The 57,671-nt window shown below is 45.4% G+C and carries 47 protein-coding genes (2 of these 47 only partly in view); 25 read left to right on the forward strand and 22 right to left on the reverse strand.

Annotated features, from left to right (window positions below):
• Both C5749_RS01805 and C5749_RS01810 read left to right on the forward strand, forming a co-directional pair.
• Positions 1 to 199, forward strand: partial view of a DUF5675 family protein gene (locus C5749_RS01805; protein ID WP_105722483.1) — the 3' end only. 215 nt of this gene lie to the left of the window's left edge; 199 of the gene's 414 nt are visible here — the last part of the coding sequence; its start codon lies off the left edge, out of view; the stop codon is at positions 197 to 199.
• Positions 196 to 390 (forward strand): hypothetical protein, encoded by a 195-nt coding sequence (locus C5749_RS01810; RefSeq protein WP_105722485.1) that lies wholly within the window; start codon positions 196 to 198, stop codon positions 388 to 390. Before C5749_RS01805 ends, C5749_RS01810 begins: the two co-directional genes overlap by 4 nt.
• Before the next feature lie 227 nt (positions 391 to 617).
• On the opposite strand, the gene C5749_RS01815 is transcribed toward C5749_RS01810, so the two are convergent.
• A complete protein-coding gene (locus C5749_RS01815; protein WP_105722487.1) occupies positions 618 to 1,829 on the reverse strand; it encodes an ATP-binding protein in 1,212 nt (403 codons plus the stop codon).
• A gap of 117 nt (positions 1,830 to 1,946) precedes the next feature.
• Positions 1,947 to 2,342 carry a hypothetical protein gene (locus C5749_RS19790; RefSeq protein ID WP_245893583.1) on the reverse strand — a complete coding sequence of 132 codons (396 nt, stop codon included), beginning with the start codon at positions 2,340 to 2,342 and terminating at the stop codon, positions 1,947 to 1,949.
• Here C5749_RS19790 and C5749_RS01825 point away from each other — a divergent pair.
• Positions 2,332 to 2,805 carry a hypothetical protein gene (locus C5749_RS01825; RefSeq protein WP_181151250.1) on the forward strand — a complete coding sequence of 158 codons (474 nt, stop codon included), beginning with the start codon at positions 2,332 to 2,334 and terminating at the stop codon, positions 2,803 to 2,805. The two genes, C5749_RS19790 and C5749_RS01825, sit on opposite strands and share 11 nt — an antisense overlap.
• A 94-nt stretch (positions 2,806 to 2,899) precedes the next feature.
• Here C5749_RS01825 and C5749_RS01830 read toward each other — a convergent pair whose 3' ends face one another.
• From C5749_RS01830 to C5749_RS01840, 3 genes are all read right to left on the reverse strand, one after another.
• On the reverse strand, positions 2,900 to 4,279 hold the full coding sequence (locus tag C5749_RS01830; RefSeq protein ID WP_105722490.1) for an MBL fold metallo-hydrolase: 1,380 nt from the start codon (positions 4,277 to 4,279) through the stop codon (positions 2,900 to 2,902).
• Between the two features lie 83 nt (positions 4,280 to 4,362).
• Complete coding sequence (locus C5749_RS01835; protein ID WP_105722492.1) at positions 4,363 to 5,166, reverse strand: sulfite exporter TauE/SafE family protein; 804 nt, start codon at positions 5,164 to 5,166, stop codon at positions 4,363 to 4,365.
• Between the two features lie 93 nt (positions 5,167 to 5,259).
• On the reverse strand, positions 5,260 to 5,889 hold the full coding sequence (locus C5749_RS01840) for a Crp/Fnr family transcriptional regulator (RefSeq protein ID WP_105722494.1): 630 nt from the start codon (positions 5,887 to 5,889) through the stop codon (positions 5,260 to 5,262).
• Positions 5,890 to 6,361: 472 nt separating this feature from the next.
• On the opposite strand from C5749_RS01840, the gene C5749_RS01850 reads away from it, so the two are divergent.
• Complete coding sequence (locus tag C5749_RS01850; protein ID WP_105722496.1) at positions 6,362 to 6,580, forward strand: type II toxin-antitoxin system Y4mF family antitoxin; 219 nt, start codon at positions 6,362 to 6,364, stop codon at positions 6,578 to 6,580.
• A 98-nt stretch (positions 6,581 to 6,678) separates the two neighbouring features.
• Entirely contained in the window at positions 6,679 to 6,969 is a 291-nt protein-coding gene (locus C5749_RS01855; protein WP_219847875.1) for a HipA domain-containing protein, read from the forward strand.
• Here C5749_RS01855 and C5749_RS01860 read toward each other — a convergent pair.
• From C5749_RS01860 to C5749_RS01870, 3 genes are all read right to left on the reverse strand, one after another.
• The gene (locus C5749_RS01860) at positions 6,966 to 7,811 is read right to left on the reverse strand and encodes an SDR family oxidoreductase (protein WP_105722498.1); all 846 of its coding nucleotides are present in this window, start codon (positions 7,809 to 7,811) and stop codon (positions 6,966 to 6,968) included. The genes C5749_RS01855 and C5749_RS01860 overlap by 4 nt on opposite strands.
• A 57-nt stretch (positions 7,812 to 7,868) precedes the next feature.
• The gene (locus tag C5749_RS01865; RefSeq protein ID WP_105722500.1) at positions 7,869 to 8,276 is read right to left on the reverse strand and encodes an Rrf2 family transcriptional regulator; all 408 of its coding nucleotides are present in this window, start codon (positions 8,274 to 8,276) and stop codon (positions 7,869 to 7,871) included.
• Between the two features lie 282 nt (positions 8,277 to 8,558).
• On the reverse strand, positions 8,559 to 10,886 hold the full coding sequence (locus C5749_RS01870) for a TonB-dependent receptor (protein ID WP_181151251.1): 2,328 nt from the start codon (positions 10,884 to 10,886) through the stop codon (positions 8,559 to 8,561).
• Between the two features lie 169 nt (positions 10,887 to 11,055).
• On the opposite strand from C5749_RS01870, the gene C5749_RS01875 reads away from it, so the two are divergent.
• Together C5749_RS01875 and C5749_RS01880 are read left to right on the forward strand one after the other, a co-directional pair.
• A complete protein-coding gene (locus C5749_RS01875) occupies positions 11,056 to 12,141 on the forward strand; it encodes a hypothetical protein (RefSeq protein ID WP_146113656.1) in 1,086 nt (361 codons plus the stop codon).
• A 155-nt stretch (positions 12,142 to 12,296) separates the two neighbouring features.
• Positions 12,297 to 13,094, forward strand: coding sequence for a M90 family metallopeptidase (locus C5749_RS01880; RefSeq protein ID WP_105722506.1), 798 nt, complete (start codon positions 12,297 to 12,299; stop codon positions 13,092 to 13,094).
• A 9-nt stretch (positions 13,095 to 13,103) separates the two neighbouring features.
• Here C5749_RS01880 and C5749_RS19880 read toward each other — a convergent pair whose 3' ends face one another.
• Positions 13,104 to 13,226 (reverse strand): hypothetical protein, encoded by a 123-nt coding sequence (locus C5749_RS19880; RefSeq protein WP_281258033.1) that lies wholly within the window; start codon positions 13,224 to 13,226, stop codon positions 13,104 to 13,106.
• A gap of 140 nt (positions 13,227 to 13,366) precedes the next feature.
• Here C5749_RS19880 and C5749_RS01885 point away from each other — a divergent pair, with 140 nt between their 5' ends.
• The 5 genes from C5749_RS01885 (at position 13,367) to C5749_RS01905 (ending at position 21,566) form a co-directional block, all read left to right on the forward strand.
• On the forward strand, positions 13,367 to 13,951 hold the full coding sequence (locus C5749_RS01885) for an RNA polymerase sigma factor (protein ID WP_105722508.1): 585 nt from the start codon (positions 13,367 to 13,369) through the stop codon (positions 13,949 to 13,951).
• A 70-nt stretch (positions 13,952 to 14,021) separates the two neighbouring features.
• The gene (locus tag C5749_RS01890; RefSeq protein WP_105722510.1) at positions 14,022 to 15,239 is read left to right on the forward strand and encodes a FecR family protein; all 1,218 of its coding nucleotides are present in this window, start codon (positions 14,022 to 14,024) and stop codon (positions 15,237 to 15,239) included.
• A 104-nt stretch (positions 15,240 to 15,343) separates the two neighbouring features.
• A complete protein-coding gene (locus C5749_RS01895; protein ID WP_219847876.1) occupies positions 15,344 to 18,919 on the forward strand; it encodes a TonB-dependent receptor in 3,576 nt (1,191 codons plus the stop codon).
• A gap of 8 nt (positions 18,920 to 18,927) precedes the next feature.
• Positions 18,928 to 20,694, forward strand: coding sequence for a RagB/SusD family nutrient uptake outer membrane protein (locus tag C5749_RS01900; protein ID WP_105725106.1), 1,767 nt, complete (start codon positions 18,928 to 18,930; stop codon positions 20,692 to 20,694).
• A 17-nt stretch (positions 20,695 to 20,711) separates the two neighbouring features.
• On the forward strand, positions 20,712 to 21,566 hold the full coding sequence (locus C5749_RS01905; RefSeq protein WP_105725108.1) for an endonuclease/exonuclease/phosphatase family protein: 855 nt from the start codon (positions 20,712 to 20,714) through the stop codon (positions 21,564 to 21,566).
• A gap of 141 nt (positions 21,567 to 21,707) precedes the next feature.
• On the opposite strand, the gene C5749_RS01910 is transcribed toward C5749_RS01905, so the two are convergent.
• The 9 genes from C5749_RS01910 to C5749_RS01950 form a co-directional block, all read right to left on the reverse strand.
• The gene (locus tag C5749_RS01910; RefSeq protein WP_105722512.1) at positions 21,708 to 22,472 is read right to left on the reverse strand and encodes an SDR family NAD(P)-dependent oxidoreductase; all 765 of its coding nucleotides are present in this window, start codon (positions 22,470 to 22,472) and stop codon (positions 21,708 to 21,710) included.
• Between the two features lie 21 nt (positions 22,473 to 22,493).
• Positions 22,494 to 23,567 carry a mandelate racemase/muconate lactonizing enzyme family protein gene (locus C5749_RS01915; RefSeq protein ID WP_105722514.1) on the reverse strand — a complete coding sequence of 358 codons (1,074 nt, stop codon included), beginning with the start codon at positions 23,565 to 23,567 and terminating at the stop codon, positions 22,494 to 22,496.
• A 216-nt stretch (positions 23,568 to 23,783) separates the two neighbouring features.
• Positions 23,784 to 24,926, reverse strand: coding sequence for an AhpC/TSA family protein (locus C5749_RS01920; protein ID WP_105722516.1), 1,143 nt, complete (start codon positions 24,924 to 24,926; stop codon positions 23,784 to 23,786).
• A gap of 25 nt (positions 24,927 to 24,951) precedes the next feature.
• On the reverse strand, positions 24,952 to 26,391 hold the full coding sequence (locus tag C5749_RS01925) for a PKD-like family lipoprotein (RefSeq protein ID WP_181151252.1): 1,440 nt from the start codon (positions 26,389 to 26,391) through the stop codon (positions 24,952 to 24,954).
• A gap of 10 nt (positions 26,392 to 26,401) precedes the next feature.
• Entirely contained in the window at positions 26,402 to 27,211 is an 810-nt protein-coding gene (locus C5749_RS01930) for a DUF4843 domain-containing protein (RefSeq protein ID WP_181151253.1), read from the reverse strand.
• Between the two features lie 13 nt (positions 27,212 to 27,224).
• Complete coding sequence (locus C5749_RS01935; RefSeq protein ID WP_105725110.1) at positions 27,225 to 28,715, reverse strand: RagB/SusD family nutrient uptake outer membrane protein; 1,491 nt, start codon at positions 28,713 to 28,715, stop codon at positions 27,225 to 27,227.
• 34 nt (positions 28,716 to 28,749) lie between these two features.
• Positions 28,750 to 32,121, reverse strand: a complete 3,372-nt coding sequence (locus C5749_RS01940; RefSeq protein WP_245893584.1) for a SusC/RagA family TonB-linked outer membrane protein — start codon at positions 32,119 to 32,121, stop codon at positions 28,750 to 28,752.
• 94 nt (positions 32,122 to 32,215) lie between these two features.
• Complete coding sequence (locus tag C5749_RS01945; RefSeq protein WP_105722522.1) at positions 32,216 to 33,394, reverse strand: FecR family protein; 1,179 nt, start codon at positions 33,392 to 33,394, stop codon at positions 32,216 to 32,218.
• Positions 33,395 to 33,457: 63 nt separating this feature from the next.
• The gene (locus C5749_RS01950; protein ID WP_146113658.1) at positions 33,458 to 34,048 is read right to left on the reverse strand and encodes an RNA polymerase sigma factor; all 591 of its coding nucleotides are present in this window, start codon (positions 34,046 to 34,048) and stop codon (positions 33,458 to 33,460) included.
• A gap of 178 nt (positions 34,049 to 34,226) precedes the next feature.
• On the opposite strand from C5749_RS01950, the gene C5749_RS01955 reads away from it, so the two are divergent.
• The 7 genes from C5749_RS01955 to C5749_RS01985 all read left to right on the forward strand — a co-directional run bounded on the left by C5749_RS01955 (position 34,227) and on the right by C5749_RS01985 (position 43,622).
• Complete coding sequence (locus C5749_RS01955) at positions 34,227 to 35,120, forward strand: bestrophin family protein (RefSeq protein ID WP_105722526.1); 894 nt, start codon at positions 34,227 to 34,229, stop codon at positions 35,118 to 35,120.
• 188 nt (positions 35,121 to 35,308) lie between these two features.
• Positions 35,309 to 35,932, forward strand: a complete 624-nt coding sequence (locus tag C5749_RS01960; RefSeq protein ID WP_105722528.1) for an RNA polymerase sigma factor — start codon at positions 35,309 to 35,311, stop codon at positions 35,930 to 35,932.
• A 125-nt stretch (positions 35,933 to 36,057) separates the two neighbouring features.
• On the forward strand, positions 36,058 to 37,242 hold the full coding sequence (locus C5749_RS01965) for a FecR domain-containing protein (protein WP_105722530.1): 1,185 nt from the start codon (positions 36,058 to 36,060) through the stop codon (positions 37,240 to 37,242).
• Positions 37,243 to 37,482: 240 nt separating this feature from the next.
• Positions 37,483 to 40,911 (forward strand): TonB-dependent receptor, encoded by a 3,429-nt coding sequence (locus tag C5749_RS01970; protein WP_245893585.1) that lies wholly within the window; start codon positions 37,483 to 37,485, stop codon positions 40,909 to 40,911.
• Between the two features lie 40 nt (positions 40,912 to 40,951).
• On the forward strand, positions 40,952 to 42,382 hold the full coding sequence (locus C5749_RS01975; RefSeq protein WP_105722532.1) for a RagB/SusD family nutrient uptake outer membrane protein: 1,431 nt from the start codon (positions 40,952 to 40,954) through the stop codon (positions 42,380 to 42,382).
• Positions 42,383 to 42,538: 156 nt separating this feature from the next.
• Positions 42,539 to 43,192 (forward strand): Crp/Fnr family transcriptional regulator, encoded by a 654-nt coding sequence (locus tag C5749_RS01980; RefSeq protein ID WP_219847877.1) that lies wholly within the window; start codon positions 42,539 to 42,541, stop codon positions 43,190 to 43,192.
• Positions 43,193 to 43,253: 61 nt separating this feature from the next.
• On the forward strand, positions 43,254 to 43,622 hold the full coding sequence (locus tag C5749_RS01985; protein ID WP_245893586.1) for a DUF4260 domain-containing protein: 369 nt from the start codon (positions 43,254 to 43,256) through the stop codon (positions 43,620 to 43,622).
• A 240-nt stretch (positions 43,623 to 43,862) separates the two neighbouring features.
• Here C5749_RS01985 and C5749_RS01990 read toward each other — a convergent pair whose 3' ends face one another.
• Positions 43,863 to 44,645: a glucose 1-dehydrogenase gene (locus C5749_RS01990; protein WP_181151254.1), complete on the reverse strand. Its 783-nt coding sequence runs from the start codon at positions 44,643 to 44,645 to the stop codon at positions 43,863 to 43,865.
• 322 nt (positions 44,646 to 44,967) lie between these two features.
• Between C5749_RS01990 and C5749_RS01995 the strand changes: the two genes are divergently transcribed.
• The 6 genes from C5749_RS01995 to C5749_RS02020 all read left to right on the forward strand — a co-directional run bounded on the left by C5749_RS01995 (position 44,968) and on the right by C5749_RS02020 (position 54,022).
• Positions 44,968 to 45,534 (forward strand): RNA polymerase sigma factor, encoded by a 567-nt coding sequence (locus tag C5749_RS01995; protein ID WP_105722534.1) that lies wholly within the window; start codon positions 44,968 to 44,970, stop codon positions 45,532 to 45,534.
• 47 nt (positions 45,535 to 45,581) lie between these two features.
• Complete coding sequence (locus C5749_RS02000; RefSeq protein WP_105722536.1) at positions 45,582 to 46,763, forward strand: FecR family protein; 1,182 nt, start codon at positions 45,582 to 45,584, stop codon at positions 46,761 to 46,763.
• Between the two features lie 37 nt (positions 46,764 to 46,800).
• The gene (locus C5749_RS02005) at positions 46,801 to 50,139 is read left to right on the forward strand and encodes a SusC/RagA family TonB-linked outer membrane protein (RefSeq protein ID WP_105722538.1); all 3,339 of its coding nucleotides are present in this window, start codon (positions 46,801 to 46,803) and stop codon (positions 50,137 to 50,139) included.
• Positions 50,140 to 50,147: 8 nt separating this feature from the next.
• Complete coding sequence (locus C5749_RS02010; RefSeq protein WP_105722540.1) at positions 50,148 to 51,743, forward strand: RagB/SusD family nutrient uptake outer membrane protein; 1,596 nt, start codon at positions 50,148 to 50,150, stop codon at positions 51,741 to 51,743.
• Between the two features lie 10 nt (positions 51,744 to 51,753).
• A complete protein-coding gene (locus C5749_RS02015) occupies positions 51,754 to 52,767 on the forward strand; it encodes a DUF6528 family protein (protein WP_146113659.1) in 1,014 nt (337 codons plus the stop codon).
• Positions 52,768 to 52,921: 154 nt separating this feature from the next.
• On the forward strand, positions 52,922 to 54,022 hold the full coding sequence (locus C5749_RS02020) for an FISUMP domain-containing protein (RefSeq protein WP_219847878.1): 1,101 nt from the start codon (positions 52,922 to 52,924) through the stop codon (positions 54,020 to 54,022).
• 179 nt (positions 54,023 to 54,201) lie between these two features.
• Here the strand turns inward: C5749_RS02020 and C5749_RS02025 are convergent, their stop codons facing one another.
• From C5749_RS02025 to uvrA, 3 genes are all read right to left on the reverse strand, one after another.
• Positions 54,202 to 54,975, reverse strand: coding sequence for a TerC family protein (locus C5749_RS02025; protein WP_105722545.1), 774 nt, complete (start codon positions 54,973 to 54,975; stop codon positions 54,202 to 54,204).
• 163 nt (positions 54,976 to 55,138) lie between these two features.
• Positions 55,139 to 56,302 (reverse strand): iron-containing alcohol dehydrogenase, encoded by a 1,164-nt coding sequence (locus C5749_RS02030; protein WP_105722547.1) that lies wholly within the window; start codon positions 56,300 to 56,302, stop codon positions 55,139 to 55,141.
• Between the two features lie 78 nt (positions 56,303 to 56,380).
• Positions 56,381 to 57,671 carry the 3' portion of an excinuclease ABC subunit UvrA gene (uvrA, locus tag C5749_RS02035; RefSeq protein ID WP_105722549.1) on the reverse strand. The gene runs 1,238 nt beyond the window's last position, so the window shows 1,291 of its 2,529 coding nt (coding positions 1,239-2,529); its start codon lies beyond the right edge, outside the window; it ends in the stop codon at positions 56,381 to 56,383.

Below are 57,671 nucleotides of genomic sequence, written 5' to 3' on the forward strand. Positions count from 1 at the left end.
CGGACGAGAAGCGATCCTGATCCACGCGGCCAACAATGCCATGAAGCAGTTGCTGGGTTGCATCGCACCTGTCACAACCCTCACGGGTGAAGGCACCGGTGATGAAAGCGCTAGAGCTTTGGAAAAACTGAAGGCACTGGTCTATAGCTTGTGGGAGCAGGGCGATGAAGTGTTTCTTTTAATCCGGGAGGGGCGATGAAAAAGCTCATCGGCAAAATAAGCCAAGCAGTACAGGTGGTACTGCTGGCTCCGATCAAGCTTCCCGCGAAGGCCATGAGCGTGTTGAAATACATCGCGGTAGGTCTGGGCATCATCGAGCAGGTGATGCAGGAAGAGGAGCGCAAACCGAAAGCTGAAGGAAAGGAGGGAAGCAATGCGGATGATGAGTAATGTGCAGTTTGGTACCTTGGGCGGTACCATCTGCTCAGTCTGGAACAGCTTCGACTGGAGCAACCTCTTGCAAACAGCGCTGGTAGCCGTGGTAGGTGCTGCGGTGAGTTACCTCACCAGCCGATTGCTCGAAGGCAGGCGACGAAGGCGCGGCTAGTAAATTGTTTATTTAATGTTGTGGAGAACTCCCGGGGTGTGAACCTCGGGAATTTTTTTGCGGAGCGTTGTTAACCCGTCGTTAAATAAACATGTGCTGGTATAACATGTATAGTCTTGTCGTTCTTCACAAATTGGTCTGTCTGGGAAAATGTCACGATGGTGCCTTCCTGGAGCCCGAAAAATTCCATGGCTTCCAGTAACCCGTTCATTTCTCTCTCAAGATTGTCCTGATTTAGCGTGTAACAAACTTGTATAGCTGCTTGGATGTCCGTCTTGTTAAAGACGACGAAATCGCACTCTCGTTGTTCTGAGAAATAATAGATCTGCTGATATGACCGTCGTAGGTGTGTATAGACAAGGTTTTCTAAAAGTCTTCCATCATCTCTTGTAAAAGAGGAAGAATTTACCTTGATGAGTCCGGTATCAATAGCATAGACCTTCCGTGGATTGATAGCCTGTTTTCGGAGAGAATAATCAAACTTAGGAATCAATTGTATCAAATAGCTATCCTCAAGATAAGATAAGTATTCTGTAACGGTGCTGGTGGATCCGATATCAACTATACTTTTAAGCCTATTGGCACTAACCGGCTTCCCCACATTGGAAATAAGGTATAGGGCCAGTTTTTGAAGTTTGTCTACGTCACGTATATTGTGTCGTATGGCGATATCACGTAATAGAATGTCTTCTAGAACATAATGCAGAATATCTTCAATACCCTGTTTGATGTATTCTGGAAAGCCGCCTATTTCTAGATAATCTGCCAAAGACTCTGGTGAATGATTTTTAGTAGTAAATTCAGCAAACTCTTCAAAAGAAAACGGAAAGAGCTCTTTTGTAATATGTCGTCCGGTGAGTTTCGTGCCAAGTTCTTTACTCAGCAAACTGGCATTTGATCCAGTAATAACAATCTGAAAAGATTCGTCGAGTTTCTGCCGTACGTAACGTTCCCAGTCGTCTATTATTTGTATTTCGTCAAATAGTAAAACCCGGGTTCCTAGGCGTGTAATGATCTTATCCAGACGTCCAAAATCTTTCAGGTCAAACCCATATAACCTAGGGTCTTCAAAGTTTAGATATAGCGCATCTTGATATCGCTCATCCAAAAGCTGATAAAGCAGGGTGCTTTTCCCACAACGTCTTACGCCGGATACGATTAGTGCAAAGTTAGTCAAGTCGGGTAACGAAGATAGCGCTTTTCTGCGTTGCCCTGTACCGCGATGTGCCATGTTTGCTCGTTGAGCCGTGATTACTTGTTCTATTGTTTCTTCTATAACCATCGTGTCTGCGTATTGGTGTCCATTACAAATGTACAAAAGTTTCCATTACAAGTGGATAAAAGTTTCCATTGTAAATGGATACTCGATCTTATTCGGCATGATTTTTCGTACGCACTTTCATTCCCCCTCTTTAAATTTTTGCAGTTCTTTTTTCTCTACCCGGATGTTAAGAAACTCCACCAGAACCGAGAAAGCCATCGTGAAGTAAATATACCCTTTCGGAATATGCTGGTCAAACGCCTCAGCTGTTAACGAAACGCCGATAAGTAGTAGGAAGACTAATGCAGCATTCTGACGGAAGGGTAATCGTTCACAAACTTGGAAATGGTCCGATATCAACAAATTTAAAGTTCCGTAAAAAAGATGGCGTGAGCAATCCACGAAAACAGGGGTTTTACGGATAACATTTACGGTGTCGACCACATCCAAAATGATTGCGTAACAATTCAATTGGTATAATCCAACGATCGAGCGATAGCGGTATGTGGATATAAAAATACAGATGACACTCATCCCACTTATTCGGAATTTGTACTTGCGGTGTGCGGGGAAAATAAGGTTAACGTCCCACAACGACACGCTGTTTGTACAGGAGCTTTATCCACTGCCCATAGTGGATAATTTTGAATTTGAAGAAACGGTTTGGACAACAGAAAAGATTTATTTTACGGATAATAAAGTTAACCGTAAAAAGTCGGTTAACAGCGGTATAAGAAGATATAGCGCAGCGGAAATTCAAGAAGTTCTTGAAACTTATAGAAATGCGGGTTCTGGTTTTGATGAAAGCAAGATGAAAATTGCCAACCAGTTATTTGTTGCAGCCCTATCTGGCAGCAAACAGGCATGGATGAGCTTTACAGAGTTCAAAGATAGATTCGATGTTCCTGATGGCGCATATTCGCAGGAATATCGGGTTCTTAAGGAAATGTTAGCGCAGTGGGAGGCACAAGAGGGTCATACCCAAATTGTTTCTTGAAAGCAAACGAAAAATCCTTGCAAGGCGATATAGTTATTTACGATGTCAAGGTATTTATCCCACCACTGCTTTTTTTACTAATTAAATTGATTTTTTAGCTTTTTACTTCTATCCATTCCTTCATTCCGGCAGCATAGTTTTTTACGTTTTTGAATCCATACCTTGCTAACAAAGATTGTGCGATTGTCGCTCTGTCACCACTTTGGCAATGGATCACGATTTGTTTGTCTTTACTGAGCTTATCTAAATTATCAGGTAATGTGCCTACAAAAACATGGTCCGCTCCCTCTATATGGTACGTGTTATACTCGGAAATACTTCTCACATCTACGATCTGAGCATTTGGATTACCGATATAAGATTTGAATTCTTCGATATCGATAATGTCTTCGGTTTCCAATTCCAACCCTAAGTCTTCCACATTGGAAATATATCCGTAGATATTATCCAAACCTATCCGCATCAATTTTCTGGTCAAATCTTCAATTTGATGATCTTCGGCAACTAAAACGAACTGTTCCTGATAATTGAGTAACCAACCTGTCCATGTGGAAAACGAGTTGTTGCCTTGAATATTGATACTTCCCGGAATAAAACCTTTAGCGAAATCTGTTTTTACTCGGGTATCGATTACTTTCAAACCGTTATCGTATGCCTTTAAAAATTGTTTCTTTGACAATTTTGGATGCTTTGGCACTTCCACTAATAAGGTTCTACTGACCTTATTTAAATGCTTCATCATCGCAAAATACTTGGGCGGTTCCGGCTGACCCTCTAACAGGTATTTTATAAATCCGGCTTCGTCATCTTCGTACTGAAATGCCCAGTTGCGTACTTTTTCGTACCCTACCGTAGAACTTGGCACTGCTCCCAAAGATTTACCACATGCCGAACCCGCTCCGTGTGCTGGCCATACCTGAACGTATTCAGGTAATTCGGCAAATCGCTTAATGGATTGGTAGATCTGCTTAGCTCCTTTTTCTTGTGTGCCGATAAGTCCTGCCGCTTTTTCCAATAAATCGGGACGACCAATATCGCCTACAAAAACGAAATCTCCGGTGAATACCATAACCGGTTTGTCTGTAGCCGGATGATCCGTCAATAAAAAGCTGATGCTTTCTGGAGTGTGACCTGGTGTGTGCAATACTTCCAGGCTAAGATTACCTACGTTAATTTTATCTGCGTGCTTCAATCCTACATGCGGAAATTGATATTGCCAATCCGCTCCACCTTCGTCTGAAAGATACATTTGTGCTCCAGTCACTGCAGCTAATTCGCGTGAACCGCATAGAAAATCCGCGTGGATGTGTGTTTCGGTAATATGCGTGATTTTCATATTGTTTTGCTTTGCAATTTCCAAATACACATCAATATCTCTTTGAGCATCAATTACGATGGCTTCACCTTTAGCCTGACAACCTATAAAGTAACTTGCTTGCGCTAAACTTTTATCATATACGTGTTGAAAAAACATAATTTTTAAGATTTTAAAACTTACATTACAAAATTATAAACTGATTATACCCTATACAGTAACATATGTTACAAGCCTATTTTTTATAAGAATAATTCTTTGATAAGGATATAAATTCCCATAACCAACACAAACCAACCGAATGCGGATTTGAGTTTGTTGCCTTTTATTTTCTTGGACAGGAAGATTCCGATAAAAATTCCGACAACCGATAATCCGGTAAAAGTAGACAACAAAGTCCAGTCGATGGTTTCACCGCTTTGCAAATCGCCTGTAAACCCTAAAAGCGATTTCGCAGCAATGATAAACAACGACGTTCCTACGGCTAATTTCATCGGCATTTTTGCCAGTAAGACCAATGCTGGAATGATTAAAAATCCACCACCTGCACCGACTAATCCCGTGAGCGTACCTACTGATACTCCTTCCAGCAAAATCATTGGATAATTGTATTTTATTTCACTAGCGTCTGCATCTTTACAATCGGGACAAGGACGTATCATGGATATGGAAGCAAATATCATCACAATGGCAAAGAGCACCATTAAAGCAATAGGTTTAGTAAATTGAAAATCTCCAAGGGAAAACAGCACATCAGGAATTAATGGCATCAGATATGCCCGGGTTAAATACACCGCAACTATAGATGGAATACCAAAGATAAACACGGTTTTAAAATCTACTTTGTTCTGAAGGGCATTCTGAACACCACCTACGAAAGATGTAGTCCCTACCACAAATAAAGAATAAGCTGTGGCTAATACGGGATTAACGCCCATTACATACACCAAAATAGGGACGGTAAGTATGGAGCCTCCGCTACCGATAAGTCCTAATGAAACGCCTACTAAAACAGCTAATACATAACCTATAAGATCGGTTGCCATAATTATCTAATTATATGATACGACAAAATTAGCCGAACGCTATAACACAGACGGTAACAATTGTTACAGACTTAGAAAGGTGTCGATGTCTTTTTATAGCAATAATGCTATGTTATTACGGTTCATTTTTATTTTACCTTCATTTTCCAGTGCTTTCAGTAATCGTGAAATGACCACTCTCGAACTGTTCAATTCGTAAGCAATCTCCTGATGGGTTTTCGTGATAATACGCGAATTGTTGATCTTGCTTTTTTCCAGGAGATATTTGTAAAGGCGTTCGTCCATGTGCATAAAGGCAATATTGTCTATTGCTGCCAGCATTTCATTAAAACGGTTATTGTAACTTTCAAAAACAAACGCACGCCAGCTTTTGTATTTACCCATCCATTCTTCCATTTTACCAACCGGAATCATGGCTACTAAACCTTCATTTTCTGCCACGGCACGAATTTCACTTTTTTTATCACCCATACAGCATGTAAGTGTCATGGAGCAGGTGTCGCCTTTTTCGATGAAGTATAACAGAAGTTCGCCAGTGTCAAAATCTTCCCGCATAATTTTAATGGCCCCGCTGATCAGCAAAGGCATGGTTTTTATGTACTTGCCAATATCTATCAATACATCGCCTTCTTTAAATTCGACAATTTTAGCGACAGAAATGATTTCGTCAATCAACTCTTCTTCGAATATCCCCCGGTAGGTTTCACGGATTAACTCTTCCATATTTATTTTGATTTAATGTGGTCGTTTTTTTCTTATCAGACCATAGAACCAAGTCCCTAATAGCGCTCCTAAAATTACGACTAAAATTGGGAAATAGCCAGCTCCGGTCAATACAAACATCGGACCGGGACAAGCTCTTGCCGATGCCCAACCTAAACCAAAAAGGGGAATTTGGTATGTTTACACATTAATACCGTTGGACTAACCTTTTGCATACGGCTTTGATCGCCGTGGTAGGTGCTGCGGTGAGTTACCTCACCAGCCGATTGCTTGAAGGCAGGCGACGGCGCGGCTAGTAATCTGTTTATTGAATATTGCTATGAACTCCCGGGGTGTAAAAGCCTCGGGAGTTTTTTTATATACCTTTTTTCTTATATCTAAATGCATATAATTTAATGTGAGTAAATATTTTTATATGTTTTTACATATAATACAGTGTTTTTTCTTAAATTCTTTGCAAAAGCATATAATAATGAGAGTACTTGCAGATTTCGTAAAGCAAAAAAGAAAAGAGGCAAATCTTACACAGGAAGAGTTTGCTGAACGAGCGGGTGTTGCATTAACGGTAATCCGAAAAATAGAACAGGGAAAAGAAAACCTGAATCTCGAGAAAGTAAATCAAGTACTTAAAATGTTTGGGCATACTTTGGCTCCTGTAAATGCAAGAGAACTAGCAACGACAAAAGAATAACTGATGAGGAAAGCGTCTATATATTATAAAGATCTTTTAGCCGGTATCCTTAAGGAGACTGACGATGTCTGGATTTTTTCGGCACAAAGCAGCAGCCGGTGTTCGAACATTCATTGGAACAAATGGCTGAATTGGCGAAGAACGTAGTGAAGCGTAGTATAGCTGTTCCCGGAGTACAACCCAAACTTTCTTTATCGTTAGTGAAAAATACGATTCGAGACGGAGAAAAGGGGCGTCTAACTGTGGTCGGAGCTTTGGGTGGAAATTATATCTTCAAACCACCTTCCGATCATTTTCCTGAAATGCCGGAAAACGAACACGTCACTATGCGTATTGCCGAAGCTTTCGGCACAACGTGCCGAAAGCCTGCCTTGCTTATTTCTTATTAAATCAATGCAGCCTTAACTGATTCGGTTAATGGTGTGGTAGGATGTCCTATTAAATTAGATAGAACTTTCTTATCTTCGAATAGATCGCCCTTGGAGGCGCCTACATCCCAGCTGGCGATTGCTTCTGCGATACCTTGGGGTAGACCTAGCGAGGTGAGCACATCAGCGTACTCCGCTTCGGGGAGGTTGTTGTACGGGATGTTTTTACCCGTTTGCTTGCTAATTTCGGCTGCAAGGTCCTGTAGGGTATAAGCTTCGTCGCCGGCTAATTCGTATACGTTGCCGATATGGCCGTCGCTGCTCAGTACGACTGCGGCTGCTTCTGCATAATCGGCGCGTGCGGCAGAAGAAATCTTACCTTCACCCGCGCTACCGACAAAAGCGCCCGCCTGCAAGGCTCCGGGAATTGAGCCTGTATAATTTTCGGTATACCAGCCGTTTCGTAAGATAGTGTAGGGGATGCCCGAAGCCTGAAGTAATGCTTCGGTTTCGACATGCTCTCCTGCTAAACTCAATGTGGATGTAGCTGCATGGAGCAAGCTGGTATATACGATCCATTTAACACCGGCCTGACGTGCAGCATCGATAACACGTTGATGTTGTACTTTGCGTTGGCCTACCTCGTTTCCGGAAATGAGCAGGAGATGTTCGATACCGTTTAACCCTTCGACTAATGTCTCGGGCTTGTCGTAGTCAAACACGGTTGAAGCAATACCAAGATCTGCTGCTTTCTCGGGCGAGCGCACCAAGGCGACGAGGCTTTCAGCGCCTAGACGCTGTTTTAATTGTTCTACTACCAAACGACCTAGTTGTCCGGTAGCTCCGGTAATTCCTATTTTCATATTGTATTGTTAAAGTTATTGTAATAAAAATTGTTACATTAATATGGAAAAAAATTATTAAAACTGTTGCACAAAATTTTCGAGTGTTCTGTGGGATAGAGACGCATATAGCAATTCGTCCGTTTCTGTAAAGAGCTGCTCTAACCGGGTGTTAACTACTTTTCCTACAGGGCATTTGGGATTGGGGTTCTGATTTTTTTTCCCCAGCACGTGCGAGCTTTTTACCGCGCGGTAAACATCAGCTAGGCTTATTTCACTGCTAGGCACACCCAGCATGGATCCACCTTCCTTACCTTTTTTGCTGATCACCCAGCCCCGATCCTGCAACACACCGAGCTCCTTACGGATAATTGCTGGGTTTATCTGGATGCTGCCTGCAATCCAATCGGAACTCAACCATTCGCCTGGCGCTTTGGCCAGGAGCGTCAAAATATGGATAGCCGTGGCAAATCTTGTGTTACTCATAAGGCAAAGATACAATAAATTTTTAAATGTAATAATTGTTATTACATTTGAAGCAAGCATTGAACTTGCCGGTGAGTGCCGCAGTCAGCTCGCCGGGTGTAGTCATTGCTTTTTTGAATGAAAAATTAGGCCATAGCCTATACAGGTGAAATCCAGGACATAAGCCATAAGCAATTTGTGTTATTTTCATCTTTAGGTATGGAGGCAAGAAGAAAATTCCAATACCTGCTGCCTTTACGGACGAGCTGATGAAAGAGATCAATATGGTATAGATGATGGCTATCAAATACCCATTTGGATGCCCACACTGATATTTCGCCCAGGGAGCGGAGACAGATACTTTAATATCGACTGCTGTGGGCGGGCCTCGCTATCGAGGAGATTACTCCCTTGCACATACGCTTCTAGCTGATATTTTGCCCAAGGCAACCGACGACCAATTTTCGCGTGCAGGAGCGTGAATGCCGGCATGGGCGGTTCGGGATTGATGTTCTTTCCCAACAGTTTTTGCTTTAGATAGCTGTCAGCAGCAACATATAATGACCAGTTTTTTGCCTGGAATTCGGTCGAGAGGCCAAAACGGCTGGTCGGCATATTGGGCATGAAATCGCCTTCGGCCCATTGACGCAACGGATCGTTGGAGGTGTTCCGGTTTTTGACGAGGTCGAAGTATCCTTGATTAAATAGCTTGGCTCCGCTAGGGAGGGTCGTTTGTTGTTTGAGCGCTACTTCCCAACCCGAAATCTGGGTGTCTGCCGCACGCCATTCCTTAACAAGGAAGCCGCCCGACCGGGAGATGCCGGTGTGTGCTAGGTAAAGGTAGTTCTGAAAGGTGTTGTGATAATACGTGGATTTAACGTTCCAGCCGGTTATCCCGATGATCTCCAGACCAAATTCAACCCCGTCATTGATTTCGGTAGGCAGTCGGTCGTCGCCGTTTTCTTCGATCATGATGGCAAAATGGTTGTTGCCGGCATAGAGTTCGTTCACCTCAGGCGCACGTTCGGCATGCTGATAGCTCCCCATCACCTGCAGGAAGGAAAAAATTTCCCAAACCAGTTCGCTGTTGAACTGCTGAAGGTTAAAGCTCCTTGGAGAAAGATTGCCGCCCGCTAATCCACGACTACGTTTGTAATCCACATCGAGCATCGCTTCCCGATTGGCCTGTTCGAAACGGTACCCAACGTTAAGGCGTAAGGTTTTGACGGTAAACTGCTGCTGTGTAAAAGCTCCCCATTCCCGACTATGGGTGTGTGGCATATAGCGCATGCTACCCGTACCGGTAATCTTTCGGGAAGAAAGATCCAATCCGGACAGCCCTTGCCAGAATGAATAGGGTGTATGGTGAAGTTCGAGCCGGTTGCTGTGCAATGTACTGTTGAACTTGTTCATTTGATAGATTCCAAGAAGCTCCCTATCGTCCGAAAACTGTAGGCTATAACTGTTTTTGATGCTGTACAACCAAGGCAAGCCTACCTCCAACGAGGCTTCGCTAATGACATTGTTGGAGCGTGCTCTCGTGTTGATGGGCGAATAGCCGTAATCCTGCGCGCTATGCTGATGGCCATGCCCATGGTTGTGCGAATGGCTGGGTTGTCTAATTTGTGCAAATCCCGGAATCCCGAAATATCCCTCGTTGCCGCGATAGCCAACGCCTAACTGGACACGGGAGGTTTGCCATGCATAGCCGATGCTGATGGATTTATGATCGGCATGGCTGTTGGGGATATAGCCTTCGCGTACGGGGGCATAGTCGTGTACCCCGTGGACAATGGTCGTGAACAATGGGGTGCTGGGATCTTGATCGGGGATATAACGTGGATTGGCTAGATTTGGAACTTCGTACCCGCCGATAACCGAGTGGGGTTTAAAAGTATAGAGTTCACTTTCGGATAGGCCTAGGTTGGGATTGTCAATGTTATCAAGGGTGTATTGGCTGAGGTAGGGGTAGAGGGTGATATTTTGTCGAGTCTCTTTGTCAATAAAGACTTGAGCCATCGATGCTTGCAGGTCGTCGATGGTATGGCTATACGCCCAGTCTATTTTTGGGTGGCCTGGTATCTGGATATCCCCATTTCGGCGCCACATCCCATCGATATGCCATAGGGAGTGCTTTCCTGTTTTGCTGTCCATATCGAAAGCCAAATGGTGGCCCGCATTGCTCTGCCATGCTGTCTTGACGGATCCGGTGATCGGTTTCGCCGGTAAATCTTTGGGTATGCTATTATCCATAATATTGATCGCGCCGCCGATAGCTCGCCCACCATAAAGCACACTAGACTGCGATTTATAGATGTGTATGTCGGCGATGTTGTCTGGGTCAAAACTGATGGCGAAATTGGGGCTGATGCCCGAGAGATCGGAGATGCTGTTGTTGTTTCGGAGAATCTTTACCCGGTTGCCCGACATACTGCGGATCATAGGGGCTCCGGCATGTGGGCCATGATAGCTATTTTGGACCCCGGTGGTGCCACTGAGTAGTTCACCGAAGGAGGTAACGTTTCGCTGGGTCAGGTCGTTCTTGTTGAGTACGGCTCGATTCCATGATGTATTGACCGGGGCTTCTACCACTATGGAGTCGATGCGGAATACCGTATCCACTTGTGCCATACAGTTTATAGATAAAAACAAGAAAGAGATTAGACCGGTTAGGCTTTTTTTGATCGAGTTGGATGTATTACCGCTATTCATGACGGGCAAAAGTAGGTATAAATTATAAAAGCAACAATATTGCTTTTTATAAAAAAATGCCTTTACTTTGCCGCAAAGTTATTAGAGAATGATGAATTTGAACAACTACAGTAGAAAAGCATGGATTGGATTGTCCTTGTGCTTTGTCTTATTGACGGCCTGCCAAAAAGACAATTTTGATCCGCGTAAGCCTGAAACAGTTTCGTTTCCGGAGAACAGCTCAATGACCTATGGCGAGCAGCTACGTATTCCGCTTCCGGAAGGGTATGGTCATGACAACAATATTCAGGTCGAGTTTTCCGCTGACGAAACGAAGGACTACGTCTTTGCCGATGGGAGTACTTTGCGGCAGAAATTGGTAAAAGCGGCACATTACGACACAGAGCAGAGAGCTATCTTTGTAGACAGTCGGTTATTATATCCTACAGGTACTTCCTCTATAACATCTGGTGAGGTATTGCCATCACAGTATATCTGGACGGTCAACCTATCCACAAACCCGAAGCAGGATGTAGGGTTAGGCTATTTACATGTTACAATCGATCAGGCTGCTGTTACTATTGAGGAGACGGAACAAGACGCTGGAACGGCATTTGCCTATGGTTTGCACGGTGATATGGAAAGTTCGTTTTCCTTGTCGGCTGCGGAGGACGTAAAAAAGGATGCAGATTGGTATTTGCCGGCTACAGAATTTGTAGAGATTCGTGAGGGAAAAATAGTATTTAGTCCAAGCATCTCCGAAGGTAAAGGAGAGGAAGAGACGGTTATCAATAGCCAGCCTTCCTTAGTTAAAGATGGTTTTTTGGTGGCAAGTACGCCTTTTCGTATGATGTTTATACCGGAGATTAAATATCTTTTTGGACAGTATTATCCGGATCTGGATATCACTATCGATTATAGCACCGTGCACATTGGGTTAAGCAACGGGTATCTATCAGCTGCTCCCGTGTTTTATCCAGAGAAATATAAATCAACGTTCCGTTTGAAGGCGGTCGAGAAGGATGGGGCCCCCTTTGCGAATTCCAGCGACATCTTCGAGGTGGAAGAATCTTCCGGGAAAGTCCGGGTTAAACCGTCGGAAAGCTTAACAGCAGGTTCTTACAAAGTATATGTGGAGGCCATAAGCTCGACGGGATTAGTCTTCGTGACGACCCTGACCTTGGGGATGAGTTAAACATTTTTTTACTGAAACACCCGAGGCTTGCCTCGGGATTTTTTTTGCGGTTGTATCGGTTCCACTTTTGAACTGGAGGCGGAAAGCGTGCAATGAAAACGCATGTACTTTTTTCTGTTCATATTTCGTACTTTGTAAAAAAAATAACAAACTCCATGAATGACTCGTCCTATTTCATTGTCGCTGGCCTCGTGCTTTTTGCCATTGTGCTTATTGTTTTTATCTTTAGGTATGGTGGTACGAAGAAAATCGCAGTACCTGTTGCCTTCACGGACGAGCTGATGGGACAGATCCTCGAGAAGCAAGTTCGGTTTTATCGTCATCTGCCTACTGATGAACAGCAGACTTTCCTGAAAAGAGTACGTTACTTTTTGGAGCATACCAAAATATCGGCAGAAAAAGGTGCTGTGGTTACCGATGAGGACAAAGTACTTATTGCGGCGAGTGCGACCATTCCGCTTTTTCATTTCAAATTATGGGTGTACCGAAACCTCACCGAAGTACTGGTATACCCGGATTATTTTGATGAGCGTTTTAATACAGCGAGCGAAGGGAGAAATGTCGCTGGGATGGTTGGCTCGGGTGCCCTCAGCAGTAAGATGATCCTATCACAACAGGCATTGCGAAATGGTTTTTTGAACATGTCTGCATCCAATACCGCCATCCATGAGTTTGTACACCTCATCGACAAGGCCGATGGCGAGGTGGATGGTATTCCGGAGTATCTTATCCCGAAGTCGTTGATCGAACCTTGGATCAAAGAGATGCATAAAACCATTCGCGAAATCAGAACGGGCGAATCAGATATCCGGGAATATGCAGGTACTAATGAAGCAGAGTTTTTTGCGGTTGTATCCGAGTATTTCTTCAAAAAACCCAGCCTGCTGAAAGAGGACCACCCAAAGTTATACCGTATGTTGGACGATATCTATGGTGGATCTCAAGAATCCTGAAATGTTGTGTTAACGAATAGAATGCCTCATGTAAGGTCTTGTTTCGTTTTCTCGAACAATAGTCCGCGATAGATCAAATTCTTCTTTCCATTTCTTTGTACGGTCAAAAAAATGTTCTACTTGTGTGTTCATCGTTTTTGATATACAGGTAGGATGCTAGCATAAATTTTTATTTGATCAGGCCAAATTTTATAAGAAATTAATCTTAATTTTAAATGCGCGTAACAATTATTTTGTCTATTTGGCCATAAAACAAACCTATGCTATTTTAGATGGTTTTATTTAGGATGTCTTGTGATTTAGAGGTTTTTTCGCAGTTTAAATCTGGGGATGAACTTGCTTTTCGGCAAATCTTCGACCAATACCAACCGCTACTTCATGCTAAGGTAAGGCAATTCTGCAAAGACCAGTGTGAAGCCGAAGAGGTGACGCAGGAAGCCTTTGTACAGCTTTATCTTAAGAGGAGCACGATTGAAGGGCCAGAGGGAATTTACCCATTCTTGCAGGTCGTCGCCAAAAGAATGGCAGTTACGCTCTTCCGTAAATATATTGTACAGCAAAACTACCGCCAAGAGCTACAGCATGTGTGGAAGGAAGAGCATACGAACCTCGAACAGGAAGTACTTTATAATGACCTGCACCGTATTCTTCAGGAAACGATCCGTCAGTTGCCTCCCCAACAGCAGCTGGTTTACCGGATGAATAAACTCGAACAGTTAAGTTCTGCAGAGATCGCGAAGCATATAGGTTTATCCAAAAATACGGTTAGGAACCATTTAAACATGGCCTGTAGATTTGTCCGTTTTCGACTGGAGAAAATAATCGGGATGATTTGCTTCTTTATTCTTTTCTATTAAAAAAAATTTGCTTCTCGTTGGTACATCTTTCTTGCTTATGCGATTTATATGGTAAGAGCAACAGAAAAACATGTCACAAAAAGAGAAATATCAATCCATTATCCGGCGTTTTTATAACGGTACCGCCTCCGATAAGGATATGCAGCTTATCCAGAAGATGATGGATGATGCAGAGTTTCTCGCTGCATGGGAGGAGGTATGGTCTATAAGTGTACCCGCGAAACCCAGCGCCAATACGGCAGATCAAGAAAAATTATTTGATAAGGTTATGCACGATGAGCGTGTCATAGCGGATCGTACAATACACGCAGTTAGACATAGCAATCGCTATAGACGGCTCTGGAGGTATGCTGGGGCAGTTGCCATGTTCCTATTGACGATAGCTATCGCATTTTGGGTATACCATGATCCGAAAAAAGAAGCGCTGCTAGTCGCCGAGCAGCAGAACGAGGTAGAAGAGGTGTTGCCGGGGAAAGAGCGTGCGATGATTGTATTGAACAATGGGAAAAGTATCGACCTTGAAGCATTACCGGGAGATACAACGCTGCAAATGGAGGGCTTCTGCATACATAAGAGTCGCGACGGCATCATTTCTTACCAGGCGGACAAGGATTACCAAACGGCTGGCCGATTGGTCTATAACAGAATCGTAACACCCAAAGGAGGTGAGTATGCGCTCCTATTGCCCGACGGAACAAAGGTGTGGCTGAACGCGGTCACTACCCTCCGTTATCCAGTAGTTTTTGACGACAAGGAACGGGTAGTACAGATGGAGGGGGAAGCGTATTTTGAAGTTAGTAAGGCGGAACGCCATGGTAAGCGTATTCCGTTTATCGTAGAAACCGGGAAACAGCGTTTGGAAGTGCTGGGAACCGTATTTAATCTGAATACGTATACTAACGATCTCGTGACAACACTGGTTGAAGGAAAAGTGAAACTATCGTTCTCGGGTACGGATGCCGCGGATAAGATTTTGGAAGCTAACGATCAGGTGCGATTTGATAGGGAGAAGGAACGTTATACATACGCGAAAGTGGATCCGTTGTATTTTACTTCCTGGAAAAACGGCAATTTCGCTTTCTCTAATACGGATGTTCATCAGGTAATGGAAGACATCGCTAGATGGTACGATATCGAGGTAATCTATAAACTGTCCTCACAACATATTCGCTTTTCCGGGCGTATCTCCCGGTATGAAAATATTGATAAAATGTTGGAACTTATAGCTATGACTGGTGAAGTCCGGTTTAAAAGAGAGGGAAGGAGGGTGTATGTGTTAGACGAGTGATAAACCAACTATAGCTAAAAAAATCAGGAGCGGTTGCAACGCTCCTGAAAGTAGTCTTTGGTAAAGACGATTGATTGAATGTTAACGAATAAATAATCAACCAGATGCAAAGTAACAAAAAAAATCTGGTAGGATATCCTTATGGAAAGAAGGAAAATACTACCTCAATCCCTATATGTATGAAGTTGTCATTGGCAATACCTCTTTTATTGGCTGCAACTCTACAAGTAAATGCGCTTACCTATGGACAGCGGATAACGCTCGCGAAAAAGAATACAAAGCTTAGCACGGTGCTTCAAGATATCCAGCTACAAAGTGGCTATAATATCTTCTATGCCGAATCTGTATTGGAAACGAGGGCTAGGGTTAATGTTAACCTGAAAAACGTGACGCTAGAGACTGCATTGAAAGACTTGTTGACAGCCAACCAATTGGATTATAAGATCGTGGACAAGAATATTATTGTAAGTCCAGCGAAGTCGGCACGTACTGTGCGGCTAGACAAAAAAGCAGTAACGGTCGTTGCACAACAGCGAACCATTAGTGGTAGAGTAACCAATAGCGCTGGCGAACCGATGTACAATGTGACGGTAAGTGAGAAGGGTACAGCCAACCGTACAGCTACACAGGAAAACGGCCGTTTTGAGATCGTATCCAGCGAATCGGATCTCGTTTTGGTTTTTTCTATTGTGGGCTATAAATCCCAGGAAGTTCAAGTGGGGAATCGTACCAGCATGCAGGTCCAGATGGAGGAGTCGGTACACAGTATGGATGAGGTCGTGGTGGTTGGCTATGGACAGCAGAAGAAAGTAAACTTGACGGGAGCGGTAGATCAAGTTGGTGGCGAAGTATTTGAAAACAGGCCGATTACCAATGTAGCTCAAGGCCTGGTTGGAGCTGTCCCGAACTTGAATATACAGATGTTGGACGGAAAACCTACGCAATCGCCTGCTTTTAATGTTCGGGGAACTACGTCAATTGGTCAGGGTGGTAATGCTTTGGTGTTAATCGATGGGGTAGAGGGAGATCCTCGAATGTTAAACCCGAACGACATCGAAAATATCTCGGTACTGAAGGATGCGGCCTCGGCATCTATCTATGGCGCACGAGCTGCATTTGGTGTTGTGCTGATCACGACAAAATCTGCGAAAGAAGGGCGTACAGCTATTACTTACAATGCAAATATGTCCTTAAAGTCGCCGACTACTGTGCCGGATAATATTACGGATTCGTATCCCTGGGCGAAAGGATTTAATGATGCGTGGTCCAATTGGAATGACAGCGGAACGAACCCTACGGCAATCAATAAAACTTTACCATTTTCTCCAGCCTATTTGGCCGAAATCAAAAGACGTTGGGAAGACCCTTCCCTGCCGCGCGTGGAGGTAAACCCAACAACCGGCGAGTATATGTATTTTTACAGTACGGATTGGTACAGGGAATTGTACAAAGATAACCTTATGGCTCAAGATCATAATATCGCCGTCTCGGGTGGTAGCGAGAAGGTGGTGTATTATCTGAGTGGTAGATATAATGGACAAGACGGGCTATTCCGCTATAATAGTGATGATTATGGGATGTATAATCTGCGGGCGAAGGGCGCAGTAAACCTGACGTCATGGTTACAGGTCGATAATAATACTGAGTATTCTAATATGAAATATTTCCAACCGATCAATGTTGGTGAGGGAAGTGGTATATGGCGTAACTTGGCGGATGAGGGCCATCCATTAGCCCCACTTTTGAACCCGGATGGTACACTTTCTTTCTCGGCAGCTTACACCGTGGGCGACCACTACTTAGGCAGAAACGGCGTAGATAGTGAACATCGGTTCTTAAAAAACAGAACCGGGGCTGTGGCAAGTTTCTTGGATAAAAAATTGAATATCCGCGCAGATTTTACTTTCCAGACTACGGATATTCGCGCGCAGCAAAACCGGGTACAAGTGCCATATAGCCGCTATGAGGGCGTGATCGGCTACACCGGAACAAATACGAACGATCTGCAAGAAAGAAGACAGACTACGCAATACATGGCGACGAATGTGTATGCAGATTATACCACGACCATTGAAGATAAACATAATTTCTCTTTCCTCTTAGGATATAATTACGAACAGTCTCGCTACGACAATTTGACTGTACGGAGAAATGGTATCGTTTATCCGGATGCGAAGGATATCAATTTAGCCCTGGGGCAAGGCATTGTGACGACAGGTGGCTTAAAAAAGTGGGCAATAGCCGGTGGGTTTTTTCGGATGAACTATAATTTTATGGAGCGGTATCTGCTCGAAATTAATGGCCGCTATGATGGATCATCTAAGTTCCCCTCAGACCAACAATGGGCCTTCTTCCCTTCGGCTTCGGCAGGTTGGAGACTCTCGGAAGAATCTTTCTGGAAAGTGAATCCTCGATACCTGGCAAATGTGAAGATTAGAGCTTCATACGGGATGTTAGGCAATGGCAACATCGATCCGTATACGTTCTTGGAAAACTTTACGATTAGCCAGTCAGAACGCATTATTGCGGGATCGCGCCCGCAAAAGACAAGTCAGCCGAATGTTGTCCCCGCCGGATTGACATGGGAAAAATCGGCAACCAGCAATATCGGTTTGGAATTTGCACTACTGGATAATCGCTTACAATTTGTGGGGGATTATTACAAACGTACCACAACGGATATGTTTACCGTTGGCCCCACACTGCCAGCAATTTTCGGAACGGACGTACCAAAAGGTAACTATGCTGATTTGCAAACAAAAGGATGGGAAGTAAATGTTACCTGGAAAGATAGATTCCAACTCAGCAATAAACCGTTTAACTACGATATACGTTTTGTATTGGCAGATTATACGGCTGAAGTCACCAAATACAACAATGCGGACAAACTGCTGACCGACTACTATGTTGGCCAAAGAATCGGTGAGATCTGGGGATATCGGGTAGAGGGCCTTTTCCGTTCGGAAGAGGAGATTGCCAATTCAGCTTCTCAAACGAATGTTCCGAATACCAATACGCGTAAAAACTATCCTGGAGATCTAAAATTCAAAGATCTGGATGGCGATGGTGTGATTTATCAAGGCCTTAATCAGGCTGATAATTCCGGTGACAAAACAATAATCGGTAACTCCACCAGCAGGTACACTTTCGGGATCAATTTAGGAGGTGATTGGAACGGTATATTTGTATCTGCATTTTTACAGGGTGTGCTGAAACAAGACTGGTATCCTTCTCCAGAGTCCCGCTTCTGGGGGCAGTATAACCGCCCATACAATGCTTATCCAAGGTGGCATGAAGCCAATATGTACCGTGAAGAGTTGGGTAACTTTGATGCGTATTTGCCTCGTCTTGTAGGCTATATTGCACAGGGTAGTGGTAGGGTGTTAAATGTCGCTAATGATCGCTATTTGCAGAATGCGGCTTATATTAGGTTGAGAAATCTCCAAATAGGCTATAATTTGCCGCAAAAAGTCACTTCCAGAATCAACGCATCCACAGTAAGGCTGTATATGTCAGCAGAAAATATATGGACTTGGTCGCCAATGTATAAATGGACGAAAGATACGGATGTGACAAATATCTACGGATCGGATAGGGATTTAAGTGGAGGAAATAGCGGTGACGGGTATAATTATCCGGTTCTGAAAGCTTTCGCTTTAGGTCTTACAGTTGGATTTTAAATATGATAATGATGAAAAAGCTACAATATATATATGTGCTACTAGCCCTTATTGCTACGTCGTGCGAGTTGGATGAAATACCCGTAGATACGGCTTCCAATGAAGCAATTTTTGGGTCTGAATCGGGCATGCAGCTATATGCCAACTCTTTTTATGATATCTTACCCACTCCGGATGTAGGGGTATTCCAAAAAGATGATCTGTCGGATTTTGTTGCACGCAACGGAGTCGACAATTTTCTGTCGCCTAATGCGTTGAGTCCTATCACCAGCACGGGATGGGACTGGAAACCCCTGCGCAATATCAATTATTTTATCGAAAACGCACAAAATAGTCCGGTTCAGAATAAGGAGCATTTTATTGGTTTGGCTCGTTTCTTTAGAGCGCTGTTTTATTTTGATAAAGTTAAACGCTTCGGAGATGTTCCTTGGGTGGAAAACACCATAGATATTGATAATGAGGGTGTACTATATGCTGGAAGAAATGACCGCTTTGAGGTAATGGAAAAAGTACTCGAGGATTTGAATTATGCGATTGAACATATCAGCCTCGAATCGGATGCGACCTCTACGCGTGTAACAAAAAATGTAGCTCGGGCTTATAAAACGCGGATCTGTCTGCATGAGGCTTCTTTCCGTAAGTACCACACCGACTATCAGCAGACAGCTACGGCTGAGCGCTGGTTTAGGGAGGTGGTAAAAGAGGCCAATCAGATCACGGGCTTCACTTTGCATAGAGCTGCTAACCTAGAGAACGCTTACCGGGAGCTCTTCATCACGAAAGTGCCATATGCAGATGAAACGATGCTTGCCGTGGCATTGGATGCTGGATTACAGGTATTCAGTTCGGCAAATCGACGTTTCATCAGCCCGACTTTTGGAAATAGGCCAAGCTTAACACGGGATTTTGTTAAGATGTATCTAAATTTAGATGGCTCTCGTTTTACGGATGCACCCGATTATATCACGACAACTTTTGCTAACGAGGTGCAGGATCGTGATTTGCGGCTTAAACAGACGATACGATCTGGCGATTATCACCGGACAGAAAATGGCGTACCTGTTATTTCTCCACCGAATTTTACACAGACTTATACGGGGTATCAACCTATAAAATGGTGTTATGACGAACGTTTTCCCTATGATGATGAAAGCAGAAACGATAACGCGCATATTATCATGCGCTGGGCGGAGGTTTTATTGAATAAAGCGGAAGCTTTGGCGGAATTGGGAGAAATGAGTGTCTCGGAGTGGGGTAATACCATAGGTGCACTTCGCGAACGAGCAGGGATCGCTTCATCGGCAGCGTCGGTATTACCTACATCGGCTGATCCGTACTTGGTCAATTACTACAAAGGGAAATTCACCGATCCAGTCATGTTGGAAGTATTGCGCGAACGTGCCGTCGAAATGATTTTTGAGGGATTGAGAACAGATGATCTAATTCGGTGGAAGCTGGGTGAACTCTTTCAGTCTTCGAAGATGAACGGTATATATGTGCCAGCGCTCGGAGAATATGATTTGAATAACGATGGGGTAATGGATGTGTGTTTCTATCAAGGTGACCGGCCGAGTTCTTCTACGCCTGGAATTGCGTTTGTCAGAGTGGCTACGTCCGACACGGCTGGTCAAATACGGCTATCCAATGGAACCTCCGGCGAGATTATCTGGAATCCGGGACCGCGTGAATGGGCTGATAGAAAATATCTCTATCCTATACCACTTGTAGATATTGAACGCAATGAAAATTTGGGACAGAATGAGGGTTGGAAATAATTAGATGGAAAAAAGCTATGAAAAGATTTAAGAGTAGTATATATGGAGTATGGTGTTTGTTGTTGTTATACACGGCATGCAAGCAAGAACAGCCGGCTGCGGAATTTACGGTAGCGAGTTTTAATCTGAGAATGGACACGCCCCGGGATAGTCTTAATGCGTGGGAATATCGAAAAGAGATGGTTAAAAGCCTCCTGATCTTTCATGAGATTGATATCGTGGGTACGCAGGAGGGGTTTATTCATCAGCTTAGGGATATAAACGAGATTCGAGATTTTGAATATGTCGGTGTTGGGAGAGATGATGGGAAAATGGAAGGGGAGCATTCGGCAATTTTTTACAACAAAAATAAGTTTGAGATGATGGATAAGGGTGATTTCTGGTTTAGTGAAACACCCGATGTGCCTGGGCTAGGCTGGGATGCTGTTTGTTGCAATAGGATATGTTCATGGGTAAAGCTGCAAGATAAAAGAAATGGCAAGGTGTTTTTTGTTTTTAATTCGCACTTTGACCACCAGGGGGTAAAGGCCCGGGAGGAATCCGCTAAGCTCTTAGTGAATAAGGTGCGAGAGATTGCTGCTGACTTACCGGTGATTGCTACAGGAGATTTTAATTCGACTCCGGAAACGCAGCAAATCCAGACGATAAAAGAACAGCTGAGCGATGCATATGAGGTCAGCGAAACGCAGCCATATGGCCCTGTTGGGACGACCAATTCCTTTGATTGGCATGCGCCTGCAAAACATAGGATAGACTATGTGTTTCTAACGGACGATGTCGCAGTGGAAAAATATGGTGTGCTGGTGGATGCACTGGATATGCGCTATCCCTCAGACCATATGCCTGTGGTAACGAAGTTGCGCTGGAAATAATACGAGGTCTTTCCTGAAATCCTATCAACACCCGAGATATTCGTCTCGGGTGTTTACGCTTGGTGGGTTTTCCCGGCTTGCCTTTATTACCCGATATTTCCATCTATCCCGCATCGGAAAAAAACTTGGAATCTACTTATTTTAGAAACCAAAAGCTAGCGCACCGCCGTCTACACTAAAATCCTGTCCGGTGATATAAGTTGCCGCCGGCGAGGCTAAAAAGCATGTCATGGCGGAGAGTTCTTCCGGACGACCGAAACGGTGCAGCGGCATTCTATTTAATATTTTTTCTTTTCGGTCTGCGTCCATCACCTGTTGGTTCATAAGGGAGGGAAACCACCCCGGTGATATGGAGTTAACAAGAATATTATCATGACTCCATTCTACCGCTAACCCCCTTGTGATTCCCAGCACGGCCGATTTTGAAGAAGAATAGGGAACTACTTCGGAAAAACCAAGATAGGATGCCATGGAAGCGATATTGATAACTCTTCCCACGTGAGCAGATTTTCTTAAAAATGGATAGGCCGCCTGCGAACACCGGAAAACACCGTCTACATTGACGTCGTGGATAGATCGCCATTGTTCTTCACTGATCTGCTCCGCTCTCACGCGTTGCGTTATGCCGGCATTGTTTACCAAAACGTCTATGCCGCCAGTGTCTCCAATTTCACCAAATTTGCGACGGATGTCCGATAAAGACGAAACGTCAAGCTTATCAAAGTTGATGGTTTTGGGAATTGTGGTGTCTACTTCGACTTTCGGCGTTCCCGTTCTGCTTAGTGCAAAGACAGTCGCTCCACAATTGGCCAATGCAATAGCCTGGCTCAACCCCAAACCACTAGAAGCACCCGTAACTATGATTCGAAGTCCCTTCAAAGAAAATATTTTTTCAAGATAATCCATAAAATTACTTTATCTGTTATATTATATCTCCTGCATAAGGCTATCTTTAAAGGAGAAACCCCATCCCGGCCGGTTGTGCGGTAACGCTAATCCATTATTGATTTCTAGCGGATAATCGATTAACGGATCTATCCAATCAAATGATTCGGCACCGGTACCATTGGTAATGGTACATAAAAGAGGAACATCATAATCTTTATAATAATGGGGTAAAACTGGAATATGGTTGCTTTTCGCCATTGCAGCACTTTCTCTCCATGCTTCGACTCCGCCTAGCCGAAGAATATCCGGTTGCCATATATCGATCGCATCAAGTTTAATCAATTCCCGCAAAGGGAGCGAACTATATTCTCTTTCACCCATTGCTAACGATATGCCGGCCTGATGGCGTAAATGTTTATATCCCTGGAAATCAGTATGGTCGATAGGTTCTTCGAACCAGTGAATACCTAGTTCTCGGGCGGCCCTCGCCAAGGATAACGCATTTGGCACCTCCATCCCTTGATTAGCATCCATCATAATCCCTATATCCAGACCCACAGCATCTCTAACACACCTTAACCGTTCTAAATCTTCTTTCCAATCTGGTTTTCCTACTTTTATTTTTACCGCTTTAAAACCCCGTTGTTTATAGTCCGTGACTTCAGCAATAAGTTCGTCGATGGTATATGAGGTCCAGCCACCGCTTCCATAGATAGGGATGGGACGCGCAGCTCCACCAAGAATTTTCCAAATGGGTTGTCCTAATATTTTGCCCCAAGCATCCCACATGGCAATGTTGAAAGCTGATTGCGCCCACCGGTTTATCCCCTCGAGCCCGAAATATTCGTTGGTTTGATTTATACGCTCAAAACAGCCTGTCATATCATGTACCTCTTCGCCTATAACCATCTCGCCTATGTCTTTCAAAGCGCCAATTATCGCTCTAGGGCTGTACTGAAAGCTGAGAAGGTAGGATTCTCCAATAACCCCTGATGTGGTTTCGATCCGTAAAACGATAAAGGAGATTTCTGTGAGTGTATGCGTTGCGTCCGATATTGGCTTGCTCAACGACGCATTTGCCTTGAATAACTTGAAGTTCTTAATTTTAGTCATAAATAATCTACGGGGTTTATGAAAAGATTTACCGGTGAGTATTCAACCGCTATAAATCGAGCTTTACAAGGTATATAATATAGTAGAGATAGGTGTCCTGTGGCATCCTGTTAATCCGTCATTCATCCAGACCATGTAACCTATAAAGTAGAATTACATCCATAATACGGAAGCTCCCAAGACAATCGTCTCGGGAGCTTCCGTATTTTTGTGGATTTATAATGCAAATATCTTCGCCAGCTCTTCCTCAACTTTATCGCCGCGAAGGTTGACAGCTATTATCGTTCCGGTGGGATCGACCAAATAGTTTTGTGGTATACCACGTACACCATACAGCACAGCAGCCTCATTGCTCCAGCCTTTTAAATCAGCCACGTGTATCCACGGTAAACCATCCTGTTCGATGGCTTTTAGCCAAGCAGCCTTACCTTTATTGTCGTCCAGGGACACGCCCATAATTTCCAATCCTTTGGCATGGTATTTTTCGTAAGCTTTCACCAGATGCGGGTTTTCCGCACGGCAGGGTGCACACCAACTAGCCCAAAAATCAATCAACAGGTACTTGCCCAAGAAATCGGAGGTTTTGACCACCTTGCCGTTTACATCCGGTTGGGCAAAATCAGGTGCTTTCGCACCAACCTTAATGGTTTTATCGGCTAATATCCTCGCCTCCAGTTCCCGTGCAGCGCTCAATTGTCTTACTTCTTTTGACAGCTGTTGGAATACGGGTTCTATTTCGGAGAGTTTTCTTTTGTTGGCCACATCCTTCAGCGCGTCGATCGAAAAGATAGACTGGGGATTGTTTTTGGCAAACGTAAACTCTTTTTCGCGCCGCTCATCAAACTTGGCGTCGTATTTTTTTCGTATCGCCAAATACTGCGCGTCTTTATCGGGTGCATTTTGATCTACGCCGGAAAACTCCTTATTGGCCGCGTCGATGATATCCATAAACCCGCCGCCGATTTCTTCTTCATAGGCGGTGTACGCCTCGTGTGTGGCGGACCCTGTAATGTTGGCTGTCCGCAACGAATCGGTAATCGCCATCTTATAGGTTTCGTTTGCGAGATAGAAGTAAAGCCGATCCCCATCGTTCTGGACCATCATCTTTCCTTTACCTTCAGGGTCAAATACCATACGCGAATAGTTGGGTTCATTTACCGCCCCACTAAAGGAAAACGTACCATTTTGGATGGTTGCCGAGTCTGCCATGCTATGGCCATCCCGCATGTAGTCGAGGTAGATTTTTTTTCCGTTAAAGTTTTGTGGCGCCGTGCCTTGCAGTTGGAATCCATTCTCTTGCGCCTGTAGGGCAAGCGGAGAGAGGAGTACTAATGCTGCTGTTAATTTTGAAATGTTCATATACGATTGTTCTATTGTTTTTTATTTATCTTCTCCAGACCATATCTATCGGCTGCCCGGGTATACCGTCTATTTTGCCGGTGATATTGCCATTTCTTCCTGTCCGGATATCCAGGTTGTATATACTGTTGCCTGATCCGGCAATAAGGGTATTCTGATCGTCATCCAACTTAAGCATGGTAACCGGATTGCTAAACGTTGCTTCCAATTCCAGAATCTGTTCGTTTAACGGATTGTAACGATATATCTTGTTCTCAGCAGCTATATAGATATAACCGGTTTGGGTTGCCAGCAATTTGGTGTCGGCGTGCATCCATTCTTGGCGCGCGAAAAGCCGCTTGTGCATAGGCCGGAACGTAAATGGATTTGCATTAAATGCCGCCGTAAATTTCAGTTCAAATAGTTGACCCTCGGCGTCTTGCATATAGGCATAGGTATCTGCACTGTTGATCTGCACGATCTGGATCAAATCGAGACCGACATCTTGTGGATCAAAGGCATCTGTATTATCGACACTATACTGTGTGCCGAAATAAACCGGTCCTAACTGTACTTCCAGGCGTACGAATTGCCTTCGCTCTTTTTCGTAGGCAATCATACTGACGTTGCTGCCAATGGTCGTGAGTATAAATTGGGGTGCTAGCGTATAATTTCCTGGGGCGTATGCTCCAAACATGCCGTAATTATCATTTTGATCCCAAGTACTCGTTGTCCCTCCATAGAATTTATGATTAATAATCCCCATGAGTACGCCCTGACGATGATTTTTTAACGATCCTACTTCAATATTTGCAGGCGGAAGAAAGAAGTTCTCCTGCAAGGTGCCTGGTTTGATCTGTTCTTTTTGCAGATCATTGACGTTAAGTCTTACACCGCCATGTTTCGTGATGATCCAATAGGCTAAAGGAAGGCCGCCGGTGTTCATATTTCGAAGATAGTGGATATGTAATGGATCATTGGGCAGATGTTCATTGTTGATAGCTTCATATATATTGGGTTGCACGGTGCCATCCGGTTTTATAAAGGAGAGTTTCGTTACACCGCCATCTTGGCTCAACACGAGCGATCCGACGGAAAATTCCGTCACACCTTGGATGTAGAACGTATGAAAGTACTTCATGCCATTCTGGGTATTGGTGACGGTAAGACGCGCTCTATAACGCTTCGCTTGAAGACCAAAGGGGATGCGTAGGCTGTTCCCTTCATAGCGGTTATGTTCGGGCGACAGTTCTTCGGGTACTGCGATACGCCACGTACATTGGATATGCTCGCTAGGAATGCCCGTAATCTTAGGTTCGATAATCAGACTGTCACCGACCACGGCGTGATAGAGTGTATCCAGACCTGTTACCTGGGGCTCGAGAGGCATGTCAATATCATAATTCCCTTTGTCTTTATAACAGCTGGCCAGGCAGCTCATCATGATTGCTATGCATGTGATAGCATATATTTTAAACGGTTTCATTGTATTCATTTTATCGAACCTCCATTCCATTTTCATCAATAAACGTGTATTGGCCTGTACCGCTGTTCCGTCTTAATAAGATGGTGCGATTTGGATTATCTTGGTGGTAGAAGTGATAGGTGGCACCATTGTCTGGGCTCGTCAGTAGGTATCCTTTTTCTGGGTGATCGTTTACCCAGGTAAACGGATTATTGAGCATCATGGTCAACATATCCCGGAAATAGAGATTTCGAGGAGCATCTATACCTGCCATAGTCAAGCTGCGCTGCTCGGTAACCAGATAAAAAAGCTCATGTTTTACGCGGGAATAACTGCCAAGCCACATGCTCCACCATTCCGGCTGTTCTAGCTGGGCAGATAGAATGACCTTGGCACGAATACGCTGTAAGTTTTCAGTACCAAAGTCTTCGTTTTCACGTAATTTGAGTAGGAGGGATACCGATCTGTTTTCTAGATCGGGGGTGTTGTAGACAATGAGTGGCAGACTATCACGTCCCTGATCGCCTGGCATCGGGTATTGTGTTTCTAGGGGTTTATAGTGTTGCCCGGCTATTGCGGTAGAAGAATCTTGCTCAACATACGCGCGGTAAGATCGGTCGGACGGTATGCGATGCCCGATAATCTGAATGGGAATATAGAAGGTGTCCACGGTTTTGCTCATATCGTACGCGAAAGTGAATATCATGCTGTCACGTAAAACCGAATCCAGACTAAAATAGATGTTTGAATGGTGGTTGTATGTTTCTAATGGTGCTTTCTGGCAAGACGATACGACGATTAGACTAAACCAGCATATGCATAGTGCTTTCGTATATTTCATAAAATTGAGGTGTTTAACGCTGTCCATAAATAATTTCATCATTGGGTAGGGGCCATACGAAGATATTTTGGTTTGCCGAGATAATTTCACCGCGTAGCCCGATAATGGGGGCGTTGAGTCTCTTGTAGGCATAAAAGAGCTGTCCTTCGGCGTACATTTCCTTTCGGTACTCCTTTAGTAATTCCGTTTGGAACTGGGCGAGGGTACTGACTTCTAATTTGCTGCCGATTCCACGACGACTGCGTACCTCGTCGAAATAGTTCAATGCGCGTGTTTGATCTGTATCGAAGGTGCATTCGGCTGCGATGTAGTAGATCTCGCTTAGTCGGATGCCGGGAGTTACCAAATAGTGTAGGTTTGCAGCAAATGTGTCACCAAGGGGATTTCGCCTATACTTTATGACGGTGGAATAGAAGGAGCCGCTGGCACTGGAAGTGGAAAACCACTGTGTATATCGCATATCACCGCTGATATCGGAGGTTTCGTAAATGGTTTGTGTATCGGTATCATCGAGATACATACCATACTGTGTTTCGGTGAACCAATTGCTGTTCAGCGCGTTATTTAAGGTGGGGGTATACCAACTGAAAAGCAATTCTTTATACAATATACGATCTTTCTTATCGTCGGCAACGGCTAAGAAATCGGTGGTATTGGTCCACGGAAATTTTTGTGCATTAATGATGATAAGCGCATTTTCTAATGCTTTGATTTTATCTTCTTTGTAAAGATAGACCCGTGCCAAGGCACCACATACGGCGTAGTAGTTGAGCCGATGCCGCCTGTTCTGCAGAAAAAGCGCCGGATGATGGAGCTCTGTATGACGTAGCGTATCACTTACGGTGGGGTAATTTATGATATAGGCAGCGGAACGTATGGGATCGTCGGTAAGTAATTCTTTTGCGTGCTCGAGATCCCTTATGACCGAGTCTAATGCATTGCTGACAGTCGCCATTTCCGTGGCTCTGTTAGAATAGGACGTGACATAAGGGATGGCCGGTGCTTCAGGCGCGACACGGTGAGCGGGGGCAAACATACGCAACACATCAAAATGCAAGTATCCACGCAATGCCAATGCTTCACCTTTGATTAGGCGGTAGTTATCTCCCGTGAACAAATTTTCTTTTCCATCGATTTCTTCCAATATCAGGTTGGCATTGACGATCCCATTGTACATGCCGACCCAAATGGCGTCTTTTCTTCGGATAAAATCGGTATCGTTGTATCGGTAGTTTTTTGTCTGTAGATACCGATAGTTGTCAGCAGGTTGTATTTGATAGTTTTGGGCCAGTACCTCCGGCGTGCCTACCGTGAGCTCGCGTCCGTAGAGATCGGTTTTTGAACAACGTATGTAAATGCCAAGTAAGGCTTCTTTGAAGCCGGCTTCGGTCGTAAAAAGGAGCGACCTATCAATTTCACTTTCGGGTTGTATATCGAGCCATTTGGAGCAAGAGACAAACCCGATCGTAAATAGGGCCAGTGTGTATATAATCGTTTTTTTCATTTTTTTATAGTCGACTAAAAGGAAAACCATCATGTTATAGCGATGCTTGCAAACTAAAGCTTATGCTCCTTGCAAAGGGATAATTGATTCCACGCTCTACCTCAACGGACGAGAAGCGAAGGATATCGTTGGCCGTCAGTCCTAGGCGCAGATTACTGAGCGACATTTTTTTGGCAAACGCTGGCTGCAAATCGTAGGATAGAAACACGGATTGTAGCGTCAACAGATTGTCGGGCATCACGAACCGGGAGGACACCTCCGTTTTGCCGTAGTCCCGAATGCTCTTGAAAAATGTGACGTCTCCAGGTTCTTGCCATTTTTCTTCGAGTACACGTCTATCCACATTGTATCGTGGATCCGCATTTTCTACGCGGTCTATAAGCGTTTGGTTGTACATATCGCCTCCCAATCTTGTCTGGAAATAGACAACGGCCGTAAACTGCTTATAACGAAACGTTCCGCCAAATGATCCTTCGAGCTTGGGTGTAGCGACTCCGACAACAGTAATGTCGCGTGGATCCCAGATATACGATAGCGTGCCGTCTTGCTTGACGAAAACTTCGCGGCCGCTCTCGGGATCGATACCTAAAGAAGGGGCGGCGTATATCGCATCAATGGATTGCCCTTCCTTAAAACGTAAGAGCGGGACACCTCTTAGATCTTCCCCTTGTTGTGCTTCGTCTACACGGTTGTTGTAGCTATTTAAAGCATTGGAAATACGGACAATTTTGTTTTTGTTGTGAACTAGGTTCGCCATAAAGCTGACGGTCCAGTCTGCGGTCTTGACAGGCGTTAGGTTCATATTGACTTCGATACCCCGGTTTTCGATATCGCCTAGGTTTTCCTTGTAAGACACGAATCCGGTCGAGGGGGGCAAATTGATGTCCGAAAGGAGATCCTTGGTTTTGCGGTAATAAAACCGTGGAGAAAGCATAATCCGGTCACTGAATAGTGCGATGTCGAATCCAATATCGGTATTTTGCGTTTTCTGCCACGACAGGTTCTGATTGCCGTAGTTCGCAACGATGGCTCCGACTCCGGAAGAGTACCAGTTGCCTTGTTCGTATATGTAGGTAGTCCTAGACATGTAGGGCGCAAATTGTACAGATCCTGTTAGTCCGGTAGTTGCACGTAAGCGCAACTGGTTGATCACTGAATTCTCGAACCAGCTTTCATGATGTATGTTCCATCCGGCGCCCAATGACCAAAACGGAGCCACGCGATTGTTACTTCCAAATTTGGACGAACCATCTGCGCGTATGGTGGCATCTAGCAAATACTTGTTGGCAAAAGAATAGTTGGCGCTCATAAACGCACCGAATAGCCTCGAGGCGACGAAGTTACTGGAAGGGCTTGCGTTCTCGGCATATCCCCGCGCAAACCCAATGCTGGTGAACCGATCATTTGGAAACCCAATGGCTGTAAACGACCGTTCATCCAAGCTTTCGGTGCGTATATTGGTTCCCGCAACTACATTAAAGTCATGCTGGCCTATTCGTTTAAGCCAGTTCAGCCGTATATTGGCATCCCAGAATAACTCGTCGTTACTATAACTCGTATAGCTTCCCTTTTCATTCGTACGGTCGGTGGAGTAATTAAAAAATTGATTGGCCAAGGGCGACCGAAAATCGTCGCCGGTGTGCATACGCTTTAACAAGCTAACTTGGCCACGTAAACGTAGACCGTTTCCAAGATCAAAATCTCCGGATAGGTTGTTCATCACTTCGGTATAGCCTAGCTGTTCAAAGCTATTGAGCGTAGCGTTGTAAAGCGGATTTAGCACGAACTCATTGGTACCGTGTCCCGTTGCCGCGATCCGCCGCCAGGTATCTACCTGTTGGATAATGTTGCCGTTGTCATCCGTCATTCGGTAGTAGGGGTTCATGCGGGCATACTGTGAAAAACTGCCATAGGGGGATTCGTTTCCATTCACAACCGTAACGGCTAATTCGTTTTGGAACCGTATCTTGTTTTGTAGGTTATAGCTAAAATTTAAGCCGCCAGAGTATTGATGTCTGCTGGATCCTTTCATCACGCCAGGACGCGTTTGATAACGCATGTCTACCCCGTAACGGAACACCGGGGAACCACCTTCCAAAAAGAGACCGTGTCGTTGGCCAACTGCCGTCTGTAGGGGTTGTGATAACCAATAGGTATCAACGCCACCCAATACATTGGATAGCTTTTGGTAGTACAGCTCGTCCAGTGTTTCCTGGGGTTGCTGTTGTAGTGTGGCGTCGAATAAACCAGCCAGCCGTTCATACTCCAGTTTTTCAGTGGCATTCAGCAGATTGTATTCGGTTAAATCCGGCATATTGACATTGGTCTCGTGGGTATAGGAGACACGCAGTTTACCTTCTTTGGGGGTCTTTGTGGTAATAACCATCACGCCATTGGCAGCGCGCGACCCGTAGATAGCAGTCGCAGCCGCGTCTTTCAATAGTGTTACGGTCTCGATCCGGGTCATGTCCAGGTCGAGTACCTTTTGTACATTGACTTCGTAGCCATCCAGTATAAAGGCGGGCATGTTGGTGGTTCCCGTAACATTATCGCGCCGCAATATTTCTCCGCTACCGCTGGGAAGTGACGATGCGCCTCGAACATTGATGTTGGGCAAAGCATTGGGGTTTGAACCTGCAAGGTTATTGTCCAGTAATTTGAAAGAAGGGTCAAAGACCTGCACGGCTTGTAGCAGATTCTGCGGGCTTACCTGCCGAAGTTCTTCGCCCGTTTTGGTAATGGCCGTACCTGTATAGGAATCCCTTTTGATAACTTGGTACCCCGTAACGACGACTTCGTCTACATGGGCTACTTCTTCTTTTAGTTGGATGGTATACGAGAACTTATTTTCTTGTACGGATACCGTCACCGGTAAATAGCCCACCATGGTCACGGTGAAGGATTGACCAGGGGGCATCGCCGGTAAGGTAAACCGGCCGTCTGCATCGGCAACGGCCACTGTTTTGCCGTCTATGGCGATGCTGGCGCCATTCAAAGATGTGCCGTCGCTTCGTAGTATACGGCCGCTCCGTATTTGCTGTGCGGGCTTTTCATGCTGCTGCGACGGCGTGGAGGCTGGTTTCGTCCGCAACTGTTCCAAGATAATCGTCCGGTCTACGATGCGGTATGCAATCTTTCTTGGGAGTAGGACCTTGTCAAGAAATGCCGATAGCGACATATTTTTTGCCACAATGCTTACCGGTTCTTTATTTATTAAAAGGTCCGTTGTACCAAGCACCTCGTAGGAAACTTGTTTCTTTATAGCCTGTAAGACGGTTTCAAGAGATTCGTTTTTGGCAGTATAGGTAATAGTTTGTGTGTATGCGGCATATCCGAATTGCAGACATGCGATAAAATACATAATTGCACTTAGCTTGATCACGCTGATAGAGTAACTTAAGTTCATTAATTTTGTTAAGGTTGGTCATTAGACAGTGTTCGATTCAATCTTTATAGGGGTACTTTCGTGTTATTAGGTTTCGATAACCTCCTTTCTTTTTTTATTTTCCTGAAATAATTAATTTATGGTCTTCGGTCATCCGATAGTGTATCGCATTACTTTCTAATATGCTGAGGATCGTTGATAGCTTGCTGGAACGAAAGGTCCCGCCGAAGAAATGGATATCTGGCACTTCGCCTTTGTAAACGACATCCACGTTATACCACCGGGATAAATCGTCCATTACTTCTTGTAGGGATTTTCCGTCAAAATTAAATTTTCCTTGTAGCCAGGCAAGTTCTTGATCCACGTTGACCGCTCTTTTGGATAACCTACCTTCATGCAGTACGACTTGTTGGCCTGGCTCGAGGATTAGCGCAGTCTGGTTGACGGTTTCTTTGACGTGCACTTTTCCTTCTGTAAGGGTTGTTTTCGTAGGGGATGGACCCTCGTAGGCTGCTACGTTGAAGTGCGTGCCTAAAACGGTGATGATCTGACCCGAAGTTCTGACGGTGAACGGTCGTTCGCGCTGTTGGACAACTTCAAAGTAAGCTTCTCCTGTTAGTTGTACTTCCCTGCTGTGCTCCTGAAACTTCGTGGGATAATTTAACGTACTTCCAGCATTTAGTTTTACGCGCGTTCCGTCGGGAAGTGTCAGGTTATATAGGCCTCCTCTCGGTGTTGTAATCTCGATAGAGGCGACGGCCTTCGTTTCTGCAACAATTGATCCGTCTCGGTAATTGACTCCGTCTTCGTCGATGTAAATTTCATTTTGTACTTCATCGAGATTGAACACGCGGCCGTCGGAAAGCGTTACCGTCGCTTTGTTGCCAGCTGGTCCATAGTCTACGCTGGCTGCTGTCTTTTCCATCGGCGCCTCTTCAGGGTGCTCGAAATATAATGTATAAAGACCAAACATTCCAGCAAGAAGTATGCTGGCGGCAAGCAGGTAAGCGGACAGCCGTTGTGTTGTCGACGTTTTCTTGATGCTTTTATCCGCAAGTCTATTTCTCTTAAAACGCGCAAATGCTTCAGGAACGTCTATGGATGACAAGTAGGTATAGCTTGCTTCCTGTTCTTGCCTGTCATTACATCGCTCATAGATTTCTCGATTTCTAGGCGAATCAGCGAGCCAATTTTCGATTGATTCCTCTTCGGCACCGCTAAGCGGAAGGCCTTGGATTTTCTTGGCTATAATACTGCCTATGGTAATGTGTTCGTTTTCTTCTTTATCGTACATAATTGTAGACTATTCTTTAAGTATACCGCACGAAATTGAAAAAGTACTAAAGAAAAATAAATTTTATTGAAAATTTTTCGCGATAAATGCACCAAGTATTAATAAATTGAAGGTGTCCCGACTTAATCGCGCACGTAGGAGGCTCAAGGCACGCAACTTTTGGTTCTTTACGGTCTGTATACTTATCTGCATTGCTGTTGCTACTTCTTCATTGCTTTTGCCTTCCAGGTATGTAGCTCTAATAATTTGTTGGGCCTTAGGGGGTAAGCTTTGAATGGCGTGGTAAAGTTCGCCCATTGCTTCGGCATACACGATCTGCTGGAGCTGGCTCTGCTGGGTCTGTTCTTGTGAGGAGACGTAATGGTCGGCGCGTACGATCCGGCGGAGATCCGATGTACGCTTGTTTAAGCCGATATGGCGGGTGGTTTGGTATAACGAGCTCTTAAAATGATCGATGGATTCAAAAGATCGTTGACCACGCCATATTTTCATAAAGGCTTCGTCCACGATGTCCTCTGCTTCCCCTGATTTATCGATAAATTGCGAGGCAAAAAGGCAAAGTCTACTATAATACCGATGAAAGACGAAAGAAAAGGCTTCTTCCTTCCGGATATTCAGGTCGTCGAGTAGTTGCTTCTTATCTTGGTAATGCATGATGTGCGCGTTATTGATCCATATAGTCCTAGGCTTTGATACTGCAAATATAGCTATATTTTGGGAGGTAACGCGATAAGCGGGGTATGTAAAAGAATGCACCTACCCGTCACAATAAACAAGGGAAATAAAAAATCAGGATAACAAACACATCAAAAAGATATTTGTTCATCATAGTATGATAGTATATTCTTCTGGTATTCCCTTACGCTACATACTTAATAAGGTGAAAAGGGAAGTGGGCACAGTGGCTATAGTAGGTTTGATCTTCAATGCCTTTACGTATTTTCTGGGTGATCGGCTTCCAGACATGCCTTTGGGTGTTCCGGCATTTTTAGGTACAGCAATATCGGTGTTGTTGTCTTTTAAGATGAGCCAGTCTTACGAACGGTGGTGGGAGGCACGCAAAATATGGGGTACCATTGTAAACGATTCTCGTTCGCTGGTCATACAACTTCAAAGTTATATGGACAGTGCATACGAAGACGTGATTAGGGACGTCGCTTACAAACAGATCGCGTGGTGTTATGCCTTAGGCGATTCGCTGCGGGGGCTGAATCCATTGGCTAGACAACTGAATCTCACGTCGGTAGAAGAGGACACGCTTCGACGTCATAAAAATGTGCCGTTAGCCATTACCCAGATGCAGGCAGCCCGTATAAAGGAAGTCGCAGATAAGCAGTCTATCCCCGAATTTTACAGAGTGCAGCTGGATCAGACCTTAGTGCGTCTTGTGGATTCTATGGGAAGGGCAGAACGTATAAATACGACCGTATTTCCAGTGACATATCGTTTTTTTCTGCATGCGGCTATTTATCTTTTTCTGATAACGTTATCGATTGCGATACAAGATGTCCACGCAATTTTCGAAATTCCGCTGTTGGTACTTATCGCCGCTTTGTTTTTTCTTGTTGAAAAAACTGCGTACAACTTGCAAGATCCTTTCTGTAACCGACCCAGCGATACACCTGTAACGGCCATAGCGCGTAATATCGAGATCAATATAAAGCAATTGCTAAAAGAACCAGAAATTCCTGAGCCGCTAAAACCGAAGACCTTCTTTATTCTCTAAGGGGACGAAATACTAATGGTGCATTAAAACGATTGGTTTCCCTGCGCGTGCAGACGGTACAGGACGGATGTACCGATGAGAGTCGTAATTTAGTTGAACTCCTATGTTTTTGCTTTTATGATGGCGGCTATAAATCGGAAAACGAGCTATACACAAATACGGAACGATAGTTTGATTTTTCAATAGTTATGGCTAGTGGGTGGACTAGGGGAGAAAACGATATGAACCGGGAAATGGAGAAAGCAATCTTCTTAAATGATATGGGTAACGGAGAGGTGGAAGGGCTTACGGCCGCATACCGCCTCTATCGGCAACCTTTGCTTTTCTTTGTTATACGTTATGTGGGGAGTCGAGAAGTCGCGGAAGATATCGTGGCGGATGTGTTTGTTGGGGCCTGGAATGCGCGGAATAATCTTCGAAGTGTAGATAGTTTAAGGGCCTATCTGTATGTCACAGCGAAAAACGCCAGTTTAAACTATCTGCGTAGACCACAGGCCATAGCTTTAGAAGATGTGCCTGCCGATTTCGAAGAAACACTCTTAGGGGATGATGACCTATTCGGGAACATAGTGCGCACAGAACTGATCAAAAGTATTATGGAAGAGGTCGATAAATTGCCGTTGAAACAACAGGAAGTATTTCGGTATACGTTCTTGGAAGATCTAAGTGTAACGGAAATCAGCGAAAAATTGCAGCTCACGGCTACTGCGGTATATGCTAACCGATCCCGGGCCATTGCGACCCTTCGCGAATTGCTTATGAAAAAAGGCGTTGTCGTGCCGCTCTCGTTATTACACGTCTTGTTTTCGTAGTAAGGTTATGATCTTCGCTGAATAAGTATTTCTAATTAATAATCAACTACTTGCAATTATTTTTAGTTTTTGTGTAAGATATCCGGTAGGTATGTGTCTTACTATGACAACACGATTATAAATCCATGAAACGAATAGATCAAATTGTCCATCAATGGAAGCGATATTTCATAATTCGACCGCGAGATAAGGCGACCGAAATCGATATCAATACCTTTGGTGAGAAACATCCATCTTTGAAGGAGCTACGCGAAGAAATGGAGGACAACCAGCGGTTTCTAGAAGCCGCTAAGTTATATAATAGCCTATCTCAAGATCCTGACCAGATGGCTAATGATCCTGTTTTGACCAAGATTCTGGAGCGCATAGATGAAATCGAGGAAATACGGCCCGTTAACAATGTAAAACGATTGAGGTATTGGTTGGCAGCTGTAGCGGCCTGTGCTGTTTTTATAGTAGGCTTATTATGGCTGCAACCGTTTCAGCGGGTCGAAAAGCCAGACGTTATGGAAGTGGCGACGAATATCCTACCTCGTAGAGACGGCGTCACTTTATCGATGTCGGATGGACGGAACGTGCAACTACGTTCGGAGGAAGGCGGAATTATTACCGGTGAGCAGCTGCGCTACAGTGATGGAAGCCCTTTGTTTGATGACCGGACCCAGGTGCGCGATGCGATGATGACCTTGTCGGTGCCACGAGGGAGTGATTTCTATGTTGTCTTGGCCGATGGAACCAAGGTATGGTTGAATGCGGAAAGCGAACTGCGCTATCCACAGACATTTACTGGCGGTACACGTAGAGTCCAGCTCACGGGGGAGGCCTATTTTGAGGTCACGGGCGACGAGTCGAAGCCGTTTATCGTAGAAACGACGAACCAACGGATTGACGTAATGGGTACTCATTTCAATGTTAATGCCTATCCGACAGAAGATAAATCAGCAGTGACACTGGTGGAAGGACAGGTGAAGGTCTCGGTACCGGGACAGGCTGCACAGATACTGTATCCCAGTCAGCAAGCGGTGGTAAAACAAAAGCGCTTGGAGGTTCAGGACGTAAACGTGGATGAATATATTACTTGGAAGAATGACGAGTTTATGTTCAATGAAGAGAGTCTGACGGAGTCGGCCCATAGAATCGGTCGGTGGTACGATTTGGATATTCACGTTGATCCAGCTTTGAAAGACATCTATCTGTGGGGTTCTGTGCCGCGACGTGAAAACTTTGGTCAGGTATTGAAACTAATCCAGCTAACGAATAAAAATGTAAAAGTGGAAATTGAGGGAAGGAGGGTACGTTTTATGAAATAGAGCCTTTTACTCCTTCGGAAGGTAAACAAGAAGCTGGGAAAGGTGGAGCTTCCCCAGCTGATGGTCAACTTCCATAAAATGCGTTATAAACTATTTATGTAAACTTAAAACCAATCAAAAGTAAGGAATCCATCACGGTTTCTCGCACATCACTTTTGTAAACAAATTATTCAGATGAAAATTTACGTTTTATCCCTATGGCGGAGCCAGCTGTTGCTACGTTATAGAAACTTAATAATTATGAAATTAATCCTATTTCTTATCGTTGCCTTTTCGGTGCAGAGCTATGCTAACGCGCTGGCTCAAACCATTAGTTTGAATCGAACGGATGCCGCAATGAAAGATGTTTTTCGGGAGATCAAGACGCAAACGGGGTATACGATTATCTGCGATGCGGCTGTTCTGAAAAAATCGGGTCTGGTTACGGTGAACTTACAAAATGTGCCACTTGAAAATGCACTGAAGACCATCTTCGACGACCGCGGTTTGACCTATGTGGTAGATGGCAGGTCAATCGTGGTACACCAGGCGGAAACAAAAACGGCTCCAATGGTGTTTTCGGCAACGGCGGCGCAACGCGAAGTGGCTGGGCGAGTAGTTGATGGGAGCGGGTCTACATTGGCTGGTATAAGTGTATCGGTAAAAGGCAAAGCGATCGCCACAGCGACGAATGAAAGTGGTCAGTTCACCATCCAAGCGCAAAACGGTGACGTACTCATCTTTTCTTCGGTAGGTTACGCTGATAAAGAGGTAACGGTGGGCTCGGCAACGGTCAACGTGATCTTGGAAAGCGAAGATTCGAGCCTCGATGAAGTAGTTGTGGTTGGATATGGTACGCAGAAGAAAAGATCGGTGACCGGTTCTGTGGCGTCCGTTAACTACGATGAGTTCAAGGACCGTTCTTTTAGCAATGTGGTACAATCCCTTAGCGGAACGGTTCCCGGGGTGAACATTACGCAATCGCAGGGAGCACCCGGCGCAGCGCCGGTCGTACAGATAAGGGGGATCAGCTCCATTACCGCTGGTACCAACCCGCTGTTCGTGGTAGACGGCGTACCCTTGGAAGATTTTAATATGAATATGATCAATTCACAGGATATCCAATCCGTAGAAATATTGAAAGACGCATCGTCGGCCTCGATATATGGCTCGCGTGGCGCCAATGGCGTGATCATGATTACCACCAAATTAGGAAAGCCGGGCAAGGCCATTGTCTCCGCTGGCTTTGATTACGGCATCCAAAAGGTAACCCGGATGGTGGATATGATGGATGCGCAGGAATGGATACGCTATTACGTAGCTGCCAAAAATAATGCTTGGGTGGACCTGAATCCGGAAATAAATAAAGCTAGTGATCCGAACAGTGCGAGGGGAGGTTCAACCTTATACAAGATTCCGGAGGAATTTATAAACAGCCCTGAACAATTCGGGCAGGGAACTGATTGGCAGGACGTGATGTTTAGAACGGCGCCTATGACCAATGCGCAACTATCGGTGTCTGGCGGTACGGATGCAACACAGTATCTGTTTTCGGCAGGCTTGCTGGATCAGGACGCCGTTCTGGACCAGAATTATTATCGCCGGTTGGGTTTGCGTTCCAACATTCGGCAAAAGCTATCTGATAAAGTATCGGTGGGTATGAATTTGAGCCTTACGGGTATACACGATCGAACCGAAGGTGTAAATGGAAAGAGCGATGTCATTAGTTTGGCATTACAAAGCGATCCATTTTTCCCGCTGTATAACGAAAACGGTAACTTGGGCATGGTCGACCCTAATTCGATTTGGTATCGGTATCCGCAACAGTTCAACCCGGTAAACTTATGGCATCCCTATGCGACGACCAGATTTACAAATAAAAAGAATAAAGCCTATAATACGTTTGCGCTCGGTTTCTTGGAGTATGATATTATCGAGGGCTTGAAGTTTAGATCGAGCTTGAGTGCCAACTTGTCCAACAACACGTACAATTTTTATAGGATGCGAAATCAGGGATACGGATTTAACCAAGATTTGGCTAGTTCTGCTGCGACAGCGGATGCTGGAAATAAATTGAATTGGCTCTGGGAAAACACCGTAACCTATGATTTCGTAATGGCAGACCACAGCTTTAATGTCTTAGCCGGTTATACATCCCAAAAGGAGCGCACGGAGTTCCAGTCGGTCACGGCAGCAAATTTCCCGAACGATCTCGTCCAGACGATTAATGCCGGTACGGTTACGGGTGGTACGTCCACTGCTAGCGAATGGGCCATCCAGAGTTACTTGGGAAGAGTAAATTATAATTTTATGAATAGATATTTCCTGTCGGCCAGCATACGCCGGGATGGTAGCTCTAGGTTTAGTAAAAACAACCAATGGGGTTATTTTCCATCGGTTTCTGCAGGTTGGGTCATATCTGACGAAAGCTTTATGAAGGGGCTTACCGGATTAAATCTCTTAAAGTTAAAGGCCAGTTATGGGCAGGTGGGTAACAACCAGATTCCCAACTATGGATCCATCAGTTTACTAGGCGCGGCAAATTATGTATCCAACGGCAATATTATTGCGGGCTTAAAGCCCATTACACTGGATAATTCGGCCTTGCGCTGGGAGAAAACAAGCCAGCTGAACGTGGGGCTTGACGTTGCAGTATTGCAAAACCGGCTTTCAGCGACGGTCGAAGTTTACCGCTCCATCACCGAGGATATGTTGCTGAATGTGCCAATACCGGATATTACCGGTTTTTCGAGCCAATTGACGAATGTGGGTAAGATGCGCAACAGTGGAGTGGAGATACTCGTATCATCGAAAAATGTACAGGGTAATTTTACGTGGTCGACGGATGTAAATTTCAGCTTGAATCGAAACAAGGTATTGCAGCTGGGTCCGGGAAATGCACCGATTTACTATACGGACAACGAAACAACGGTGCGTACTGCCGTGGGTTCGCCGGTTTCGGATTATTTTGGGTATGTGTTTGATGGGGTGTACAATAATATCACGGAAATTGAGAACAGTCCGCATGAAGGTACTACGAGGCCCGGCGACCCGATTATTGTTGATATCAACGGCGATGGGCAAATTACGACAGACGACAGAACGGTCTTGGGTAACAATCAGGCGAACTTTATTGCCGGCATTACCAATCGGTTTGGGTATAAAGGAATAGAATTGTCTTTCCTATTACAGGGTCGTTCGGGCGGCGAAATTGTCAATCAGAACTATCGTTTTTTGGGGTTCTGGAACAGCGGACGGAACCTATTTGCCGGAGCATCCAATTTTTGGGAATCCGAACAAAATCCGGGCGACGGTGTAAATCCAAGGCCTTCGGCCAACCGCCGACCGTTTCAGCAGGGTTTTTCGACGCTTTGGGTAGAGGATGCATCCTTTCTTCGGGTGAAGAACATTACGCTTTCCTACAACATTCCCCAGTCCGTTTTAAGTAAAACGCCTTTTGATAGTTTCAGGGTATTCTTAAATGCGGACAACGTGCTATTATTCAGTAAGTATAGGGGATACGATCCTGAAAATACAACTTATAAAGCGACCAATTACAGTGCGGGTACATCAGCAGCAAATACAGGGGTGGCGACTCCGTCGTTTCCTTCGGGCTCGATGCTCGGTATCGATTATGGATCTTATCCTTTACCACTGGTCGTTACATTGGGTTTTAAAACTTCATTTTAAGGAGATAGCATTTACAGACATTATCTAAACGTTTTCAATAATGAAAAAGATGAATCATTTTAATAAGATTGCACTGTCGTTAGTCGTTTTGTTTATGGCTGGTTGTGGGCAATCGTTTACGGATCTGGCACCGATTTCTAACGCCAATACCGACAACTTTTATAACAGCGAAGCAGACTTTGAATCTGCCATTACGGCATCTATGAATACCTTGTACAGTGTATATGCTCCCGAAGGGCCGGTTTCCTACACGGGCGAGCTGATGAGCGACAATGCCACGTTGTACTTGATAGCTGGCGCTCAGGCTGATAAGTATGGGATTCGCGACTACACGATCCAGACAGCTAATGTCATGGTATACAGCTTCTGGAGAACATTCTATAGTGCGTTATTTAGTGTAAACACGGTGCTTGATAAGCTCCAGGAGGCTTCACAGCTGGATGTGGAATATAAAAAGACGGCAGAAGCGGAGATGCGTTTCTTACGGGGTTTGTACTATTTCTACATGGTACGGATGTGGGGTGGTGTACCACTCGTCACCAAAGCGGTATCGGCACAAGAGAGCTATGGCATTTTAAGGTCCACGGAAGCGGAAGTGTATGAACAGATAAAGGCCGACTTGCAATTTGCGGTGGAGAATTTGCCTTTGGCATCGAACGTAAAACTGGTCGGCCGACCAACCAAGGGTGCTGCGCAGACAGCTTTAGGGGAGGTATACCTGACCTTAGGCGACAAAACTAGTGCTACGCAAACGCTACTGGAAGTATACAATAGTGGGCAGTATGCATTACTTCCTACCTTTGCCGAGGTGTGGGGCCCCGACGTGAAGAACACCAAAGAGTCCGTTTTTGAAATCCAGTATTCTTCGGCGAACGCGAGCACCGGCACACACAGCCCATTTTATCAATTCTTCTTTCCGAATGTAAATTTATCCGGATTTTCGGGAGTAGGTATGAACCAGGTCACGGACGATCTGTATGATGAGTACGAAGCAGGAGATCCGAGGAGAGATATTACAGTCGCCCTAGGATATCAAAGTGGAGCAACCTTTGTAGAACAGAAGTTTTATCAGAAATGGATCCACCCGGGTGCGACCGTGAACGGTACAACTTTACTCGCGGATAACGATTTTATGGTATATCGTTTTGCGGATGTGCTATTGATGCTGACGGAAGCGACGGGAGACCCTCAATATATGAATGAGGTGAGAGATCGGGCCGATTTACCGTTGTGGGGCACGTCAGGATATCCGACAGCTAAGTATGGTACGCTTCCACTAGCGCTCGAACACGAAGCGCGTATGGAACTTGCCGGCGAATTTAAACGCTGGTTTGTATTGAAACGTCAAAACCGGGCTGTTCCGGTGCTAACAGCTAAAGGAAAACCGGTTACTGAGGAAAAACTGTTACTTCCCATTCCGGATATTGTACGTTTACAAAACAATCTGATTACACAGAACGATGGCTACTAAAATAAAAGCAAGAATAGGAACGCGTAATTGATATGAACTCCCGGGGTGTAAGCCTCGGGAGTTTTTTAATACGTGATAGCAAATGTGTAATATACTAATTTCATGATGGATTGTTTTTGCTAGTTACATGTTAAGTATATTTTTTTTCAAACATATATGAAAGTTTCTTCTTTCAGTAACGTTTTCGTAGACATTGTTGTTTATCTTTATCAAACAACTAAGTATTGGATAGTGCAAGATTTTAAACAGCGTATACAGCAGCATTTTGGAGAGCTTACAGATCAAGAATGTGAACTGGTGATCTCGTTTTTTAAAGAAGAGACCCTTCAAAAAAATGACTTCTTTACCGAGACGGGAAAAATCTGTGACAAGTTAGGCATCATTAGCTCAGGAATTCTTAGGGTGTATGCTTATGCGGATGGTAAGGATGTTACACAGTGGATTGCGACAGACGATTCGTTTATGACGGAGGTGTTAGGCTTCTTTTTCGATCAGCCTAACCGATATAATATTCAGGCATTTACAGATACCAAATTATGGCGTATTACTAAAGCAGATTACCAAAAACTGGCTGAGGTCTTCCCGAAATGGAAAGAGATTGAAAAGCAATTTATGATGAAGTGCTTCTCTATGATAGAGAATAGGATATTCGCGCATTTGTCGATGAATGCAGAACAACGGTATAATGTTTATTTTGAACAAAATAAAGACCTGTTCAACAAAATTCCGCTACATTATATTGCTTCCTTGCTGGGGATGTCTGCCGAAACCTTTAGTAGGATCAGAAAGCGCCAGATGGAAAAACCTTGACTTTTGTCAAGATGATTGGCGTAGCGATTGACGACCTTTGTTATATCAAAAATAAGATATCATGACAAAGCAAATGGATACACTATTGAAACTCGAAGAAATAGGACAGTTTTTACTTGCCATATTATTGTTTACGCAATTGGATTACGTCTGGTGGGTTTTCCCTGCTTGCCTGTTATTACCTGATATTTCCATGCTGGGCTATGCGATAAATCCTAGGGTAGGGGCTGTCACATACAATATTTTTCATCATAAACTCACGGCGTTGCTGGTTTTAGGTCTAGGGTTTATGTTTCATATCCCCGTATTGTCCTTGGCAGGTATCATCCTTTTCGGTCATGCGGCTATGGATCGGATTTTTGGATACGGCTTGAAGTATAGTGACGATTTTAAAAATACGCACCTTGGTCGGACTGGTAAAGTGAAATAACGTCGGAGACGCAGACGAATTAACAAACCAGCATATTGATATAAGCGAACTGATTAAAACCAATATAACTGACCAACTTTTAAATACCGCTACGGCCGAACAAAGAATTAAATTGCTGTCGTCCTTTTTAATACAGCAGACTGCACAAATGATCCGGTCGAACAGCACGACCTGAGTCAACATCAGCCCGCTATTGTAGACAAGATGAAGAAAGCCTATGCTGATGCGGCCTAGTTAGCGCTACGAATTTCCGTAGAGGTTGGATTCACCTCCGTCGATGGCAATAGTCTGTCCATTTACATAACCATTTTCTTCACTGATAAGAAAGGCTACTAGTTTAGCCACATCTTTTGGCTGCCCCAAAGCACGGGTGGGGTTGCGTTGCGAATATTCGCGTTCGGCAGCTTCTGGGTTATCAGGATTTACTTGTTTGAAAGCTTCGGCGACCATGGGTGTCAATATGGCGCCTGGAGCAATGGCGTTGGTCAGTATCCCATCTTTTCCGTACTCGATGGCCGCATTTTTTGTCATGCCGCTGACGGCGTGCTTGGTGGCTACATAGGGTGTCTGGTTTACGACACCTCGGATACCGCCTACAGAGGCCACATTTACAATACGACCGTACTTTTGTTTTTGCATAACGGGGATAACGTGTCGCATACCAAAGTACACACCCATGAGGTTAATATCGACGACTTTACGGAACACATCAAGATTGTATTCGGCAAGTGGAGCCTGACGGCCCTCAATACCTGCGTTATTGTATAAACCGTCTATCCTACCAAACGAAGATTCGGCAAGCTCAACATAGGCCTTTACGTCTTCTTCTTTGGATACGTCTGCGACGTGGGTTACAATTTCTGCATCAGGAAATTCCGCACGGATCTCATCTGCTGCTTTTTCAAGCGCTTCTTTATTGTAATCTACCAATACTTGTTTGGCACCTCTGGTAGCAAACTCCTGGGCAGCAGCAAGACCTAGTCCCATAGCTGCTCCCGTGATAATAATTACTTTTTTATCCATCTCTTTAATATTTAAACCAGACTTACAAAGCGTATAGTTGCTGGATGTCATATCAAATATACCACTTCTGTGTTAGTGTTTTGTTAAAGTAGGGTAATATCAAAATTAAGCAATAACAAAAGTTCCATTATTGAAAGTATAAAAGCTTCCATTGCTAATGGGTAGTTTTTTTGGATAGAATAGTTCCGTCAAACTTTGGTATTCCAACAGCGGTGATGAACAGGCGCAGTGGTAAAGCTATACTTTTAAATTAATGGTTGTTTTATATTAGGATAATCTTAACTTTATACCAATAACTTATTATTGCGGCAGTTTCTCAAACATGAATGCAAACGACCTAGGCACACTTAATCATACAATCAGCTTGCTAAAAGAAGGCGACTTGGATGCCTTTCGTGTCTTGTATGACCGCCACTTCGAAGTTTTGACGCGACGGCTGCAGACCTTTTTGCACGACGATATATTGGTTCAAGAGGTCGTGCAGGACACATTTGTGCAGGTGTGGCTAAAAAGAGAAACGATAGATCCGGCTAAAGACTTTCTGGCCTGGATCAGCACTATAGCCAAGCGAAAATCCATCGACATCCTCCGCCGTCAGGTCAAACTAACGCTTGCCATGGACGAACTTAAGGCCGAGGAATCGTATGAACCTAGCGCCGAACAGGCACTGATACAGCGGGAGGAGCATGAAAAGCTGTCCCGCCTATTGGATGTACTGCCGGAGCAGCAGCGGCAGGTACTGATGTTGGCTAAGCTCCATGAACTCAGCTACCAAGAGATAGCCGACAAGATGAAGATATCCAAGAATACGGTGAAAAACCACCTTGTAAAGGCGATGAAAGTCCTTAAATACCGGACAACGATTTTTTTCATCTTTTTTCTTTTCTGACTAGTCCTTTTTTTTCTTCCATTCGTATTAAGGATAACAAAACAAGTATGGATCAAAAAGAAAGAATAGCAGACCTGATCATCCGGTACGGCCAGCAGCAGTTAAACGCTGCGGAGCTCCAGGAACTATCAGTCTATCTTACACAGCAAACGGATAGTGAACTATCGGCGGTGCTTGACGATCTCATGGCGGGAGAAACGTCCGGTAGAGGTAACTTGGATAAAGAGCAAGTTTTTCAACTTATTATCAACGACAAGCGGATGGCGTCCGACCTTCCGCAGCGGTCACGCACACGCACGGCCAGCCTGTGGCCAAAGCATATCTTGCGCTGGGCAGCGGCCATCATCGTCTGTTGCGGCTTAGGTGTAGGTATGCAGCAATGGAAGAAGGGGACCGTAGACAGCAATACCGCCGTCGCCGCAGTCATCCTTCCGGCCAAACCCTCCGCCAACTTAATGTTGGAGGACGGGACGGCCTTACCGCTTGCTGCCGGGCAGCAGGAGATTGTACTGAAAGACGGTGGGATTTATTATACTAATGGCGAAACTGTCGGCCTCCCGCGGTTGCTTGCAGAAGAAACAGTTGTCCTGGCTACGCCGATGGGCGCAACCTACAGCATCCGCTTTGCTGACGGGACACACGTAAACCTCAATGCAGGATCTAAAATCAGCTTTCCACTCGTCTTTTCTGCCGAACGACGAAGGGTGGAACTTGACGGGGAAGCGTATTTCGACGTGCAAAAAGGAACAGCAGCAAGCTGGCCGTTTGAAGTGCATTCCGGAAACCATGTGGCCCGTGTGTTAGGTACCACCTTCAACATACAGGCGTACAGTGATCAGAATAAATACACGACGACATTGTACACCGGCAGTTTGGAAGTAGCGGACACCAAGCGGCCTGATCAGAAAATGAAGCTCCTGCCGCGGCAGCGTCTGGTCGCCGAAAAGGAGAAGGCCCCCACGCTTACGGCGCTTGCCGATACGAGGGAGACCGATTGGACACAGGGCGTCTTTGTTTTCAATGACCGACCGCTCTCCGACATTGTGGAGGAACTTGAGCGATGGTACAACGTAGAGTTTGTGTTCCAAGACAAGCTTCAGCAGGAAGTATTCACCGGTGTGGCTTCCCGCGGGCAAAGTTTGCAGGAGGTATTGGAACTTCTCGAGCTGACCGGTACGGTCGATTTTCGTATTCATCAGCGTAAAATTTCCATATTCAAGGGTATATAGACCTGTATCAAACTTCATAAACTTTTATTAACGAAAAATGAGACGACGATTTTCATTTCGCCGCCTGTTGGACATCCAAGCGAGGAATGGCTACAGGCTGGCAGCGTCATGCCTGCTCGCTGCAATATTACAGCTGGGGGGGCAAACGACGGCGCAAGAGATCAACCTGCAGAAAAAAAACTATGCGCTTAGCGACTTGCTTGAGCGGATGGAGGAGCAGAGTGGCTACAACTTCTTTTACAACAGGAAGCATGTCGAGGATAAAAACGTATCGATAGGAATTCCACGGGGCACGGTGATAGCGATCCTCGACAGCGTGCTGCCCCCGCTGGGACTCCATTATGAAAGGAGGGAGGACGCTATCGTGATTTCGCAGCGGAGAAATCCGGCCGTGCAGCCTGTAAACCAGCAGATGCTCCAAGGTCGGGTGCTGGACAACCAGGGGCAACCTTTGAAAGGCGTAACCGTCCGCGCAACGGATGGGGGAGCTTCGACATCGACAGACGAGAACGGTAGCTTTAACCTTAGCGGTAGCGTTCCGATGGAAGTCTCCTTCCATATGGTGGGATATAACGCGCTCACCCAGACGCTTACTAGCGAAGTTGGTCAAGCGATCACACTTAGCCCGTCAAACAGCGAGCTCGAGGAAGTTGTCGTCGTCGGCTACCGATCTGTGCGACGCGATCAGGTGAACGGCGCGGTATCCGTGGTGAAGATGGAGGAGAAGGAGAAGCAGACGATTACGCACTCCTCGCAGGCGCTGTACGGGACGAGCGGTGTCTGGATCAACCAGGCGGGCGCCAAACCAGGAAGAGATGGGGCGACCATTCGTATACGGGGAGTAAATACGCTGAATAATGCTAACCCGCTCGTGCTGCTCGATGGGATAGAATATTCGCTCAACGAGATTGATCCTGCCGATATCGAAAGCATCACCGTGCTGAAAGATGCTGCCGCAGCAATCTATGGCTCGCGTTCTTCGAACGGAGTAATCCTTGTCACCTCCAAAAAAGGCGCTGCCGGCAAAACGAAGATCGATTTTAGAGCGCACACAGGTATTCAAGAAGCGAGCTTCCTTCCTGACGTGGTGGACGACCCGATATTGTATATGCAGATGCGGAACCGTGCGGAAGCTAACTCAGGTAAGACGGCGCTTTCATACTCTCAGGCGCAGATCGATGAATACCGCGCAGGACTCGGGACAGATCCGTCCGTTTATCCGGCATCCAACTGGTTCGACATCGCCTTGGACCGCGGTATGCTTCAACAGTATAATGCGCGCGTGACGGGAGGAAGCGAGCAGATCAACTTTACCGCCGGAGCAGGATATATGGATCAGAAAGGAATCTTCATCGCTAACGACGATGCCAAACGATATTCTTTTGATATCAAAGTATCGGCACAGGCGACGCCCCGTCTGAAACTGAATGCCGGTTTTATCGGAAACCTCAGGGAATTTAATGAGGTGGGCTATGGTACGAGCACGGTAATGAGCGTGATCATGCGGGGCCTGCCCATCATGTCGGACTACCGCAGGGGCAATGTGTATGGTTCTACCTGGCTCTATACCCCGGGGCGTAACAATATCGAAAACCCGCGTATGGAAGTGGAGCAGGGATTCACCCTGCGGGATTATCAGGAAACGTTGACCAACCTCTCCCTCGAATATAAACTTCCATTGGGTATTACCTATCATAATACACTCGGCTACAGGCGTATTGATCATTTTAGTAAAGACTTTATTCCGCAGATGTATACGGTAGATCCGAAGACCGGTGATATGCGTAACTTCAATGGTTCTGCGCCCCGCGTAAAAGACTGGGACTCCCTAGATAAACAGTTTACCTTGTCGCACCGGCTGGTTTTTGAAAACCAATGGGATGGGCATAACGTGCACGTGATGGCCGGGCAAGATTATCAAATCAATGACGGACGTCATTTTCAGGCCTATAACTGGGGTTTTTACGACAATACGTTATGGGAGCTTAATGCGCTATCGGACCAAACGAATGCACAGGCGACGGGAGGATCCGCTGTCAGCAAGCTTGCGTCGGTTTACGGACGGGTGGCATACGATTATCAGGGTAAGTACACCCTAGAAGGAAGCTTACGCTATGACGGCTCCTCAAGATTCGCCCCAGGCAACCAGTGGTCGTTCTTTCCATCAGCATCGGTGGGTTGGACGGTTAACAAAGAGTCCTTTTTTAAATCCGAATCCATCAACTTTTTAAAACTGAGAGCATCGGTGGGCAGGCTGGGTAACCAGGCCGTGGGTATCGGTGTTTACAATAGTACCTTCAACATAAATCCGAGTTATAACTATAGTTTTGGCGGGACAACGGTCGGCGGCGCCGCAACGGCAGCCCTGACAGACCGGAACATCCGATGGGAGTCGACATTATCGTATAATGCCGGCGTGGACATGAGCCTTTGGAATAAATGGAGTATTACGGCCGATTATTTTTACAAACGTACTTTTGATATCCTCCGAGCCATTAACATCGCAAGCCAGGTGGGGGGGCTGACAGGACCGACTGTAAACCTCGGAAAGGTGGACAACAGAGGCTGGGAGGTAGGATCGTCATTTACGGATAGAAAAGGCGACCTTTCGTATTCGTTTAATGGATCGATATCCTATGTCAAGAACAAGGTTGTCGATATAGGTGGGCAGCAAGTCATCTCCGGACGGCATATTATCAAAGAAGGCTACGGCATTAACTCGTACTTCCTGTACGAAGCGACAGGCTACTACCAGTCGCAGCAGGAAATTGATGAGGCGACAGCCGTGTACGGAACGCGGTCTAAATTAAAACCGGGGTATATAAAGTACGCGAATTATAATGGTGATAACTACATCGATGATGCCGATAAGATCATTACGGGGAGCTCCATTCCGACATGGACGTACGGCTTGGGGTTACGCGTGGGGTATAAAAGTCTAACGCTGGAAAGCCAGTTCCAGGGCGTTGCGGATGTCGATGTCTATCCGACGGGAAACGTCGCCTTTCCTTTCAACAATGGAGCCAACGTGACATATGAATGGGCGAGAGATTCCTGGACGCCCAGCAACCCGAATTCAAAACTGCCGCTCCTGACGACCTATACCGACGCGGGTGAGAACTTTATCAACTCTACTTTTTGGTTGCAGGATGCATCGTATCTGCGGATGAAAAACATCACGCTAGCCTATCAGATTCCGGACAGCTGGATGTCGCGTTTAGGCATACGGAAATTATCGATTTACCTTAGTGGTCAAAATCTATTGACGTTCAGTAAGTTCAGGTTGTGGGATCCAGAGCTTACGACGACCAAAGGGGATCTCTACGAGTATCCTAATTTAAAGACTTACAGTGCGGGAATCAATCTAAATTTTTAACGAAGATCATGAAAAAGAATAAAATAGGAAAGCTTTTACTCTTGGTTGCGACGACGTCTTTCTTAGGCTCCTGCGACCTGACCGTAACGCCTACCGACAGGTACGACCAAGAAAGCTTCTGGCTGGGAGCTAAGACGGCCCAAGCTGGTCTGGTGGGATGTTACTCAGCCCTTTCCAATCAATATCTGTATGGCAATGCCTCGGTACTCTGGGAAGAATCAGCATCGCCGAACGCTTACAACTATGATAATAGGCTTGGATGGAATAATGTGTCGTTGGGGACACATACTGCAGACATTGCGCTAGTGAACGGCAGGTGGTCTGCGGCATACACGGGTATAGGTCGGTGTAATGCACTGCTGGATAATATTGACGGTAATCTGGAGCTTACGCCCTCGCAGATCGCGCAGATGAAGGCGGAGGCACGCTTCCTGCGGGCGCTCTTTTACCATCTACTGATCAGCTACTATGGAGACGTACCCTTGATTACGGCCGAGGCGGACATTGCGCAGGGCTCCCTGCCGCGTACAAAACGGGAGGAGGTAGCCCAGTTTATTGTCCGTGAGCTGGACGAGATAGCCCCGGCTTTGCCGATACGTTACCTGGATAACGCAGATTTTGGAAGGCCTACGCGAGGGGCAGCGCTCTCCCTGAAAGCAAAAGTCCTTCTATTTGAGGCCAGCCCGCTTTTCAATGCGGACGACAGCCGCGAAAAATGGCGGCAGGCGGCTGATGCTGCGAAGAGTGTCATCGATCTTGGTGTCTACAGCTTATATCCTAACTACCGCACCCTGTTCTCCGCCGCTGCAGAAAACGGTTCGGAATCTATCTTTGATATCCAGTTTAATAACGAGCCTAATCGCGGCAGCAGTTTCGATGTGACGATCAGACAGTATGGTAATGCCGCACCGCTGCTTGATTTGGTGCAAAGTTACGTTATGGTGGACGGAAAGCCGAAAGAAGAGTCTGCATACAGCGAGTCGGATACCTATGAAAACCGCGATCCCCGTTTCAAGCAAACCATCGTTTATCCGGGCTCCACATTTTTAGGAGAGATTGTCCGCAACGACGGAAACAATACCAATTTTAAGGTGGTGCAAACGGGCTTCGCCTTTAAGAAATATAGTATATATGATGCGGGGACGGCGACGACAGCCCAGATACAGATTGGAGATAACATGTCGGAGATCAACTATATGGTGTTGCGTTATGCGGATATATTGATGATGTATGCAGAAGCGAAAAACGAACTGGGAGAGCTTTCAGAGGATGTATGGAACATGACTGTGCGTCCGATACGTCAGCGGGCAGGCTTCTCGCTGCAGAGTGTACTGGACTATCCCGGTAGCAATCCGTCGAAACTACGGGAGCTTATACGGTACGAACGCCGCATAGAGTTTGCCGGCGAAGGATACTATTACAACGACGTACGCCGATGGCGTACAGCCGAAAATGTGCTTAGCGGTACGATCCGTAAACATGATGGCACGCCGATCATAACACGGACGTTTGACGCGGCCCGCGACTACTGGTGGCCCATTTCAACGACACAGATGGAACTGAATCCAAATCTTAGACCTAACAACCCCGGCTGGGGACAATAAAAATAAAACAATGAAAGTAATACAATATTTTATTTTAAGCTGCATGGTGGTGTTATTATCGTGCAAGGAGGACCAGGCACCTATCCTCGATTTCTCGGATCCTTTTGGTGATAGCTCGGACGAAAATGTGCCTGTGCCCGGACTATGGGAGAGTGAACGTCCTATTCTGATCAGTGAACAATCGGAGAGCCAGGTGCTGATCATCGATTCGCCAAGTAGAGGGGAGCTATGGTCGTGGAAGGCTTCGGAAGTGCTAAACGCGCCAGAGGCCGCATGGTTCCGGCAGATCGACGAAGCGAAAGCGGTATACAATCGGGAGTATGTGCTGCTGACGGCGTCGAGCGGAGGTGTTGCACTGGTTCGGATAGCTGACAAGAAGATCATGTTCTATACCAATGCCAAGGGAAATCCGCACTCGGCAGAGGTGCTGCCCGATGGAAACATCGTCGTGTCTTGCAGTACGACCTCGGATGGTGAGGGGGATGCACTCAAGCTATATAAGGTGGATTCCTTGTCGGCATATGTGCCAAAAGAGGTAAAACGCTATAACCTCACGTTTGGGCACAACGCCGTTTGGGATCTGAAGCGGGATGTCCTTTGGGCGACAGACGACCAGAACCTCTATACCTATCGCTACAATGGCGACAGCGCTGATCCCGAACTTATAAAGCAGGAGGTTTTTTACGGCCTGCCGGATAAAAGTCCGCATGACCTGTTCCCTGTATACGGAAAAGATCAGCTTTACCTCTCTACGGCAACAGGAATCTTTATTTTCGATATAGCATCGGAAACATTTTCCCCACACCCGTATGCTAAAGCTAACATCAAGTCAATTTCTGACGGACCGCAGGGTTTTGGCACGCTGGTCATTGAGCCTAACATGTCTTACTGGACAGACAGGCTGACGAATATCCGCGGAGTCAGCGTTTTTTTCAAACCGGGGTATAAAATGTATAAGGCACGGTGGTTCATAGATAATCCCTTCAGCTATCCTAAAAATCATCCCTATGTTCAATCAAATTAAGGCGCTAAGAGCCGAAAATTTATTCATGTATTGATGCTTAAAATAACTTATTAAAATGGCAAAAAACATTTTTTTATATCTGCTGCTATCGACACTTTTAGTTGGCGCATGCCAGCGTGCTGACGATCCGCAGCCCTGGCAACCAGACTTTATCATGACGAACCTTCCCGCAACATTGTCTATAGAGGGTGGTGTCGAGTTTGAGTTGTACATCGCCGACGCAGAGCCCGGCGTGCAGTACTTTTGGACGATGCCACAAGCACTGGAAATCGTCGACGGCCAACAGACAAATCGGATCGTCGTACGGGGAAGCGCTGAGGGCGGCGTTATTCCGGCAAAATCTATCGGCGTACAGGGCGAGCGTAATGGGGAAAAGAGCTTTACACGCTGGTTCTACAAAGAGATCACGCTCCTTGCACCGCCACCGTCACTGGAGAACTACCGGACAAAGCGCTACGGTAGCAAGACCTGGATGATCGAAAACCTCAATGAGAAGGGCGCAGACGGCAACCTCGGATGGGACTACAATAACGATAATGGAAAGGCGTCGATCTACGGCAGGTTGTATACCTGGCATGAAGCGATGACCGGTATACCTAAAGCTACGGAAGCTGACAATCCTTTTACTTGGGGAGCGAGCGGCATTGACGATGCGGGCAACGCTTACATTCTCGATGGCACAAGTGCAAACGCGTTTAACATACAGGTTCAGGGAGGCTGTCCGACGGGATGGCATGTGCCCAATGTCAATGACTGGTACGACCTGTTGGTCGCTCTTAAGACCGAATATGTGATACCGGGTAATACATTGGCGGATATCGGGTCAACCAAAGATGGCTATACCATCGGCTGGGGCCGTGAAATAGGTGTGGTCAACTCGATCACCCTGACGAACTGGGGGATTGTCGCACCGTACCTGAAGGGTAGCAGCCCCGTGAGCAGCGGCGGACTGTGGCAGGGAGGAACGACGTTTTATTACGGGGGTAATGCCAACTTCCCTGGCGGAGACTATCCACTATATAAAGAGTTAAGCCGTGAGATAGATTTCAACATACTGCCTGCCGGCAGATGGAACGAGGGTTCCAAGATCTTTCAACAGGAAGGGGTTTACTCTTATCACTGGGTCGCGTTTTTAACGACGGCGGGGACACATAATCCACTTCGCGTTACGGTAGGATCGGGCAACGCGAATTTCTCGAACGGCGCCGAAACTGCCGCAAATGGATATTCGTTGCGTTGTGTAGCAAACTACTAGCGGTTAGGATATTGAGATCGGCTTGGAATTTCCAAGCCGATTTTTTTATTTCCTTAATGTTATGGCTTTATACTTTACACCTTCATAGGGTGTAGAAACCATCGAAAAGTTTTGGGTATAAGTTTTTTAGGTCCAAATGATTTTAAAACCCTAAGCTCCATGCTTGTTTAATCTTCACCCTACTCCTTGACCTCGTCTTTCAATTTTTGCAACGCTGTTTTTTCCGTCCGGATGTTAAGAAACTCCACAAGAACAGAGAAAGCCATGGCAAAATAGATATAGCCTTTGGGAATGTGCTGGTCAAACGCCTCAGCGGTTAACGAAACACCGATAAGTAACAGGAAGGCCAATGCAAGCATTTTGACTGATGGATAATCATTAACAAATCGGGAGATGGTTGAGGCAGAAAGGAGCATAATCCCGACTGCGACGATGACCGCTGCTATCATAACGCCTATTTGATCTACCATTCCAACGGCTGTGATGACCGAATCAAGTGAGAAAACTAAATCGAGAATGATAATCTGTATAATGACGCTCCGGAAGGTGAGGGGTCTATTTCGGTTGCTAGCTGTCTCTACATGTCCTTCGACCTTATGATGGATCTCTGTGGTTGCTTTATAAATAAGGAATAAGCCACCAATAAATAAGATCAGGTCTCGACCAGATAAGGTTAGGTATCGATACCATGAAGGATTTTCTATATTAAATGTATCTCCTAGATTGAGGAAAGGCTCGGTCAGACCCATAATCCATTTAATAGAAAATAATAAACCGAGTCGCATAACCAAGGCTAGCAACAAACCAAGTTGCCTGGCTTTCTTTTGTTGTTCTAGCGGAAGCTTACCACTCTGTATAGAGATAAATACGATATTGTCGATTCCGAGCACAATTTCTAGGAGCGTTAGCGTTAAAAAGGAAATCCAGATTTGGGGATCGGTGATCCATTCCATAATAGATGATTTTAGTTCTTAAAGTAATACACCGAATGTGCTAAAAATGTTTAATTGCGGATACAAATCTTTTCGATCTATACTGCATAAAATATTCGTGTACAGACACCGTAGGTATGGCGCTATTCTCAGTTTCGTCCTTTACATAGATCTTTTTAGTATGCTAATAACTCATTTGTACGATTTCGTATACATCATCTGGTGTCAGGGATTTGTACTCACCAATGCCGGTCAAGTTTCTGTTGATGAAAGTCTGTTTGATACGTGCTGCGGTATCTTGGTAATCCGTTACGTAATCGGAAAGCTTGGTGGCAATATCCATGCTATGGAAGAAGTGTTCCATCTGCGCAATTCCTGCCTTAGCTTTTTCTTCAACCGTACCTTCGGTGACTCCCCATACACGTTCTGCATATTGCGCCAACTTTTCTTTTTTAGCCTCAAAATTATAACGGTAATGGGATGGAGTAATAATCGCCAGGGTACGTGCATGGTCTATGCCATAATAGGCTGTGAGCTCATGCCCCATAGCGTGTATTGCCCAGTCGGTTATTACCCCTTTTTGAATGAGACCGTTGAGCGCCATGGTACAGCACCACATAAAGTTCGCCGCGGCACCGTAATCAAATTCCGGTGTCATTAGTTTGGAGGCTGTTTCCTGCAGGCTGATCAGAATACTTTCGGCGATCCGTTCTTGCAGATCGGCAGCCGAAGGTGCGGTGATGTATTGCTCCAGCACGTGTGTATACGCATCGGTGATACCATTGATGATTTGCCTTCTGGGGATTGAGCGTACAACTTCGGGATCCAATATCGAAAACTGCGGAAATACCCCCGGGCCGCCAGCAGCCAACTTTTCGTTTGTTTCTTTTCTGGATACCACATATCCCGAGTTCATCTCGGAACCGGTGGCTGGTAGCGTCAGGATAGTTCCGAAAGGCATGCCTTGATCTTCCTCTGTGCGGATCCGAAGTTTCAGGATATCCCAAGGGTCTCCTTGGTAACCTACTGCAGCGGAGAGAAATTTGACGCCATCGATCACAGATCCGCCGCCAACGGCCAAAAGATAGGTTACTTTCTTCTCTTTGATAAGGGCCAAGGCCTGTAGCAGTATGTCATATTCTGGATTGGCAGGAACACCCCCGAATTCATAAACTGTATGCTTATGCAGCGCGTTCTTAACTTGCTCGTAAATGCCATTTTGCTTAATGCTCCCACTGCCGTATACCATCAATACGATGGCATCCTGTGGGATTTCGAGCGCGACTTTAGGTATCTGGCCCTGGCCGAAAAGTATTTTTGTTGGGTTCTTATATTCGAAATTGATCATGTTTCTTACGTAGTTTATGGTACAAAATTAAAGAACAAAATACTTCTCCGTGTTGTTTTAATGTCAATTCCGAAACGTTCAATTTGTCTGGCTGATTCTATTAACTAAATAACGCGCCGTGATACTTTTTTTTGACTTGACAATCTCGGTCGGCGGGCCTTGGGCAACAAGTTTGCCTCCATCGCTACCGCCTCCCGGACCTATGTCAATTACCCAGTCACTTTGTGCAATAACGTCCATGTCATGTTCAACAACAATAACGGTATTGCCAGCATCGACTAGCCTATTGAGTTGAATAAGCAGTTTTTTAACGTCCGAAGGGTGTAGGCCTGTAGTAGGTTCGTCAAGAATGTAAAGGGTATTCCCGGTTGACGCGCGCTGCAGCTCCGTTGCTAATTTAATTCTTTGTGCTTCTCCGCCGGACAATTCGGTAGCAGGTTGTCCTAACCTAAGATATCCTAGGCCCACTTGGCGTACGACGTCCAACGGTCGCTGAATCACGTCAATGTCGGCGAAAAAGCTGTATGCTTCATCGACAGTCATCTCCAGCACCTCCGCTATATTTTTATCCCTATAGGTGATGTCTAAAGTTTGCTCATTGTATCTCGAGCCATGGCAGATAGGGCAGCGGGAATATACGCTTGGTAAAAACATGAGTTCAACCATGATAAAACCTTCCCCTTTGCAGTTACCGCAGCGCCCAGTGGAAACGTTAAATGAGAACCTCCCAGGATCGTATTTACGTTTTTTTGAAAGCGGTGTGCCGGCAAACAAAGTCCTGATGTGATCGAACAAGCCGGTGTAGGTGGCAAGATTCGACCTTGGGGTGCGGCCTATGGGCTTCTGGTCGACCACAATTAATCGTTTGACCTTTCCACCTTTAAGCGCTAATGTGCCGGAACCAATCGCCGTTAACTCTTCTTCCAAGTGATCTTCCTGGCTGCCGAGATTATCGTTGAGTGGAGCATTGAGGTGTTTAGCTATTTGTTGGACTAAGGCCTGGCTTACCAAGGTGCTTTTTCCTGATCCAGAGACGCCGGTCACACTCGTGAAGACTCCTAGCGGAAATGATACGTCAAAGTCGATAAGGTTATTTTTGGTTAGCCCTGTCAACTCGATCCATCCATGTATCTTTCTGTTGAAGTGTGGAAACTTCCTTTTATTAAAGAGATATTTGGCCGTAACTGACGACGCTAAGCTTTTCAGACCCTCAGGAATTCCGCTGTAGAGTATGTTGCCTCCTTGTTCGCCTGCGTAAGGTCCTACGTCTACTATCCAATCAGCCTGTACAATTACATCGATGTCATGTTCGACAATAAATAAAGAATTGCCTGCAGACTTCAGACGATTCAGGGCACCCATCAGTGCT

The organism is Sphingobacterium gobiense (genome assembly GCF_002980575.1).
Taxonomy (GTDB): Bacteria; Bacteroidota; Bacteroidia; order Sphingobacteriales; family Sphingobacteriaceae; genus Sphingobacterium; species Sphingobacterium gobiense.

Coding starts and splice junctions, on each gene's coding strand:
- C5749_RS01810 (WP_105722485.1), top strand. CDS start 196: ATGAAAAAGCTCATCGGCAAAATAAGCCAAGCAGTACAGGTGGTACTG.
- C5749_RS01815 (WP_105722487.1), bottom strand. CDS start 1,829: ATGGTTATAGAAGAAACAATAGAACAAGTAATCACGGCTCAACGAGCA.
- C5749_RS01825 (WP_181151250.1), top strand. CDS start 2,332: ATGACACTCATCCCACTTATTCGGAATTTGTACTTGCGGTGTGCGGGG.
- C5749_RS19790 (WP_245893583.1), bottom strand. CDS start 2,342: ATGAGTGTCATCTGTATTTTTATATCCACATACCGCTATCGCTCGATC.
- C5749_RS01830 (WP_105722490.1), bottom strand. CDS start 4,279: ATGTTTTTTCAACACGTATATGATAAAAGTTTAGCGCAAGCAAGTTAC.
- C5749_RS01835 (WP_105722492.1), bottom strand. CDS start 5,166: ATGGCAACCGATCTTATAGGTTATGTATTAGCTGTTTTAGTAGGCGTT.
- C5749_RS01840 (WP_105722494.1), bottom strand. CDS start 5,889: ATGGAAGAGTTAATCCGTGAAACCTACCGGGGGATATTCGAAGAAGAG.
- C5749_RS01850 (WP_105722496.1), top strand. CDS start 6,362: ATGAGAGTACTTGCAGATTTCGTAAAGCAAAAAAGAAAAGAGGCAAAT.
- C5749_RS01860 (WP_105722498.1), bottom strand. CDS start 7,811: ATGAAAATAGGAATTACCGGAGCTACCGGACAACTAGGTCGTTTGGTA.
- C5749_RS01865 (WP_105722500.1), bottom strand. CDS start 8,276: ATGAGTAACACAAGATTTGCCACGGCTATCCATATTTTGACGCTCCTG.
- C5749_RS01870 (WP_181151251.1), bottom strand. CDS start 10,886: ATGGCACAAGTGGATACGGTATTCCGCATCGACTCCATAGTGGTAGAA.
- C5749_RS01875 (WP_146113656.1), top strand. CDS start 11,056: ATGATGAATTTGAACAACTACAGTAGAAAAGCATGGATTGGATTGTCC.
- C5749_RS01880 (WP_105722506.1), top strand. CDS start 12,297: ATGAATGACTCGTCCTATTTCATTGTCGCTGGCCTCGTGCTTTTTGCC.
- C5749_RS19880 (WP_281258033.1), bottom strand. CDS start 13,226: ATGAACACACAAGTAGAACATTTTTTTGACCGTACAAAGAAATGGAAA.
- C5749_RS01885 (WP_105722508.1), top strand. CDS start 13,367: ATGGTTTTATTTAGGATGTCTTGTGATTTAGAGGTTTTTTCGCAGTTT.
- C5749_RS01890 (WP_105722510.1), top strand. CDS start 14,022: ATGTCACAAAAAGAGAAATATCAATCCATTATCCGGCGTTTTTATAAC.
- C5749_RS01895 (WP_219847876.1), top strand. CDS start 15,344: ATGCAAAGTAACAAAAAAAATCTGGTAGGATATCCTTATGGAAAGAAG.
- C5749_RS01900 (WP_105725106.1), top strand. CDS start 18,928: ATGATGAAAAAGCTACAATATATATATGTGCTACTAGCCCTTATTGCT.
- C5749_RS01905 (WP_105725108.1), top strand. CDS start 20,712: ATGAAAAGATTTAAGAGTAGTATATATGGAGTATGGTGTTTGTTGTTG.
- C5749_RS01910 (WP_105722512.1), bottom strand. CDS start 22,472: ATGGATTATCTTGAAAAAATATTTTCTTTGAAGGGACTTCGAATCATA.
- C5749_RS01915 (WP_105722514.1), bottom strand. CDS start 23,567: ATGACTAAAATTAAGAACTTCAAGTTATTCAAGGCAAATGCGTCGTTG.
- C5749_RS01920 (WP_105722516.1), bottom strand. CDS start 24,926: ATGAACATTTCAAAATTAACAGCAGCATTAGTACTCCTCTCTCCGCTT.
- C5749_RS01925 (WP_181151252.1), bottom strand. CDS start 26,391: ATGAAACCGTTTAAAATATATGCTATCACATGCATAGCAATCATGATG.
- C5749_RS01930 (WP_181151253.1), bottom strand. CDS start 27,211: ATGAAATATACGAAAGCACTATGCATATGCTGGTTTAGTCTAATCGTC.
- C5749_RS01935 (WP_105725110.1), bottom strand. CDS start 28,715: ATGAAAAAAACGATTATATACACACTGGCCCTATTTACGATCGGGTTT.
- C5749_RS01940 (WP_245893584.1), bottom strand. CDS start 32,121: ATGAACTTAAGTTACTCTATCAGCGTGATCAAGCTAAGTGCAATTATG.
- C5749_RS01945 (WP_105722522.1), bottom strand. CDS start 33,394: ATGTACGATAAAGAAGAAAACGAACACATTACCATAGGCAGTATTATA.
- C5749_RS01950 (WP_146113658.1), bottom strand. CDS start 34,048: ATGCATTACCAAGATAAGAAGCAACTACTCGACGACCTGAATATCCGG.
- C5749_RS01955 (WP_105722526.1), top strand. CDS start 34,227: ATGATAGTATATTCTTCTGGTATTCCCTTACGCTACATACTTAATAAG.
- C5749_RS01960 (WP_105722528.1), top strand. CDS start 35,309: ATGGCTAGTGGGTGGACTAGGGGAGAAAACGATATGAACCGGGAAATG.
- C5749_RS01965 (WP_105722530.1), top strand. CDS start 36,058: ATGAAACGAATAGATCAAATTGTCCATCAATGGAAGCGATATTTCATA.
- C5749_RS01970 (WP_245893585.1), top strand. CDS start 37,483: ATGAAATTAATCCTATTTCTTATCGTTGCCTTTTCGGTGCAGAGCTAT.
- C5749_RS01975 (WP_105722532.1), top strand. CDS start 40,952: ATGAAAAAGATGAATCATTTTAATAAGATTGCACTGTCGTTAGTCGTT.
- C5749_RS01980 (WP_219847877.1), top strand. CDS start 42,539: ATGAAAGTTTCTTCTTTCAGTAACGTTTTCGTAGACATTGTTGTTTAT.
- C5749_RS01985 (WP_245893586.1), top strand. CDS start 43,254: ATGACAAAGCAAATGGATACACTATTGAAACTCGAAGAAATAGGACAG.
- C5749_RS01990 (WP_181151254.1), bottom strand. CDS start 44,645: ATGGATAAAAAAGTAATTATTATCACGGGAGCAGCTATGGGACTAGGT.
- C5749_RS01995 (WP_105722534.1), top strand. CDS start 44,968: ATGAATGCAAACGACCTAGGCACACTTAATCATACAATCAGCTTGCTA.
- C5749_RS02000 (WP_105722536.1), top strand. CDS start 45,582: ATGGATCAAAAAGAAAGAATAGCAGACCTGATCATCCGGTACGGCCAG.
- C5749_RS02005 (WP_105722538.1), top strand. CDS start 46,801: ATGAGACGACGATTTTCATTTCGCCGCCTGTTGGACATCCAAGCGAGG.
- C5749_RS02010 (WP_105722540.1), top strand. CDS start 50,148: ATGAAAAAGAATAAAATAGGAAAGCTTTTACTCTTGGTTGCGACGACG.
- C5749_RS02015 (WP_146113659.1), top strand. CDS start 51,754: ATGAAAGTAATACAATATTTTATTTTAAGCTGCATGGTGGTGTTATTA.
- C5749_RS02020 (WP_219847878.1), top strand. CDS start 52,922: ATGACGAACCTTCCCGCAACATTGTCTATAGAGGGTGGTGTCGAGTTT.
- C5749_RS02025 (WP_105722545.1), bottom strand. CDS start 54,975: ATGGAATGGATCACCGATCCCCAAATCTGGATTTCCTTTTTAACGCTA.
- C5749_RS02030 (WP_105722547.1), bottom strand. CDS start 56,302: ATGATCAATTTCGAATATAAGAACCCAACAAAAATACTTTTCGGCCAG.